We start from the raw sequence: 56,215 nt of genomic DNA on the forward strand, positions 1-56,215 counted from the left end.
ATACCAACTGCTCCGGTACTGCAGGCGATGCTTCTCATCGTCTTTTCGGTGGCGGGCATCGGGAGCGCGGCATTGTGCTGGCTGGATCTGTCCAGACCAGCAGCCATCGCCGGCGTGATAGGGCTCAGCACAGCCGGTGTCATCGCGCTGGCGACCTCGATGAACTGGCTGAAGTTCTGGGCGCCGACTCCGTCGTGTGTGGTGATCTCGCTGCTGGTCGCCACCAGTGGGGTGCTGCGCCTGTGGTACCTGAGAAGCGAAGGCGACATCCCGTCACCATCGAAATCCATTGTGGCTCAGGATGTGAACTTCGGACTCGGCGAATCGTCGCGGCCGGCGCGCGAGCGCGGGATCACCGGCCCACTTGTCGTACCGTCGATCTTGATTGTGGCACTGTGCATCTGGGCACTTGCGTTGCCGGGGCTACGCCGAGTGACCGCGGGACAGTGGGGGCTGCTGTTTTCTCAAAGTGGAGTACTGCTGCTGCTCGCTCTCGTCGTTGCCGTCACCGGCTTTGTCGTCGCGATCGTGGCGCACCGCGAAATCATGGCCACCGTAGCCATTCTCGTTGCACTCATCGTGGATCGGGTGACCGTTCCGATGATCACCGAAGTACCTATCTACACGTGGACGTACAAACACATCGGGATTGTCGACTACATACTCAAGCACCATGGACTCCCACCAACCGGCGTAGATGTCTACAACCAGTGGCCAGGCTTCTTCGCAGGCATGGCGTGGTTCAGCGCAATCACGAAGTCCGACTTGGACGTCACCGCGCACTGGTTCGGAATCGTCAGCGATACCCTGCTGATTGTCATGGTGACGGCGCTGGCGTTGAGTTTCAATGCCACGATGCGCTCGGCGTTGGTTGCCGGGATGCTTGCGCTGCTGGTCAACTGGGTTGGGCAGGACTACTATTCGCCGCAGGCCACCGCGATAGTGCTGTGCGCATCGATTCTTGTGCTGCTGTCCTGTTCCAGAAATGTGCCTGCCGCCGGTTACGTCTCGGTGCCAGTGTTCGCGGTACTGGTGCCCACCCACCAACTCACACCGGTGTGGGTGGTGGCCGTGACGATTGCCCTGGCGGTGCTCAAACAACTGCGGCCCCGCTGGCTGGCAGCCGTCTACGCCGCCATCTTGGCGGCGTACCTGATACCCCGGCACCACGTGATCCTGCAGAATGGCGGCCTCGCCAGCTTCAACCCATTCGACAACACCAAAGCTGTTGGCCAGGGCCGAGGTTCGGACGGCCGCGTATTCAGCGTGATCATCGAGCAGAGTCTGTCGCTATCGGTCTGGGTGGGAGCCGCCGTCTGCTTCGTGCTGATCTGGCGGCGCACCAGGCCGCCGTGGGAGCTGGCCCTGGTGGCGTTTTCGCCCCTCGCGTTGATCCTGGGCCTCAACTACGGCGGCGAAGCGATTCTTCGGGTGTTCCTCTACTCGTTGTCGGGTTCGTGTGTCTTGGTCGCGCCGTTCGTCACTCGGGCGCTGGACTATCGGCCGCCGCAGCGACTAGGTGCGCTGATCGGGGCATGGCTGGCAATGACCATCGCGGCGGCAGCCGGCATGCAGGGGTACTACGGCAGCTGGACGTACGTCACCATCACCCGCCACCAACTCGAACAGAGCCGCGAACTGCTTGCTCTGAACGAACCCGGCATCACCGTCACAGTCATGGCGCCACCCGCGGGCTGGCCGGAGCGCAGCAGCGCCGACTACGTGAAGTTCGCACTGGCACAAGGTAACTACGACAATCCGCTCGACGACCTGCGGACGTCACTGCTCAAAGGCCTGCCGACGCCGGAGGCGATCGACAATCTCGAAGCGGTCCCCGCGAACGGGGCGCTCTACATCGTGCTCCCCGAACAAGTCTGGGCATACAACGCGTACATCGGACTGTTCCCACCGGGCGCGCTCGAGAGTCTCGTCGAACAACTTTCCCAACGACCGAACTGGACTCGAGTGATCGAAGACGAAGACACGTTGGCATTCAAATACGCTCCGCCACGGAAGTGAACGCGATCATGTCGGCCGAGACACAGAGGAGTCATCGATGAGTGGACGAGTTTCGCGAACCGCCTTGATATCAACGGTTCTCATGTGGTTGCTGGTCTTAGGTTTCGTCGCGCTGGGGATCTACGACACCATAGTCGGACACTAGATGTCAGGAAATGCACAATGCTCATTCGCTACCTGATACTCGCCATGGTGGTCATGCTGACGTCGTCTTGCCTCGCCGATTCAGCGCCCAGTGACCCCAACACCACCAATCCGATCAACACCACAACGCTGTCGAGCCTCCTGCCGATGCTCAAACTGTCCTCCGAAGACAACTTCGACGGACCGACGAACGCTCCGCCCGATCCGCGGCTGTGGAACACCGATGTGGGTAACCGATGGGGGTACGGCAAAGAGACACAGGCGTATACGACGGACCCCGCCAACGTCCGCCAGGACGGCCAAGGCCACCTCGTGTTGGAGGCAACCACTACCGATGGGCACGTGACATCCGGTCGGGTGAACACCGAGGGCAAGGCTCAGCTGACGGACGGCCTGATCGCGGCGCGCATCAAAATGCCTGCGGGGCAAGGTCTTCACCCTGCGTTCTGGATGCTCGGGAGTTCCCTGCGCAGCGCCGGCTGGCCGGCGTGTGGGGAGATCGACATCGTGGAGTTCGTCAACGACGGGTCGACTGCCTTTTTCACGATCCACGGGCCTCCCGGCGATCCAAGGCAAGCGGGACCGGATGGCGACGTCCAGCTGCAGTCGACGAAGTCGACGCCCAACCTGGTCGACGACTTCCACACGTACTGGCTGTACAAGCAGTCACAACGACTGATCATCGGCATCGACGACAATCAGGTCGCGGCGTTCAGCGCAAACCACCTGCGGCAGGGCTGGAAGTGGGTGTACGACGCCCCATTCTTCGCCGTTCTCAATCTGGCCGTCGGAGGCGATTGGGCCGGTGCACTGGCACCCGGTGTGCTGCCCAAGCAGATGGTCGTGGACTGGATCAAGCTCTATCAGTGAAGGCTGCAGACAGCGCGCCCTGTTTCCTGATCACCACGAGGGAGTTGTCCCAGAGCGCAACGCCCGGCCGGTGCAACTTGACGATCTGGAAGGAGAGCTTCCGGCCGCAATCCGCGAGGTACTCGGCATAGGCCTGCCGGTCCCGCATCGTCACGTCCTCGATGACATAGACGCCGTCGTCTTTCAGCAGATCGAAAGTGTTCTCGAACAGGCATTTCCCGGCATGGAACTCGTGCAACCCGTCATCGATGATGACGTCGACCGAACCGACCGGGAGCTCTGCCGTCCTCCGGAATTCCTGGACGCACTGCGCGTCTGTCTGATCGCAGTAGTAGGTCCGAATTCGGTTCTCGGTGAACAGGATGTCCTTGTCTATGTCGATCCCGACGATGTCAGCCTGTGGGAAGTAGTCCCGCCAGACCCTCAGACTCGCCCCTGGCCGGCCGGTGGCCCCCATGCTGGACGCACGACTCGGGTTGTTCGTACCCAAACCACACTCGATGACGGACTGCAGCACGTCCCGCTTCTGCTCGAAGAGCATCTCGTAGAAGTCGGTATATGTATGCGTTGGCCAGGTTCGCACATTGGCCTTCCCGCCTTTGGCCACTTCTCCTTTGTCACTGCCGTACCGATCACACAGGTCAGCGAGGAGGCTTGTCTCGTTTCGCGGGTACACGATCTCCATGGCAAACGGATTGCGCTTGCGCAAACGCCAGTCCTCGATGCGTTCGCGAACGGGCTCCGCCGCTCCGAAACGCCAAAAAATGCGTCGGAGCCTGCCGCCCAGAACCCGATCCAACTTGTCGGCAACTCGCATCACCACTCGTTCGTCCCCTCACCGAGAGAGTCGATGCCGTAATGGCATACAACCGATTCAGCCGACACATCCGTCGACACCGCCGGCTTGCAAATGCCTGAGCAGAAGGTCGTGCCAGCCGCTTCGACAGCAGGCTGATCGGCAACCGTCGATATCAGCCTATCCGCAGCGTATGCCGCTCGCAGAAGAATCGTGAGCAAACAATCAAGAAGGTGCAATCTCGCTCCTGCGACCCGCCTCTACCGATAACATCTGACAGGAGCAGAAAGAAGGGCTCAATGACTTCCGGCCCGCGAACACCATTGCGACTCGGTATGGTGACCGCCCGCGCCCTGCCAATGATGGGCGGCATCGAGACCCACGTTCACGAGGTATCCCGCCGGCTGGCCGCAGCCGGCGTGGAGGTCACGGTCGTGACAACCGATGCCGTTGGGGACCAACCCACCGACGACATGGTGGCGGGTTACCGAGTTCGGCGATTCCCCGCATACCCGCGGTCACGCGATTACTACCTCTCCCCAGGCTTGTTCCGGCACCTGGCCGCCGACCACTATGACGTCGTCCATGTGCAGGGCGTGCATTCCCTCGTCGCTCCGACTGCGCTCGCCGCCACCCGCCATGCCCGGGCGCGCTCGATACTCACGTTCCACACCGGAGGCCATCCATCCGCCCTGCGCGGGTCGCTGCGGCCGTTGCAGTGGCGCTTGATGACCCCGCTGCTTCGGTCGGCCACGGCATTCGCGGCCGTATCCGAATACGAGCGCCAGTTGTTCGCGAAAGTCCTTGGTGTCGAAGAGAAGACCATCCGGCTGATCAGAAACGGGTGCGAGCCGCTGCCGGTTGACCCGACCGCGGAAAGCGCGACAGGCAGCCCCCTGATCCTCTCAGTCGGCAGGCTTGAGCGTCACAAGGGTCACCAACGCATCTTGCGAGCCCTGCCGAACATCCTGGCCCAGGCACCCGACGCGCGACTCGTGCTCGTCGGCAGCGGCCCGTACGAAGAGCGCCTGAGAACCATCGCCGGGGAGCTCGGCGTCATCGACCGCGTCTCGATCTGTTCCTTTGGCCCGGAGCGGCGTTCGTCGATGGGCAAACTCGTTTCCGACGCCGACGTGGTCTGCCTGATGAGCGAGTGCGAAGCCCACCCCGTTGCGATCATGGAGGCCGTCGGCACCGGTACGAATGCACTCGTCGCCGACACCTCGGGGCTTTCGGAGCTCGGCCGCGCGGGGTTGGTGACGACCATCGCGCTCGATGCCCCACCAGCACAGCTGGCGGCCGCCGCACTCGCCGTTGCCGCCACGCCCCGGTCCGCTCCGCCCGCCCTTCCGACCTGGAATGACTGCGCCGAAGAGCTACACAGCCTTTACCTGGAAGTAGCGGGGGTCGGCTGAACTGCCATACCGGCGGACAATTCAGCCGCTAGCTTCGAGAATCAGCGACTCGACCCGGTTCGGGAGTTCACCGATCAAAGCGGCATGTCGATCGCCACCCAGCAACTCCGCGTGCTCGGATTCACCTGGTAGGCAACGTCGTATCTGCTGAAAACCCGAGAGCTGCAGCGCGTGCCGGAGGGTGGTTTCGTCGTAAAGGTAGCTGTGCCCCCATGACCTCATGACCCGGTTCAAGGCATGGACGGCGCTGTCTACTTCCTTTCGTTCGGCAGGCGAGCCGAATGTGCGGTTGCTCCACCGGACGTACTCCTGGACGTCCGGGTCCTCCGAATCAGGCAGCAGGCGAACAACTTCCAAGTCCGGTGTCGAGATACGCAGCACTCCTGCGGGGCACAGCGCACGTCGCGCTTCCGCGAGCAGCCGCAACCCGGCGTCATAGGAAACTTGCTCGAACATGTGCTCGCACAGCACATATCGAAACGATGCCGGCGGCACTGGCCAGCGTCGCACCGCGTCGAGGTACACGACCGACGGTTTCACCGGGACCAGATCGGTGCATAGCCATCCGGCAAGGGTCATGGCCCCGGAACCGAGCGCCAACTTGCGCTTGTCGGGAGGCGTATCCCTCAGATAGCGGTTGAGCTGACCACCTCGGCGGGCCCACCCTACGGCCTGCAACCCGAGCACCGCCGACCGGTGCACAGCCGGGATTCGCTGCAGTGCCTTCCCGGCCCGCTGTACTGCCGTGACCTGCCCGTCGATCGGCATCCGGTCACCGTCCCCGGCCGGTGCGTTTGGCCCGCGAATCGATCACCGCAAGGCCCGACACCGGACCACTCAGCCGCCGACTCCAACGCCACAGCTTCGTTTGAAGCCTTTCCGGATAGGGTGCTGTCCGCGCCCCCGATCCCGCCAGCCAGCCCTGCATCTGTTCAGTTGTGGTGGTCGCTTTCACCGTCAATCTGGCGAGGGCATAGATGTTGTCCGACTCCGAACTGAACGCGTTCATCACCGCGCACGCCGAGGTGTGGCCGGCTGCGGCAACGACCTTGCGCGTCCGCTCGCTCTGGAACCCGTGCGGGTAGGCGAAGCTCGGGATCGCCCGACCGCAGGCCTGCTCGAGTAAGCCTTTCGAATACCGGATTTCCTCAGCGACGTCACTGGCACGCATGGTGTCGAGCTGACGGTGCGTGTGGGTGTGCGCGCCGATCTCGACGCCGAGATGCGGTAGGTGGTCAAGCTGCGCCCAGCTCAGCATGGGGGCCGGCGGGAGAGCGGTTTTTGGGGGCCGTGGGCCACGCCCGCGCAACGTTCCCGTCGTCACATACAGCGTGCTCGGCAGGCGGCGCGTCGCCATCGCCTCTGCCGCACCGATGAAGTCGGCGAATCCGTCGTCGAAGGTGATGAGCAGCGGACACCGCGGCAGTGGCCGCTCTCCTGAGAGCGCGGCAGTCAGCTCGGAAACCGTCAACGCGGTCCGCCCACTGCCGGCAACGAGTTCCAGGTGGTGAGCGAATTCCGTCGGCGACACCGAGTAGGGAGCGATCCAGGGCGCCGGATCGTCGGAGATCGAGTGGTACAGCAGGATCGGTATCACCGTCACCGGCTCACCTCCGACCCTCTCCAGCAAATTCGGATACAAGCGCGATCGTAGCGTGACAGCATGGTTTCCATCGCCGCCTCCAGCAATTGATGCGACATGGCAACAGGCGCGGGCCACGACGGGAGGTCTTGTGGCAGCGAGAGAAAGCCGCAGCGCAGAGCCGTCGACCGCAGCCGTGCCAGTCATCGCGAGCCGGGCCCAGAACTCGACCGCCCAAGGTGCGACGGGGTCCAGAACCTCCACGTTCCGCAAAGACATCCACGGGATGCGCGCGGTGGCCGTGGCACTGGTCGTCTTGAGCCATGCTCACGTCCCCGGTCTCGCGGGCGGCTTCGTCGGTGTCGACGTCTTCTTTGTGATATCAGGCTTCGTCATCACCGGCGTGCTCGTGCGCGAAAGGGGCACGAGCGCACGCATGTTTTTGGCGCGCTTCTATGCGAGGCGCGCGCGGCGCATTCTGCCGGCCGCCGGCGTCGTCACGGTGGTCACGGTGCTCGCCACCTACGGCATCCTCGGTTTCATCCGAGGTTTCGCGACCGGCAGAGACGCCGTGTCGGTCGCGTTCTTCGCGGCGAACTACCACTTCATCTCCAACGGCACCGACTACGCCCTGGCGAGAACTCCCCCGTCTCCACTGCAGAATTACTGGTCCCTCGCGGTCGAGGAGCAGTTCTACATCGTCTTCCCTGCGCTATGTCTCATCGCTGTCTGTCTAGGCGCCCAGCGCTTCACCAGGACGCTCTTCGGGATGATGGCGGCGATAACCACCGCGTCGTATGCATGGTCCATCCATCTGACATCCGTCAACGGGACCGCGGCATTCTTCTCCAGCACGACCCGCGCCTGTGAGCTCGGGATCGGTTGCCTGACCTTTCTGCTCAGCCCTTGGGCGCGACGCCGGATGAGGGCCGAGCTGGCTGGCGCCGCAGGATGGCTGGGAGTCGGGTTGATCGCCTGGGCTGCAATTCAATTCGACCCTGGAACGCGATTTCCGGGTGCTGTCGTCGCCGTACCGGCTCTTGGGACTGCGCTGATCATCGTCTCCGGCCCGGCACCCGGCCCTCGCGGTGTAGCGGCGCTGTTGCACACCCGGTGTTTCCAGTGGATCGGGTCATTGTCGTACAGCCTCTATCTGATTCACTGGCCCGTGTTCACGATCGCCGAACAATATTCGGCGACGCCGTTGTCGGCACTCACGCGCGTCGGCTTGGCCGGGGCCGCAGTGCTATTGGCGTTGATCAGCTACCTGTCGATCGAGAAGCCGGTGTGGAAATCCCGCTACCTGTCGACTCGCCCGTTCCTGTCGCTGTGCATCTTCCCGGTTTTCGTCGTCGCGATCCTCGCGGTGGTGCTCGCGGAGCAGTACCGGGCAGGCTTGCCGCTGAGCCTCTTCTGACGCAGCGGCGCAGGCACCGGTTACGTCATCGCCGGACGCAGCGCTCCTTCGAGGACGCCCGAAAGGTACCGGGCATAGTCATGCGTGGTGTGGTAGATGCCGGCATACGCGACAACGCCCGCGATCACCACCGGGCAAGTCTGTGCACAGAACCAACGGGTCACGTCGACGAAAATGGCGCCCGTGGCGGCAGCTGCGTTCCTGAGGGCATCATTCGCGTACTCCGGAACCACTTCGCTCGCTTTCTGCGCGCACCGTGAAATATCGCCGGAATTCTGTGCGAGGCATTCGCCTGCCGGTTTCGTGATGTGCGGAATATCGCCGAGCAACACAGTTTTGGTGCCAGGCGGAAGCTGCTCGACCGTAGCCACCAGAGCATCGCGCCACATCTCCGGGGTGAACGTCCGGTCGGGACCGGCGATCCCCTTGTCGCCGTCGTACCAACCGGACAGCACCACCACATCGGGTCTCAACGACTTGATCTGATCCATCCGCCACTGTTGCCAGTCGTTGCACTCCGTCAGGTCACGTTTGAGCTGCCACTGGTAGTACGTCATGGTTGCGGGGCCGCAGTTGTCCTTGGCCAGCACAATGATTCGCCAGCCAGTCCTCCGCCCGACGTAGTCCAGCCCCCGTGCCCACATCGACGCGTTGGAGTCGCCGATCACCACCATCGTGTGTGCACCCGCCTCCGCTCCGACCGTGCACCGCTTGATGTCGGCGAGCGAGCTGACTTCGTAGTCGGGATTGCAGTCGGGCAATGCCCACAAACTGCTGTCGTCTTCGGCCGACTTGACGAGTTGATCCGGGGTGATCCACGCCGGAATATGTTTCGCGGTCTCCGCATCGTTCACCGCGGCGGCGACCTGGGCCTCGGTTGCCGGCACGCTGTCGAACTCCAACGCAGGCTTCTTAGCCGTGCCACCCGGTTGGCCGCAGCCGGCAATCGCGATAACCACGGCGAAGAAGGCGGGGTAGAGCAGCATGTTACGTCCCGCACGAGACCTACTCACGCCATCCTCCCTGATGCGTATGGACAGCAAGATATGCACGTGTAGCCGTTGCTTGTTCCGATGCACCATCTTGACAGCCGCAGCGCCTGAAGCGAAGATTCCCTTGAGTTGGGGGTGCCTTGAGTTCAGCGCAAAGCGGCGTCTGCATTTGTGGTCATGACCGCGCCAGCCACGAACACTACCGAGCAGGCACCGAATGTGGCTTGTGCGGCGACTGCCCTTGTTACCGTTCCGCCGGCACCAGGAAGCTGCGCTGGAAATTGGCAACCATACTCACGCGACGTTGATCTGCCGGCTTGAACAAGTTCATGCGCCCCGCACAAACACCAAGTCTTCCGCGTCCGGGGGCTTCACGGCCTGCAATCTTGCAACCCCGGCCGCTACCGAATTGCGATGCACGTGGCGGTCGCGGAATTCGGAGCCGATTGTGTTGAGCACACGCAATCCATCGGATACGGCATTGAGATTGCTGATCCCGTGGATCCGGCTGTATTCGTGGCTGCATACCTCGATGACGTTCAGCTTGCTACCGGCGACGCGAACGTTGATCAGAGTTTCTATCTCAAAACCGTCGCCCCACTGGGCGCACTGATCCGCGATGCTGGGTAATCGCATCGCGTCCAGGCATCGACGCCAGAACGCGTTGTAGCCGTAACAGAGGTCGGTGTACTGGGTGCCGAAAAGAACATTGACCAAGCCATTGAGCGCCTTGTTGCCCAGCCGACGGAACCTCGTGATGTCCTCACTGCCGCCGCCCTGGATGAAACGGGACCCTTTCGCGAAATCTGCACCCGCCATCAAAGCGCCCACGTAACTGGGAATCTCAGCGGGGTCGGTGCTTCCGTCCGCGTCGATCATGACGATGATGTCACCGGACGCAGCCGCGAATCCGCATGCCAGCGCGTTTCCTTTTCCGGTCCGGGTCTGGTCGATATGAACCGCGGCCGGCCATAATTCACGTGCTACCGCGGCCGTGTTGTCGCTCGACCTGCCGTTCACGAAGACAATCTCATCGACGTCGAACGGCATTCGCGCTGCCACGTGCGGTAGATTTCGCGCTTCGTTCAAAGCAGGGATGACGACCGAGACCGACGGTCGGACCGACAGTGGCGATGACGCGTCGCGAATGCAGCTGACGTTGTCCATCGAGCTCTCCTGAGCGAAGTCGCGGGTACCCGTTCCGAGGTGCATACATCGAGCCCGCGCCGACGAACCCGCGTCCGACCGACGAGACTTCCATCCCAGCAGAGATAGCTGATGCGGCGCTTGCAAACCCAGCATCCACCGAGCACGTCGCGAACACCGCACAACCATCGGATCGCAACGAGAGGAAAGAATTTCAGTCATCACCAGACCTCTTTTCCGGCCGCCCCGATGCAGCCGGTGAACTCATGTTCATCCTATTATGCGATTAAGTCAATGTTCGCTGAATACGAAAAACCAGCGCTCAGAAAACGCGTTGAACGAGCGTTCTCGGAAGAATTCTCGTCGACACTTCGAAGAAATTTTACCGACCGGAAGATTGTGGCAATGAATCATAACTTCGCACACGCCGCAAACCCTTCATTGACGCTGCCATCTGCGCACTTCAACGAGGGTTTTGCTGCGTGCGCTGACGAGTCTGACACAATTTCGACAGCACGTGCGGAACTCATGCCGGCTGTAAAAATAGCCGAGCCAGCTCACCGCGATCCATCAGTACGGGTTTGATGACGGTGTATTTACGCATTTGCTGTATTTGCAGGAATCGCAAAAATCATACGTTCGGACTACCCGGAATTCAGCTATTCGAGGTCCGAAATCAACACAGAGCCGAACCTGGCGATGCGGTCGGCGGGCAGCACCGTGCAGGCCTCAAGTCAACGTCACGACGGAAAGAACAACGGCCGGAAAGCGCTGCCCATACGTTTGCTGCCATTCACACGGAGACCCCTCGCGCCGCGGTGAGCACTGCTACCCATTGCGGCTACGACAGGCGCCGGCCGATCAGTCGCGCTGCGGGACAGGGACGACGTCGTTGCCGTTCGCCCCATCAGAGGCGGTGTCATTCACGGCGTGCCGGCCGCCAGGTGACGCGTCGTTGTCACCTTCTCCCGCAATCGATTCCATGGCCCTCTCGGCGTCAGCGGCAGGGACAACGCCGGCGTCAGACTCAGGCGTGAGAGGGTCCGGATCGACTCTGCGGCGAAGTACCCGCTGCACGACCGAACTGAGCCGACTGTGCACGCTCTCCGCAATGGCCTTGGACCGTTCCCACGGCACGAAGGACAGGTACAGCACGAATATGGCCAGCGAGAAGAACCCGACGACCATGGTCAACAGGATCGTCAGATGCAGGACCACACCGGCGATCAATACCTTTGTGCGCCAACGTTTGTTCCACACCAACACGCCGACGGAAAATTCGACCAACAGCGTGCCCCACGTCATCGCGTTCCCGATCAGCGGGCTGGTCGACATCCACGCCGGGCTCGGCAGCAGCAGCATGTCGTCGAGTCGCAACGTGTACGAAACAGCACTGCCGTTCTGCCACGTGTCACCGTGGAGCTTCGCGATGACCGTGGTGATGTAGATGATCGATATCTGCACCTGCATCAGGCGCAGTGGCCACACCTTGATGTCCTGCGCGGACCAGAAGGATCCGAAGCGACGACGCTGGTCCAACGACAACGCCGCGCCACATGGTGACAGCGCCAAATACAGGGACAGGATGCGGATCAATCCGTCACCGGAGTTGAAAATCCAGGGATTGCGGCGCTCGAACGACATGATCATCACGAACACCAAGAAGGTTGCGAGCTTGGTGTGCCAGCCGACGATCATGACAAGCGAAGCCACCATCAGCACGATCCAGCCAGCCAGCAAGGCCGTATCACCCGGCCAGCGGTAGAACACGCCCCACAAGAATTCGTACGTCGGTGGCTGCGGCACAATGCCGTTGACACTGAACTTGTCGTAGAGGTCCATCCCGATCTCGAGCGACCACAGGAAAGCCAAGACACCGAAGGCAATCCGGATTATCCCTAGCGTGTAGCCCGGCTCCGTGCTGAACCAGAACGTCCGCCAACCCTGCCACGCGCTGCGGCCCGATTCACGCAACATTGCCACCGGAGCGATCATGACGCCGGCCCAAACTTCCAGTCGTACAAGATCTTTTGCTCATGCTCTTCTGGAGCGTTGGATCCCGGAGGCCGAAGCTTGCGGGTATCGGAAAAGATCGTCACACCCACCGGGTGCTCGCCCGGCTGCATCAGTTTCCGAACAACCCACATTGCATATGCCCCACGAGTAACCGGCTCATTGATCAATGCTTCTTTGAACTTGCGCCACCGATCCCAGTAGAACTGGCCCACCAATGACCGGTCGCCTTCGAGTTTCCACACCCGCCGCGCACCACTGTCGTAGAGCACAGCAGTCTCCACTTCGGGCACCGACAGTGGCGGATTCGGGGAGAACATCCCCCACGTCTGATCCAAACCGGTGAAGCGAGCAATCGGCTGCAACTCCGGCATCATCACGTCCTTGACGGGCGAGGCGGGGATGGTCCAGATCACCGCCACCATCAGCATGATGATGATGCCGAAGCTGGCGAAAGCCTCCCGCAGGTTGGACCTGCGGGAGGCATGCCGCCCCAGCGACTTTTCTGCCAAACGTCGCGAACGGGACATTCTCAGCATCGTAGAACCGGCAAACTCTAGATCTGGACGTTTCCGCCAGTGAGGATGCCCAAGACGCCGTTACCGACGTTCACCACGAAGTCCAGGATGCTCTGCAGCAAGCTGAAGAGGAAACTGAACAGGTTGCCGCCCGGCGCCGGAGTGCCCGTCGTCGAACTGTTCGTGGTCGAACTGTTCGTTGTCGAACTGTTCGTTGTCGTCGACGGGCCGGTAGTCGACGAGTTGCCGTTCGAATTGCCGTTCGACGAGTTGCCGTTCGAGTTGCCGTTCGAGGACTGACCGTTCGAGCTGGACGACTGGCCATTCGAGCTGGACGACTGACCGTTCGAACTCGACGACTGGCCATTCGAGCTGGACGACTGACCGTTCGAGCTGGACGACTGACCGTTCGAAGACGACGACTGACCGTTCGAACTCGACGACTGACCATTCGAGCTGGACGACTGGCCATTCGAGGATGACGACTGACCGTTCGAACTGGACGACTGACCATTCGAACTGGACGACTGACCATTCGAACTCGAGGACTGGCCATTGGTGCTCGTCGACGACGAAGACGACGACTGACCATTCGAACTGGACGACTGACCATTCGAACTCGAGGACTGGCCGTTCGACGAAGACGACTGACCGTTCGTCGACGTACTGCCACTCGAACTCGACGACTGACCATTCGAGCTGGACGACTGACCATTAGAACTCGAGGACTGGCCGTTCGACGAAGACGACTGACCGTTCGTCGACGTACTGCCACTCGAACTCGACGACTGACCATTCGAGCTGGACGACTGACCATTAGAACTCGACGACTGACCATTCGAGCTGGACGACTGACCATTAGAACTCGACGACTGACCATTCGAGCTGGACGACTGCCCCGTCGTTGTCGACTGACCGGTGTTGCCCGTTGTGGTCGACTGCCCATTGGAGCTGGACGACTGGCCGTTCGAGGACGACGACTGGCCATTGGTGCTCGTCGACGACGTCGACTGACCACTCGAACCAGTCGAGGTGGACGACGACTGACCATTCGACGAAGACGACTGACCATTCGACGAAGACGACTGGCCATTGGTGCTCGTCGACGACGTCGACTGACCACTCGAACCAGTCGAGGTGGACGACGACTGACCATTCGACGAAGACGATTGGCCGTTAGAGGACGACGACTGACCATTCGTCGTACTCGGAGCCAATGGGAGGTCGCCGACCGTCCCATAGCCCACTGATGCAAGCTCCACTCTGTAGTCGTTGGTTGGCAGCTGACAGTAGACGCCAGCAGTGATTGCTAGAGAGCCGGCGAGCAGCCTGGCTCCTGCTCGGCGAACCGGGTACGTCGGCCGCACCTTGGATCCCGCCGAAGTTGAATCTTTTTCACTCATCATCAGGCTCCTCTCCGGCCGCCCCGATGCCGCCGGAATTCCAATGTTGGACCTGCATATGCGAATAGTCAACGTTCGCTGAGAAAGCAATGTGATATCTACCACGGTGGAATATTTCCGCCGAACTAGCGTGAATTAAACGCCTACAACTAATCAAGATCGATAGACATAAATAATTTACAGCAACAGATAATTAACGTACGAGCAGTATGTTCTATACTCACTTTCCGTCATATATGCAGGTCACGGACGCCTTTTTTGGCGTAAATGACGAATGTGATGCATTAACAGCAACTCTTCAGCTCAACCAATGCTGACGTCCAGCCCGCCGACGAGCGGACCAAACGCAACTCAGAAGCAGCACGCGAAGGCGATAATTGACCTCATTGTGTAAATGTTTGCAGTTCGCGAGAAATTTACCTGGAGTAGTCAGCTGTTGCGTAAATAAACTGCTCGAATACCGGCTCTTGCACCACGGCGACCCGCGCCCGGAAGTCGGGCCGACCCGAGGCTACGAACGCCCGCACGCCGCCCATCTACCGATACAGGCCGTACCAAGAAGGAGGATTTGCTGAAACCGGCCGTCGACTACGGATCGCGCCGAGTGACCACCACGAGCGCCAGCATGAACACCACTGCCGCAACCGCGGCGAAGTAGCAGGCCGCACCGACCGGTCCCCACCACAACGAGAACGTCTGGAACCACGGGGTCTTGGTGAAGGTGTAGGCGTTCCCGAAGGGCAGCCACGGTCCCACTCGGGTGCCCACCTGAGGCAGCGCACCGAGCACCGGTTCCACGACGAACGGCATCAACAACACCACCGCGACCACTGCCGCGGCGTGCCGCAACAGTCCGCCCAAACCGACGGCCAGGACCGCTCCCAGCACGGCATACAGCGACATCGCACCGATGGCACGCCAGACCTGGGCGCTGCCGAAGGACAATTCCGCGCCCTGCTGCGCGTTCACCAGTGAAGCCGCGAACGCGATCGAGCCCGCCACCATGATCGCGGTCACGACTGCGGATAGTGCCGCCGTCACGATCGCTTTCGCCGCAAGTGCCCACGCCCGGCGTGGGGTGGCCAGGAACGTCGTGCGGATCATGCCGGACCGGTACTCCCCGGTGACCGACATCGCGGACAGGATCATCAGCACCGGCACACCGAAGACACTGACGCCGATCGCCGCCCGCTCGGGCTTGAGCACCCCATGCGGGCCCAGCGCCGCCGCCTGTATCGCGGCGAACCCCAGGCCCACCACCACAACCGTCAGAATGAGCCAGATCGGCGATCGCGTGGTCTGCAGTTTGATCCGCTCGGCGTTGATGGTCATGGCGCACCCACCGCCCGGTAGTCGACAGCGTCGTCGGTCAGTCGCATGTACGCCTCCTCCAACGAGGCCTGTTGGGCGGCGAGTTCGTGCAACACGATTCCGTGGCCGGCAGCCAACTCCCCCACCTGTTCCGTCGAGACACCCCGGACCAGCAGCACGCCGTCGGCCGATTGCGCCGACGCATTCTGCGCTGTCAGCAACTCCTGCAGACGATCCAACTGTGGGCTGCGCACCCGGATGGTGTCACTGCCGGAGCTGGTCAGGAAGTCCGCCATGGTGCTCGAACTGATCAACTGACCCCGCCCGATCACCAACAGCCGGTCGGCGGTGTTCGCCATCTCTGCCAGGAGGTGACTGGACACCAGCACCGTGCGGCCCTCAGATGCCAAGTCCCGCATGAGCGTCCGAATCCACCTGATGCCCTCGGGGTCGAGCCCGTTCACGGGTTCGTCGAACAGCAGAACTTCGGGATCGCCCAGCAGCGCCACCGCGATGCCCAACCGCTGCGACATGCCGAGCGAGAACGTGCCGGCCGGCTTACCGGCGACATCGGTCAGTCCGACGATGTTCAGCACTTCATCGACACGGGATTTCGGCAGCTTGTTGCTGGCGGCCAGCCACCGGAGGTGCGCCCGGGCCGTGCGGTTGGGATGCACCTGACGGGCATCCAGCAGCGCTCCGACGCTGCGCAGCGGATGCTTCAGCTCGTGATACGTCTTGCCCAACACGGTTGCGGTGCCAGAGGTCGGCCGGTCCAGCCCGACGATCATCCGCATGGTGGTGGACTTGCCCGCACCGTTCGGCCCGAGGAAACCCGTGACGAAACCGGGCTCGACGGAACAGGTCAAATCATCGACGGCACGTTTGCGCCCGAAAACCTTTGTCAGTCCCGTCAGCTGGATCATCGCCGGACAACCCCCTTGGCTGGTGGCAGCACCATCACGCGCACGATACGCGTTCGATCACCATCTGCGCGACGGCGCGCATACCCGCGGCATTGGGGTGCAGTGGCGCGACCCGGCCAGGCAGCGGCAGATGAAACGCGGTGGTCCAGGGATCGGCGGACCATGCATGGTGGTCACGGCCGGCGTCCGCCACCGGCACCAGTTCGCAGCCGGTGTCCGCGGCGGCCGCGGCCGTCAGCTCGGCCAGCCGGGCGGCGATGTGCCGGCCCAGGTCGGCGTCGGCCGCACCGATCGGTGGCGCGGATATACCGGCCGGCGGCAGGAGTGTCAGGTAGTCGACGAACAGCACCCGGGCCTGCGGGGCACGTCGACGTACTTCTCGCCCAACGGTTTTCAACGACTCACCCACGGCGGCCAGCGCCTGGTCCCGCGCCGCCGCGTCGAGCAGTCCGCGCAGCAACCCACCGGCGAAGGGCACCGACCGCAGGAACCGGGGCAGGCTCGCGGCCCCGAGCATCGGCACGTAGCCGGCGTCGTTGCCGCCGATGGTGATGGTGACCAACGACTCCGATCCGTCCAGCGCGTCCACCTGCGGCGGCTCGCCGAACTGCCGTTCGGAGAGCACGTGTCCGGTGGTGGCACCCGAAAAGGTCACGTCGACAAGGTCGTAACCGAGGCGGTCGGCGACCAGGTGTGGATAGTTGACCGCCGACCGGCCGGAGCGCTTCGGCGCGCCGGGAGCGCGCGGCGCGATGCCGGGCCCGGCTGCCATCGAACTGCCGAGGGCGACGTACCGCGCCGTCATAACGCGGGACTGGATGCCTGCGCCCAGAACCGCTTGGGCACGCGACCGGCCCGCGCTGCCAGCCGACCCGCGGTGACGGCGGCGGCCATGGCGGCGGCCATCATCGGCGGATCCGAGGCCCGGGTCACCGCTGTCGCGAGAAGCACTGCGTCACAACCCAGTTCCATGGCCAATGCGGCGTCGCTGGCCGTGCCGATGCCGGCGTCGAGCACCACCGGTACCCCGGCGGCTGCGACGATCATCTCGATGTTGTGCGGATTGGAAATACCGAGCCCCGTGCCGATCGGTGCGCCCAGCGGCATCACCGCCGCGCAACCGGTGTCCTCCAGGCGCCTGGCCAGCACCGGGTCATCGTTGGTGTAGGGCAGGACGACGAAGTCGTCATCCACCAATTGCTCTGCGGCACAGACCAATTCGATGGCGTCGGGCAGCAGTGTGCGCTCGTCCGCGATCACCTCGAGTTTCACCCAGTTCGTCTGCAGCGCCTCGCGCGCCAGCTGCGCGGTCAACACCGCTTCGGCCGCACCACGGCAACCGGCGGTGTTCGGCAATGCCGCGATGCCCAGCTTGTTGAGCAAATCCAGTACGCCCGTGCCGGTTTCGGCATCGATGCGCCGCATCGCGACCGTCGTCAGCTCGGTACCGGAGGCGACGAGCGCTTCCTCGAGGATCGACAGGTTGGCCGCGCCGCCGGTACCCATGATGAGCCGGGAGCCGAACTCGCGGTCGGCGATGCGCAAGACATCGGCTGCCGTACAGACCTCAGCCACCCTGCACCGCCGTCACGACCTCGATCTTGGCGCCCGCGGCCAGGACGTCGTCCCACTCGGACCGCGGCAGCACCGACCAGTCCACGGCGACGGCGATGCCCTTGTCCGGAAAGCCCAGTGTGCCGATCAATTCGGCTACCGTGGTGCCTTCCCGAATCTCCACACTCTCATCGTTGACTGTGATCAGCACAGGGCCACCTTCTCTCTCGCATCGCCTGCCAGCAGGTCCGAAATCCGTTGCGCGGTCCACGCGGCCAACAAGAAACCGTTCCGCCCGTGGCCGGTGGCCGCCAGGGTGCGGTCATCGAGCCAGCCCACGATGGGCAGGCCGTCCGGGGTCATCGGCCGCAGTCCCGCAGCGCATTCGGCCAGTTCGTATTCACCGAGCGCGGGTATCACCGCGCAGGCATCATCAAGAATGTCGCGCACCCCGGTGACCGCGGGCGCGGTGTCGCGGCCGTGCTCGTACTGCGTGGCGCCCGCGACCACACCGTCCGCACGGGGCACCAGATATACCTGCCGGCCATGCACCCGCGCGCGAATCACCCGCTGCGGCACCGGCATACAACCTTTGCGCCACCGCAGCCGGAGAATCTCGCCCTTCACCGGACGCACCGGCAGCCCGGGCCACAGGGCCGGGGCGTCGATGCCGTTGGCCAGCACCGTGACGTCGGCGTCGCGCGTCTCCGCCAGTGATTCGACCGGCCCGGCCCACTGCACGCCCAAGCGGTCGCAGTGCGCGATCAGGCCTTCGACCACCAGCCGGTTGTCCACCGCCAGTTCGGTTTCCGCGCGGAAGCCATGCCGGATCCCTTGCGCCAGCAGGGGTTCGACGTCGCGCGCGGCGGTGGTCACCGTCACGGGATGTCCCTGCGCAGCCAGCCACTCGGCGACCGTGCGGACATCGGCGGCGTCCGCGCGGTCGACCGCCACCACCAGCGAGTCGCGCGCGGTCACCACGTCGTCGGGCAGACCGTCAAGGAAGCCGTCATGCCACAGCGCCAGGGAGTCCAGACCCAGCTGCAACTGGCCCTGCTCCCCCGGCCAGCCTTCGGAGTGCGGGGCGAGCATGCCGCCGGCCACCCACGAGGCGCCCGGCGCCTCGGTGCGGTGCACGCGCACCGACCACCCGTCCAGCGCCGCACGGCGTGCCACGGCCAGACCGATGACGCCGCCGCCGACGACGGCCAGCGATCGCATATTCCTAATCTCCCTTCGCCGGCATGATCCGGATCAGGTGTGACGGTAAGGGTAGGACGACCCCACTCTCAGCCCCCGGTCCTGGGACTCCCGTGTGTGCGGCGTCCACGGTAGTCGCTACCGTCGCGCTGTGTCTAAAGCCCTCCAGCGTCTGCAGTCCGCGTCCCTGTACCTGTGCACCGACGCCCGTCGGGAACGCGGTGACCTGGCCGAATTCGCCGACGCTGCGCTGGCGGGCGGCGTCGACATCATCCAGCTGCGGGACAAGGGCTCGGCCGGCGAGGCGCACTTCGGTCCGCTGGAGGCCAAGCAGGAACTCGAGGCGCTCGAGGTGCTGGCCGACGCGGCACGGCGGCACGGCGCACTGTTCGCGGTGAACGACCGGGCCGACATCGCCCGCGGCGCGAGTGCTGACGTGCTGCACCTGGGCCAGGACGACCTGCCGCTGCCGCTGGCCCGCGACATCGTCGGGCCGGATCCGCTGTTCGGCCGTTCCACCCATGACGAGCAACAGCTGGCCGTCTCCGTGACCGAGGACGTCGACTACTTCTGCGTCGGCCCGTGCTGGCCGACGCCCACCAAACCGGGCCGCACCGCGCCCGGTCTGGACCTGGTCCGGGCGGCGGCCGCGACGGGAACCGACAAACCCTGGTTCGCCATCGGCGGTATCGATCTGCAGCGCGTCCCCGAGGTGGTGGCCGCCGGCGCCCGCCGCATCGTCGTGGTGCGGGCGATCACCGCAGCCGAGGATCCGACCGCGGCGGCCCGCGCGCTCAAGCAGGCCCTGCCGCCTACGAACTGAGCGGGATACCCGCCGTCACGCTGCGCAGCTGCTCCCAGCTGGCGGCGAACCCGGGATGCAGCGGCAGCTCGGCGACCTCGTCCTCGGACACCCACCGCAGCTCGACGCTCTCGCGGTTCGGCACCGTCGCGAGTTTTTCGGGTGCGTCGGCGATCACGGTCGTGTACGTCCACACCTCGCCCATCGCGATCGCGGTGACCACAGTGGTCCGGACCGTCAGCTGATGCGCCTCCAACCCAGCTTCCTCATAGGCCTCGCGGACCGCGGCCTCCTCGACGGTCTCGTGACTGTCCCGCGCCCCACCCGGCAGCGCCCAGGTTCCGCCTTGATGGCTCCACGGCGCGCGGTACTGCAGCAGCACCGCCGCTCCGCCACCGGGCTGCGGCGCCCGCAGCAGAAGTCCGGCCGCGCCGTGGCGACCCCAGAAGTGGGAGCCGTCAGCCGCGAGCACCCATCCATCACCGTCGCCCTGCACGAAACCCACAATAGGGAACTTCGCGAAAGATGAAAGATTTGGCGGACCGGGCCGACCGGGAATCCACCCCCTACGCGCCGCAACCTCTTAGACTTCTTTTAAACGAGTTCGGCAGGGTCAACGGGTCAGGAAAGTTGAGGTCGGCGCACACGTGACGGTGGAGTTGGCGCACCCTTCGACCGAGCCAGTGGTGTCCCGGTCCCCCGGGAGTCCCGCGCACACTCGATGGTGGTTCATGTGGACCACACCCGGCCGCATCCTGCTCATCGGATTGATGCTGGCCGGCCTGGTCCTCGCCTGCGCCTTCGCCACCTCGACCACGATCCACGCCCGCCAGCAGGCCCTGACCACCGTCCTCGATCACACCGAGCCGCTGGCGTTCGCGGCCGGGCAGCTCTACACCACGTTGTCCGTCGCCGACGCCGCCGCCGCAACCGCATTCATCGCGGGCTCGGAACCGGTGGATCTCCGGCAGCGCTACGAGCAGGCGATCACCGACGCCGCGGTCGCGGTCACCGCGGCGTCCAGTGGGCTGACCGACGAGCCCATGGTGAAAGTTCTCGGGCACATCAATGCCGAGCTGACCGTCTACACCGGCCTGGTGGAGACCGCCCGGACCAACAACCGCGCGGGCAACCCGGTGGGTTCGTCGTACCTGTCCGAGGCGTCGTGGCTGATGCAGACGCAAATCCTCCCCGACGCCCAGCGGCTCTACGAGAACACCTCGGCGCGCGTGAACTCGGAGACCAGTGGTTCGTCGCAGGTACCCGCGCCGGTGATCCTGGTGGTCGCGGCGACGCTGATGTTCGGCTTCTTCTCGAACCGCTGGCTGGCCCGGCACACCCGCCGGCGCGTCAACATCGGTTTCGTCGCCGGGGGCATGGCGGTGCTGATCATGACCGTCTGGATCGGTGCCACGCTCATCATCTCGACCGCCGACACCCGGCATGCCCGCAACGCGGCGGCATCGCTGCAAACCGTGACCAGCATGGCCATCACGGCGCAGCAGGCGCGCGCGGACGAGACGCTGTCGCTGATCCGGCGCGGTGACGAGAGCGTCCGCAAGCAGTCGTACTACCGCCGTATCGACGGCCTCCAACAGCAGCTGGCGGACTACACGCGTCGTCCGGATGCGATCGGCACGAAGGACCTGGAAGGTGCCGATCAGCTGATCCGCCGGTGGCGTGCCGCCGACGACCGGATCAATGCCTACATCTCCACCGGCAACTACCAGTCCGCCACCCAGGTGGCCCTGGGCACCAGCGAAGACGATTCGACGCCGGCCTTCGACAAGCTCGACGAAGCCCTCTCTCAGGCCATCGCCGAAAGCCGCAAGCAGCTACGCAGCGACATCCTGAACGGACGCCAGGCCCTGTCCGGCGCGACGGTCGGCGCGGCTGCATTGAGCTTCGCCGCGGCACTCGCAGTGGCGCTCGGGCTGTGGCCGAGGTTGAGTGAATACCGATGAGTTTCACGATGCGTTCTCGCTTGGTCCCGGTGCTGGTCGCGGTGTTGGTGGCCGCCGGCTGCGGCGAGGCCCCACCGCCCGTCGCACCACAGAGCATCACCATCGCGCCGCCGACACCCGCGGGCATGGAAGTGCAGACGGCCGTTCCGGACCTCGGACCGGAGGACAAGTCCGACTGCACCGCAAGCCTGCGGCCGTTCCCGACGCCCGAGGCCGCGGCGGCGGCCGTAACCAACATCAAGGACCGCGGCCGGCTGATCGTCGGGCTCGACATCGGCAGCAACCTGTTCGCGTTCCGCGACCCGATCACGGGGCAGATCACCGGATTCGACGTCGACATCGCCGGCGAGGTGGCACGCGACATCTTCGGCACTCCGTCACAGGTCGAGTACCGCATCCTGTCGGACAACGACCGGATCTCGGCACTGCAGCACAACCTCGTCGACATCGTCGTCAAGACCATGAGCATCACGTGCGAGCGACGCAAGCTGGTCAACTTCTCGGCCGAGTACTTCTCCGCCAAACAACGGATCCTCGCCACCCGCGGCTCCGACATCCGCAAGCCCGCGGACCTATCGGGTAAGCGGGTGTGCGTCGTGAAGGCCACCACCTCCAAGGCACGGCTGCAGCGCATCACCCCGCCGCCGGTCCTCGTGGAGGCTGTCACGTGGGCGGACTGTCTGGTGGCGTTGCAGCAGCGACAGGCCGACGCCGTGTCGACCGATGACGCGATCCTGGCCGGCCTGGTGGCGCAGGACCCGTACCTGCACATCGTCGGCCCCAACATGGCCGAGGAGCCCTACGGCATCGGGATCAATCTCAACAACACGGGCCTGGTCCGGTTCGTCAACGGAACGTTGGAGCGGATTCGTCGCGACGGCACGTGGAACACGTTGTACCGCAAGTGGTTGACCGTGCTCGGCTCGACGCCGAATCCGCCCGTGCCGAGGTACAGCGACTGATGCCCGAAAGCGAAGCCACGACCGGCCCCGTGAACGCGGGCCCGGTGGAAGCGGGTCCCGACACCGACCCCGGCACCCAGGCCGTCGAGGTGACGTGGGATTCACTGGCCACGCTGCGGCCGATGGGCACGCAGGCGGTGTTCCGGCCGCAGTTCGACGATTCGATCAGCATCCCGATGCCAGTTCCGCCGGAACGGGACTCGGCCGCGACGAACGTCGTCACCGCCACCACCCGGGTCTCGCCCGTCCGGCGTCTGGGCGGCGGCCTCGTCGAGGTGCCGCGCATGGTGGACCAGGATCCCCTCTCGGCGCTGATGACCAATCCCGTGGTCGCCGAAGCCAAGCGCTTCTGCTGGTCGTGCGGCAAGCCGGTCGGCCGGTCCGAGAACGGGGAACCCGGCCGGTCCGAAGGTTCGTGCCCGCACTGCGGCGCCGCGTATTCGTTTCTGCCACAACTGAGTCCGGGCACCATGGTGGCCGACCAGTACGAGGTCAAGGGCTGCATCGCCCACGGTGGGCTGGGCTGGATCTACCTGGCGCTGGACACCAACGTCAACAACCGTCCGGTGGTGCTCAAAGGCCTGGTGCACTCCGGTGACGCGGAGGCGCAGGCCATCGCCATGGCCGAGCGGCAGTTCCTGGCCGAGGTCACCCATCCGGCGATCGTGAAGATCTTCAACTTCGTCGAGCACGCCGACAAGCACGGCGACCCGGTCGGCTACATCGTGATGGAGTACGTCGGCGGCACCTCGCTGAAACAGGTGAAGGGCGCCAAACTGCCCGTTGCCCAGGCGATCGCCTACATGCTGGAGATCCTCCCGGCGCTCGGATACCTGCATTCGATCGGACTGGTCTACAACGACCTCAAGCCCGAGAACATCATGTTCACCGAGGAACAACTCAAGCTCATCGACCTCGGCGCGGTATCGCGCATCAATTCGTTCGGATTCCTCTACGGCACACCGGGTTACCAAGCGCCGGAGATCGTCCGGACCGGTCCGACGATCGTCACCGACATCTACACCGTCGGCCGGACGCTGGCCGCCCTGACGCTGAACCTGAAGACCGACAAGGGCCGCTACATCGACGGCCTGCCCGAAGACGATCCGGTTCTCCTCCAATACGATTCGTTCGCCCGGCTGCTGCGCCGCGCGATCGACCCGGACCCACGCCGGCGGTTCGGCAGCGCCGAGGAGATGTCCGGACAGTTGCTCGGGGTGCTGCGCGAGGTCGTCGCCCAGGACACCAGGACGCCACGGCCGGGCCTCTCCTCGGTGTTCAGCCCGTCACGCTCGACGTTCGGCGTCAACATGCTGGTGGCCCACACCGACGTGTACATCGACGGACAGGTACACACCGAGAAGATCACGGCCCCAGAGATTGTCCGGGCGCTGCAGGTGCCGCTCGTCGACCCGGCCGACGTCGGCGCCGCCGTCCTGTCGGCCAGCCTGCTGAGCCAGCCGGTGCAGACGCTGGATTCACTGCGCGCCGCCCGCGAGGGATCTCTCGATGCGGAAGGGGTGGACCTGTCGACCTCGGTCGAACTGCCCCTGATGGAGGTGCGCGCCCTGCTCGACCTCGGCGACGTGGCCAAAGCCAACCGGAAGCTGGAGAACCTTGCCGACCGGATCGGCTGGCACTGGCGGCTGGTGTGGTTCCGTGCGGTGGCCGAACTGTTGTCCGGCAACTACGACTCTGCGACAAAGGATTTCACCGAAGTCCTGAACACGCTGCCCGGCGAGCTGGCGCCGAAGGTGGCTTTGGCGGCGACCGCCGAGCTGTCGGGCTCGGCGGCCGAGCGCGCTTTCTATCAGACCGTGTGGAACACCGACAACGGCGTCATCTCCGCCGGGTTCGGCCAGGCCCGCGTCCAGGCACTGGCCGGGGACCGAGAGGCCGCCGTCCACACCCTCGACGAAGTGCCTGCCACCTCAAGGCATTTCACGACCGCACGACTGACCAGCGCCGTCACCCTGCTGTCTGCCCCGACCACCGCCGAAATCACCGAACGCCAGATCCGTGACGCCGCACGGCGCGTGGAGGCGCTGCCGGAAACCGAGCCGCGCGTACTTCAGATCCGGACACTGGTGCTCGGCACGGCCCTGGACTGGCTGGCCGACCACACCGCCAGCACCAACCACATCCTCGGCTTCCCGTTCACCGAACACGGCCTGCGCCTCGGCGTCGAGGCGTCCCTGCGCGGGCTGGCCCGGGTGGCGCCGACCAAGGCACACCGGTACGCGTTGGTGGACCTGGCCAACAACGTGCGGCCGATCAGCACCTTCTGACACGGCGTGTCACCGGTAGCGGTCCCGCAGCTGCGGATCGGTTTCCCACCACAGGCCACTCGACGGCGCTCCGGCCTCCGGTTCGGCGCCGGGGGCCGCGGCGTCGAGCTCGGCATCGACCTCGGCCGCCCTGCGTCGTTCGTCAGAACCCAAGGCGCGCATCAACAGCAGGATGAACGGCACACCCAGCACGTCACCCAGAATCCACAGGATCCCGGCGCCGTAGCTCTGGTCCAGGCGAATACTCGGGCCGAAGTCACGGTGCAGGCCGGCGTAGTAGTCGTAGGCGACCACCGGGCCCAGCCACAGCACCAGCCCGAGGATGCCGTCGCCGAGGCCCTCGGCCACGCTGATCCCGATGGACAGTAGCGGCGGGTAACGCCGCGGCACCGGGTCGACCTGCAAGCGCGCATAGAAGTACCCAAAACCGATGCCCAGCAGGACAAGTCGGGTCAGCGACGCGAGCGGTCCGGTCATCGACGCGACGTACCACGGCGTCAGGTACAGCAGCCACGGTGTCGCCAGCATCAGCACCGACGTGACGGGGGGCGACAACAGCGCCCGCGCGCCAACGGAATTCAGCACCGGGTCGAGCACCGTTCCCACCATCGAGACCGGACGACCCAGCGCCACGCAGAACGGCACCACGTACAGCAGGAGCAGGACCTGCAGCGCGCGTACCCAGAACAGCAACGGCGCGTAGGCCGCGACGGCGCTGAGTGTCGCCAACGCCCATACCGCGATGGCGCTACCGAAGCACCACCATTGGGCGCGAGACAGGCGTCGGCGCGTCCTCACCAGCGCACCGGCGCCGAGCAGCATCAGTACAACGGCGACGGGGTCGAACGTCCCGGTCAACAGGGGCACGAGGCGCAAGCTACGCCCCAACCCTGGCAGGTTCCTTCAGGCAACCTTGCAGACGTCGACACAGGCCCGCGCGATGGCCAGCTCTTCGTTGGTGGGGATCACCAGCACGCTCACCGGCGAGGTGTCCGTGGAAATCCGTCGAGCGCCGCGGTTCGGGGAGAGGTTGCGTTCCTCGTCGACCTCGATTCCGAGCGCCAGCAGCCCGGCGAGCGCATCGCGGCGGACGGCGGCGTCGTTCTCGCCCACCCCGGCGGTGAAGGTGATGACGTCCGCTCCGCCCAGCAGTGCCAGGTATCCGCCGATGTACTTGCGCAACCGGTGAATGTAGACGTCGTAGGCCAGCTGGGCCGCTTCGTCACCGTCATCCATGCGCTTGTGCAGCTCGCGGAAATCGGTGGCGCCGCCCAACCCCGATACGCCTGAGTGGCGGTTCAGCAGGGCGTCGATGTCCTCGATCGACATCCCGGCCGCGCGCGACAGGTACATGATGATGCCGGGGTCGACGTCACCGGAGCGGGTGCCCATCACCAGACCTTCCATCGGCGTCAGGCCCATGGAGGTGTCGATGGGCCGCCCGCCGGCGATCGCCGAGGCCGACGCCCCGTTACCCAGGTGCAGGACAATCTGGTTCACCGATTCGAGGGGCAGGCCCAGGAACTGCGCGGCCTGCTCGCTCACGTACTGGTGCGACGTGCCGTGGAAGCCGTACCGGCGAATGTGCCACTTGTCGGCCACATTCCGGTCGATCGCGTACTCGGCGGCGGCCGCGGGCAGATCGTGGAAGAAGGCCGTGTCGAACACCGCGACGTGCGGAACGTCGGGCAGGAGCGCGCGGGCCGCGTTGATGCCCATCAGCCCCGGCGGATTGTGCAGCGGCGCCAGCGGGGCCAGCTCTTCGAGCGCGGCGACCAGCTCGTCGCCGATCACGGTCGGCCGGTAGAACCGCCGGCCGCCGTGCACGACGCGGTGACCGACGCACGCGATCTCGTCGACCGTCACCCCGGCCGCACTCACCGCATCGAAAACCTGTTGCAGGGCCTTCGGGTAGTCGTCCACCCGCTCGATCACGCCGTCGGCCAGTGACTCGCCGGAAGCCGGTTGCACCAACCGGTATTTCACCGACGACGAGCCGCAGTTGAGTACCAGTACCGGCCCGCTCATTTCGCTCCCTGCGCCTGAATCGCCGTGATGGCAACGGTATTGACGATGTCCTCGACAAGGGCGCCGCGTGACAGGTCGTTCACCGGCTTGTTCAGACCCTGTAGCACCGGCCCGATCGCGATGGCACCGGCGCTGCGCTGCACCGCCTTGTAGGTGTTGTTGCCGGTGTTCAGGTCAGGGAAGATCAGCACCGTCGCGCGGCCGGCCACCGGCGAGTCCGGCATCTTGGTCGCGGCCACCGACGGCTCCACCGCGGCGTCGTACTGGATGGGCCCTTCGACCAGCAGCTCCGGCGCCCGCATGCGCACCAATTCCGTTGCCGCCCTGACCTTGTCGACGTCGACACCGGTGCCTGATTCGCCGGTCGAGTACGACAGCATCGCCACGCGCGGCTCGATCCCGAACTGCGCGGCGGTCTGCGCCGAGCTGATCGCGATGTCGGCGAGCTGCTCGGACGTCGGGTCCGGCACGATCGCGCAGTCGCCGTAGGCCAGCACCCGATCCGCCAGGCACATCAGGAAGATGCTCGACACCGTTGAGATGTCCGGCGCGGTACGGATGATCTCGAACGCCGGACGCACGGTGTGTGCCGTGGTGTGCGCGGCCCCGGACACCATGCCGTCGACCATGTTGTTGTGCACCAGCATGGTGCCGAAATACGAGACGTCGTGGATGATCTCGCGCGCCTGCTCGAGCGTGACGCCCTTCTTCTTCCGCAGCTCGGCGTACTGTTCCGCGAACTGGTCGCACAGCTCGCTGGTGCGTGGATTCAGCACCACGGCAGCCGACAGGTCCAGGCCCAGCTCGGCGGCGCGTGCCCGCACCGCCGTCTCATCGCCGAGGATGGTGAGATCGGCGACCGAGCGGGCGAGCAGCCGGCCCGCCGCCCGCAGAATCCGGTCATCGTCGCCTTCGGGCAGCACGATGCGCCGGCGGTCGGCCCGCGCCCGGTCCTGCAGCTGATGGGTGAACATCTGCGGCGTCACGACCGATGGGATCGGAACCGCCAGCTGCGCAAGCAGATCAGCGACGTCGACGTGTTCGTCCATCAGGGCGAGCGCGGTGTCGACCTTGCGCAGCGACGTGGCCGTCACCCGGCCCTTGGCCGTCGAGGCGGCGCGGGCGGTGTCATACGTGCCCAGGTCGGTGGCCACGATGGGCAGCCGCAGGCCAAGGCCCGCAACCAGTTTGGCGATCGACGGATGCAGCGGCAGGCCGCCGTTGAGGATGAGGCACGAGATCGACGGAAAGCCTTCCGCCGCATGAGCACTGGCGATGGCCAGCACCACGTCCGACCGGTCGCCCGGGGTGATGACTGCCATGGACTCGCGCAGCCGCTCCAGACAGTGTTCGGCCGTCATCCCGGCGACCATCATCCCCATGACCTCACGCGTCAGCAGCTGTTCGTCGCCGCTGATCAAGGTGCCCTGCACGGCGTCCCGTAACTCTGCCACCGTCGGCGCGGCCAGCAGCGGCTCCTCCGGCAGCACATAGCTTTTGGGCGTGAACCGCTGCAGCGCGGCGGCCACGCCGGCCAGCTCGTCCGGGTCACACCGGTTGGCGACCACCGCGGCGGTGTGCGCGTGCTGGGCCGCGAGTTCGGCCAGACAAAGTTCCACCACATGTGCCACCTCACCGGGTGTGCGGGCGGCGGCACGCACCGAGAGCAACACGGGCGCACCGAGATTCACCGCGATGCGGGCGTTCATCGACAGCTCGCTGGGCGACGCGACATCGGTGTAGTCGCTGCCGACGATCACCACCGCATCGCATTTGTCGGCCATGCGGTGATAGCGGTCCACGATGTCCGCGATCGCGGCATCGGGATCGTCGTGCAGCTGCTGATAGGTGACCCCGGCGCAGTCGTCGTAGTCCAGGCCCGCAGTGCTGTGCGCGAGCAACAACTCGAGGATGTAGTCGCGGTCGGTCCCCGCGCGCACGATCGGGCGGAACACCCCGACATTGGCGACCGTGGCCGCCAGCCGGTGCAACAGCCCCAGCGCAATGGTCGACTTGCCGGTGTCGCCTTCGGGTGAGGCGACGTAGATCGCGGATGAGCGCTCGGGCACGGCGACAAGCCTACCGAGCCACGGTGTTCATCACGCCAGCTTGCGCAGGCGCGGCTCAAGGTCGGTCTTGAACAGCTCCAGGAAGCGGCGCTGGTCCTGCCGGGGGTCGTGGAACACCAGGTGGTTCAGGCCCCAGTCGACGTACTGCTTGACCTTCTCGACAGCTTCGTCGGGGTCCGACGCCACGATCCAGCGCTTGGCGACCTGCTCGATGGGCAGCGCGTCGGCGGCCGCCTCCATCTCGATCGGGTCGTCGATGGAGTGCTTCTGCTCGGCCGTCAGGGACAGCGGCGCCCAGAACCGGGTGTTCTCCAGAGCCTGGGCCGGATCCGGGTCGTACGAGATCTTGATCTCGATCATCCGGTCGACGTCGTCGGGGTTCTTGCCCGCCGCCTCGGCCCCCTCGCGCATGGCCGGGATCAGCTTGTCCTTGTACAGCTCTTCGCCCTTGCCGGACGTGCAGATGAAGCCGTCACCGGCGCGGCCGGCGTACTTGGCCACCTGGGGCCCGCCCGCGGCGATGTAGATCGGGATACCGCCCTCGGGGACGTCGTAGATCGAGGCGCCCTTGGTCTTGTAGTACTCGCCCTCGAAGTCGACGCGGTCGCCGACCCACAGCTCACGCATCAGCCGCACCGACTCGCGCAGCCGCGCGTAGCGCTCCTTGAACTCGGGCCATTCGCCTTCATAGCCGGTGGCGATCTCGTTGAGCGCCTCACCGGTGCCGATGCCCAGGAAAATCCGGTCCGGGTACAGGCAGCCCATGGTCGCGAACGCCTGCGCGATGACGGCCGGGTTGTAGCGGAACGTCGGGGTCAGCACCGACGTGCCGAGGACGAGTCGCTCGGTCCGTTCACCGACCGCGGTCATCCAGGCCAGGGAGAACGGTGCGTGACCGCCGGTGTGGCGCCACGGCTGGAAGTGGTCGCTGACGGTGGCGCTGTCCATGCCCGCCGCCTCGGCGGCCACCGCAAGCTCCACCAGTTCTCGCGGGGCGAACTGCTCCGCCGACGCCTTGTAGCCCAGTCTGAGTTCAGCCATGAGTCCTGTTCCTGTTCCTCGCGTATGCGCTTTCTTTTCTACTCTGCCTACACTCGCCACATGGCGGCAGCCCTGAGCGCGATCTCCGACAATGTTCACTTCGCCCAGACCGACCTGGTGAACTGGACCCTGGTCAGCGACGACAGCGGGGTGATCCTGATCGACGCGGGTTTCCCCGGTCAGCGCGACGACGTTCTCCGTTCGCTGCGTGACCTGGGCTTCGAGGCCGGCGACGTGCGGGCGATTCTGCTCACCCACGCACACGTCGACCACTTCGGCGTGGCCATCTGGTTCGCCAAAACCCATGGCACGCCGGTGTTCTGCCACGGCGCCGAAGTCGGCCACGCCAAACGCGAGTATCTGGAACAGGTTTCACCAACCGATCTGCTGACCAAGATCTGGAACCCCCGGTACCTGACCTGGTCGCTGAACATCATCGGCAAGGGCGGGCTGGTACGCGAAGGCATCCCGACCGCGCAGGCACTCACCGAGGACGTCGCGGCGACGCTACCGGGCAGCCCGCAGCTCATCCCGAGCCCGGGTCACACCGGCGGACACTGCTCGTACGTCTTCGGCGACGTGCTGGTCGCCGGCGACGCCGTGGTCACCGGTCACCCGCTGATCACCAAGGGCGGCCCGCAGCTGCTGCCGCAGATGTTCAATCACGACCAGGCGGGGTGCGAACGCAGCTTGTCGGCGCTCGGCCTGTTGGACACTCAGGTGCTGCTGCCCGGCCATGGGCCGGCGTGGCGGGGCCCGGTCCGGGAGGCGGCTGAGCTCGCCCTCCTGCGGACCTGACCACCCCGGGCGTCACCCGCCGTGTTTGACCAGCTCCAGGAACAGCACGAACAGCCCGGCCAGCAGTAGCCCGCCTGCCACGACGACGGCTGGGAGGAAGAACATGTGGTCCAGTTCTTCGTCGTCAAAAGTGTTGTTGCCCTGCGTATCACGGTTGACCGGCCCATAGAACACCCGGCCGAAGGCAGACCATCGCACGGTGCGTGCCCGGCGGCGGTGAGGATTCTCCTCCGGCAGCCGGCCGATCCACGCCCGCGCCGCCATCCCGGTCCCCAGCATCAGGACGGCGGCGACCAGCAGCAGACACCCGACGGTCCAACCGGTAAGCACAAATCAAGCGTATCCAGCCGGTCAGGCACAAACCACAGATTCCATCGCGAAGACCGGGCCGGCGCTGCGGCAGAGCGGAGGTCAGTGCAGGAGCAACATGATGAGCAACAGGAAAACACCGGCCATGAGCACGCCACCGCTCACCGTCGCGGTGGGCATCATGACCATGTGGTGTAGCTCTTCTTCATCAAAGATGTTGTTGCCCTGGGCATCACGATCAAGTGGGCCGTAGATCAACAGTCCCGGGCCTGAGCAGCGCACCGTCTGGGCCGCCCGCACGATCGGATGCTCGGCCGGCAGCAGGGTGACGTAGCCCCGCACCAGGAGGCCCGTCCCGAACAGCAGCACACCCACCGCTATCAGCAGCCACGCCACGGTCCAGCCCGAAAGCACACGCAAGCTTATCCAGCGGACGGCTCGGACAGCCCAGATTGCGCAATGTCCTTGACGAACGCCACCGGATAAACCTCACCCTCGGCGGGCAGCGGCTCCGCCATTCGCTGATACCCGGCTGCGAGGTACAGCGCCTCGGCCTCGGGTTGCCGGTGTCCGGTGGTGAGGTAGATGCGCCGATAGCCGGCGTCAACAATGCGCACCTCCAGCTCGGCCAGCAACGCCCGCGCATATCCCCGCCGTCGCGCCGCGGAATCGGTCCAAATCCGTTTCAGTTCAGCGGTTTCCGCATCGAAGCGACGAAATGCGCCGCCGGTGACCGGCACACCGTCGCGCAGCCCGATCACCATGGCCCCGACCGGGGGCTCGAACTCCGCGGCCGGATAGTCCCGCAGCCAGGCACCGACGGCCGCCGGAGTGCCGTCGTAGCGCGTGGCGTACCCGACTGCGAGCTCGGTCAGCAACGAGCCGGCCAGTGGGTCGTCCTGAGTGACGGCCACGAACGCCAGTGCGGATTCAGTCACGGATCGAGTCCATCACCGGCCATGCACGTCTGGTGTCCGCACATGCTCGGGACGGAAACCGCGACCGACGAGTAGCGGCGGAATGTATTGCAGCGGACCCTTTCCCACGAATGACGGCACCTCGATCGGCGACAGGTCACCGGCCAGGTTGGGCTCGATCACCCGGTCCTGGGCCAGCACCTGCCCGGCCTGGATGATGCGGGTCGGCAATTCGCGGCGGCGCTGCACCTTGGCCAGGTCGGCATCAGCGAGCAGGCCGTTGCGCAAGGGGCCGCACAGGATATTGGCAGCGGCGACCGCGTCGGCGACCGCCAGGTTGATGCCGACGCCGCCCGCCGGCGACATCGCGTGCGCCGCGTCCCCGATGCACAGCAGCCCGGGGCGCCACCAGGTCTCGAGCCGGTCCACGCGCACGTCGAGGTGGCTGGTGTCATCCCAGGAACGCAGGTCCTCGACGTGTTCACGAAGCTGCGGCCGCACCGACACCAGCCGGGCCTTGAAGTCGTCGAGCGATCCGCCCTGCGGATTGGCACCCTTCGGCATGAGATACGCGACCTGCCAGTAGTCGCCGCGATAGATCATCGCCATCAGCAGACCCTTGCGGATGATGCCGAAGAGTTCCCGCGGATCGCCGGGGCGCCAGCCCAGCCGGAACCACAGCACGTCCATGGGACTGTGTGCACTGGCCATCGGCAGGGCCGCCGCCGCACGCACCGCCGACTTGCGACCGTCGGCTCCCACCACGAGGTCGGCGCGCACTTCCAAGTCGGGCGTGCGCACTCCGACAACCCGGCCGTCCTCGGTGATCAGGTCGGTCACCTCGGCATTGCGGATCAAGGTGAATTCCGGGTAGGCGGAGGCCTTTTCCGCAAGGAAGTCCAGGAAATCCCACTGCGGCATGAGCGCGATGTAGGGCTCCGGGAAACCCAGCAGCCGGAGGGCGCTGAAGTTACCGAAGGTCCGGATGGTGCCGTCGGCGTCCATGCAGACCCGGTCGATCTTGGTGTGGGGCAGTTTCAGGAACTCGTCGACGAACCCCAACTCGTGCATGATCCGCAACGTCGTGGGGTGGACGGTGTCGCCGCGGAAGTCGCGCAGAAAGTCGTTGTGCTTCTCCAGCACGACGACGTCGATGCCGGCTCGGGCCAGCAGCAGTGCGTGGACGAGACCCGCGGGTCCGCCACCGGCTACACATACCTGAGTCCGCAGCGCGCGCGTCATGCCAAGACACTAGCCCGCCGAGATGACCAAATCAGGGCTTCAATTCAAAACTTGACACGTGTAAAGTTTGCCGCCATGGACAACATCCGCGGCAAGACAATCGCAATCACCGGGGCCGCCCGGGGCATCGGCTACGCCACCGCCAAGGCCCTTCTCGCCCGTGGCGCGCGGGTCGTCATCGGTGACCGCGACGTCGCAGTGCTCGAATCCGCCGTCACCGACCTGATCAAGTTGGGCCAGGTCACCGGGTACCCGCTGGACGTCACCGACCGCGAGTCCTTCGAAGTGTTTCTGGACAAGGCCCGCAGTGACGGTGCCGGTCACCTCGACGTGCTGATCAACAATGCCGGCGTCATGCCGGTGGGCCCTTTCCTGAACGAGACAGAACAGTCGATCCGGTCGTCCCTCGAAGTCAACGTGTACGGCGTGCTGACCGGCTGCCAGCTCGCGCTGCCCGAGATGGTCAACCGCCGCAGCGGTCACGTCATCAACATCGCCTCGCTGTCGGGTCTCATCCCGCTGCCTGGCCAGGTGGTGTACGTCGGCGCGAAGTACGCCGTCGTCGGACTGTCGACGGCACTGGCCGACGAGATGGCTCCGCACGGCGTCAATGTCTCGGTGATCATGCCCCCGTTCACCAACACCGAACTGATCTCGGGCACCAAGTCCAGCGGGGCCATCAAACCGGTCGAACCCGAGGACATCGCCGCGGCCATCGTCAAAACCCTCGACAAGCCCAAGACGCACGTGTCGGTGCCGGCGCCGCTGCGCTTCACCGCACAGCTCGCCCAGTTGCTGCCCCCGAAGGGCCGCCGCGGGATGAACAAGGCGCTCGGGCTGGACAAGGTCTTCCTGGAATTCGACGCCGCCAAGCGTAAGAGCTACGAGGATCGGGCCCGGGCCGCTCAGGGCGTCATCGAGAAGGACTGAACGAGCCGCGCTGCGAGGTAATTCCTTTCAGCTGCAAGGAGATAGGTCGTGGCCGGCGACGGCCCGGACACGCACCATGGGGCATGCCCAACTCCGCCTGGCTCTCGATAGCCCGCGCCGCGGCAGCCCTGGCCGCGGCGATGGGCATCGGCCGGTTCGCCTATACGCCGATCCTTCCGTTGATGACGGCCCACAGCGGTCTCACGGCGCAAGCCGCAGGGCAACTGGCGACCGCCAACTACGTCGGCTATCTGATCGGCGCGGTGGCCGCCGCCGCCTCAGCTCGGCTCGCGCGCTCCGTGACCGCGTGCCGGGTGTCCCTGGTGACGCTCGTCGTGACGCTCGCGGCAATGGCGCTGCGCACCAACGTCATCGAATGGGGCATCCTGCGGCTCATTGCCGGGATCGCCAGCGCACTGGTCTTCGTGATCGCCGTCAACACCCTCATGGATCACGGCCATCCGGCCCACCACGCCGGCTGGGCATTCAGTGGCGTCGGGATCGGCATCGCCTTGTCCGCGGCTCTGCCGGCCACCGGAGACTGGCAGGGCGCCTGGTGGGCGGCAACGGCATTGGCTGCGCTGCTCAGCGCGTTCGCGTGGTTCATGCAGCCGGGAGTCCCCGGCGAATCAGCAGAACCCGCTGCCGGGCAGACGAATTCGCGGGGTCCGCTCATCACGCTGATGGCGAGCTACACCCTCGAAGGCGTCGGCTACATCATCGCGGGCACGTTCCTCGTCGCTGCCGTTGCTCAGCAGTCATCGGGTGGGCTCGGCAGCGCCGTGTGGCTGTTGGTCGGCCTGGCCGCGGCGCCGTCGGCCGCACTGTGGGCCAAGTTCACCGGCCGCTTCTCGTACTCGGCACTGCTGGTCGCCGCACTGTTGCTGCAGGCCGCCGGGATAGCCGGGGCGGGCCTGGGAAGCCAGGCAACAGCCCTTCTCGGCGCGGTCTTGTTCGGCGGCACCTTCATCGGCATCAGCACCCTGGCCCTGGCCGCCGGTCGGGCATTACAGTTCCCCGGCGCTGTCGCCCTGCTGACGACGGGCTACTCCGTCGGCCAGATCGTCGGACCCGTCGCGGTCGCACCTCTGCTGCACAACGGGTTTCAGCAGGCCCTGCTCGCCGGCGCCGTTGTCGTCCTACTGTCGGCCCTGGCCGCGCTGCTGATGTGGGTCAGTGGACGGCAGCCACGCCGCGGCATCGATACCCAGGGTGGCGGCGTCCCGCGTGAGCGCGTCGACGACGGCGTGAACGGCAGGGTTGTCTTCGCCCCGCCGCCACACAAGTGACCACGTCCACAACGGCGACGGTTGAATCACCGGACGGCGCACCAGGTCTCGCGGCAGGGCAGCCGTCTGGCCTCTGGGGTTGTTGAGCACCGGCCGGCCCAGCTGGCGGACGTGCTCGAAGAACGTCGGACCCGTCACACCGCCGTCGTCGGTGCGCATCACCCGCGCGCCGGTGTCCGCGGCGAACTGCTCGCCGTAGCGGTTCCACGACTCCCAGCTCGCCGTGTCCGAATCCACGAGCACCAGTGTGTCTTTGGCGGTCACGGGAGAGTCGTCGGCACCGACGCACAACGCGAAAAGCCGGTCCACCCCCATCAACCGTGCTTCCAGCGACAGCTCGGCCAGATCGTCGGTCTGCACCCAGCAGATGGCCAGATCGAGAATGCCCTCGGCGACCCGCGCCGCCTGCGCGTGCGACGGCATCACCCAGGTGTCGACGCGCAATTGCGCGACGCCGGCCGCCCGCTCGGCGAGGTCGGTCGGGCACCAGTTGACGTAGCCGATGCGGATCGGCTCCGAGTTCGACAAACCGATTGCCCGCCTGCGGAATTCGTCGGCCTCGGCCACCAGGGACCGGGCGTGCGGCAACAGCGACGCACCCGCTGCTGTCAGGCGCACCGACCGGCGGTCACGATCGAACAGTTCCACCTTGAGGTCCCGCTCGAGCGCCTTGATCTGCTGGGACAACGACGGCCCGGCGATCCGCAGCCGTTCGGCGGCACGCCCGAAATTCAGCTCGTCGGCAACCGCGACGAAGTACCGAAGTTGCCGCAGCTCCATGCCGACAGCGTAGTAGGCACAGCCTCCCAGCAAGAAGCGAACAAGTCCCGCGGCAGCGGCATCGACACGGCCCAGCGGAGGTTGTGAAGGGCAGCAACATCCACCGAAAGGAGCCACCCCGATGAGCACAACAACCCGCGTCGCGATCGTCACCGGCGCATCGCAGGGCATCGGCGAAGCGCTGGTGGCCGGCTACCGCAAGCTGGGCTACGCCGTCGTCGCCAACTCCCGCACCATCGCCGAGAGCGACGATCCCATGGTCCTGGCCGTCGCCGGCGACATCGCCCAGCCGGGTGTGGGCCAGCAACTCGTCGGTGCCGCGGTCGACCGGTTCGGGCGCGTCGACACCGTCGTCAACAACGCCGGCATCTTCATCGCCAAGCCGTTCACCGAATACACCGACGCGGACTACGACGCCATCACCGGCGTGAACTCCCGCGGATTCTTCGAACTGACCCGCGCCGCCCTCAAGACCATGGAGGCTCAGGGCGACGGCGGGCACGTCGTCACGATCTCGACCAGCTTGGTGGATCACGCCAACTCGCAGGTGCCCTCGGCGCTGGCGTCGCTGACCAAGGGCGGCCTGAACGCGGCGACGAAGGCGCTTGCCGTCGAATACGGCAGCCGCGGAATCCGGGCCAACGCGGTTGCGCTGGGCACCATCCGCACCCCGATGCACACGCCGGAGACCCACGAGTTCCTGTCGGCGCTGCACCCGGTCGGTCACATGGGCGACATCTCCGACGTCGTCGACGCAGTGCTGTACCTGGAGAACGCCGCGTTCGTCACCGGCGAAATCCTGCATGTGGACGGTGGTCAGAGTGCGGGCCACTGACATCGTGCGCGAGGTCCTGGACCGGTGGCAGGCGGGCATCGCCGCCCACCGGCCGGACCAGGTCGCCGCGGTATTCACCGAAGACGCGATATTCCAAGGACTTCGGCCCTACACCGTCGGCCGCCAGGGCGTCTTCGACTACTACGATTCCCAGCCCGTCGGCCTGACGGTCGACTACCGCATCAACGAAATCCGGGAACTCGCCGGCGGCGTCGTGCTGGCCTACACCCGGGCCGACTTCACCCGGCCCGACGGCGCCGTGCTCAGCCTGAACCTGAGTGTCGTTGTCACACAAGGCGACACCGGCTGGCACATCGCGCATTACCAGGTCGCGCCCGTCAGCTGAACTGCGGAGCCGGCTCCCCGACGCGGTAGGCCTCGATGACGTCGAGGTTCGCCAGCAGTTGTTCGACGGTGAAGCTGTAGATCTGGCCGTCCTCTTCGGTGCCGACAAGAATGAGCTGCGGCTGGTCCGGATCGGAAACCCAGATTCTGGTCACCAATTCGCGCGGATCGTCCTCGGTGGACTCGAAACCCGACGGCGGGTAGTACCAGATCAGGTACTCGTCGTTCGAGTAGTCGGAATCGAATACCCACCCGCGCGGCAGGATTTCGCCCGCGAGCCGCCCGACGGCCTCGACTTCGGCATGCACCTCGTCGGGCAACCAGTTGGCGTTGCGGGTCGTCTGCCGCTTCTTGCGGCGGGCCTTCTTGGCCGCGGTCTGCTTCGACATCTCCAGCCCCCTAGCTCAGCGCCTGGTCGAGATCAGAGATGAGGTCTTCCGTGCCCTCGAGCCCGACGGAAATCCGCACCACACCGTCGCCCAGACCGATCGCGGCCCGGCCCTCCGGTCCCATCGCACGGTGCGTGGTGGTGGCCGGATGGGTGATCAGCGTCTTGGAATCGCCGAGGTTGTTGGAGATGTCGATGACCTGCAGCTTGTCGAGCACCTCGAACGCCCGGTCCTTCCCACCATCGAGTTCGAAGGTGACGACGGTGCCACCGCCGCGCATCTGCCGCTTGGCCAGATCGTGCTGCGGATGTGACTGCAGGAACGGGTATTTCACCCAGTTCACGCCCTTCGCCCCTTCCAGGAACTCGGCCACCCGCTGCGCCGAGCGGTTCGAGTAGTCGACCCGGATGGCCAGGGTCTCAAGGCCTTTCAGCATCGTCCAGGCGTTGAACGCGCTCATCGCCGGGCCCGTGTGGCGCATCAGCTGCTGCACCGGTCCGGAGATGAACTCCTTGTCGCCGAGGATCGCGCCGCCGAGCACCCGGCCCTGGCCGTCGATGTGCTTGGTGCCCGAGTACACGACGACGTCGGCGCCCAGCTCCAGCCCCTGCTGCAGCAGCGGCGTCGCGAACACGTTGTCGAGCACCACCTTTGCGCCGGCGGCGTGTGCCAGCTCCGACACCGCGGCGATGTCCACCAGCGACTGCATCGGGTTGGACGGCGTCTCGAAGAACACGGCAGTGGTAGGCACCGACAGTGCCTCCTCCCACTGCGACAGGTCGTCACCGTCGACGAAGACGGTCTCGACGCCCCAGCGCGGCAGAATCTCGTTACAGACCACGAAGCACGAACCGAACAGGCTGCGCGCCGCGACCAATCGGTCACCGGCCGCGAGCAGTGCACCGAGTGCGGTGAACACCGCCGCCATTCCGGTCGCCGTCGCGAAAGCGGCCGGCGCACCTTCGATGAGCCGCAGCCGTTCCTCGAACATCTGGATGGTCGGGTTGCCGTAGCGCGAGTACACGTAGCGGTCGATCTCGCCCGTGAACGCCTGCTCCGCGGCAGCCGCCGACTCGTAGACGTATCCCGAGGTCAGGAACATCGCCTCGGCGGTCTCCTCGAACTCGGACCGCAGCAGCCCGCCGCGCACACCGATGGTCGCCTGGCTCACGCCGTCCGGCAGCGGTGCGGGAACCCGGACCGAGGGGACACCTTCCGCGTTCAGGCCCCTCACGACTGCACCCACGGCAGCCCGATGGCGCGCCAACCGCTGCCACCGCGATGTCCCTGCTCGTCCAGGTGACCCTCGAAGCCGTCGAGCACGTTGTACGACGGGGCGATGCCCGCCGCGGTCGCTGCCTCGGCGGCGCCGATCGACCGGTTGCCCGAGCGGCAGAGGAACACCACCGGCCGCTCGCCGGGCGTCACGCCCGCGGCCAGTAGGTCGTCGACGAAACCGGCGTTGCGCCTGCCGTCGCCCGACACCCACTCGATGTACACAACGTCACGTCCGAGGCTCGAGATGTCGGGCACGCCCACCCAGCGCCATTCGGCGTCGGTCCGGCAGTCGACAAGCACCGCCTCGGGGTTCTCACTGAGCAGGTCCCAGGCCTGCTGCGGCGTGATATCTCCCGCGTAGCTCACGGATGCGAGTCTGTCACAAACTAGCCCGGGACCGGCGAGCACACCTTCCATGCGCCGTCCTCGTTCACCAGCACCACCGGCGCCGTGGGCTTCTGATCCGGCGTCTTGTCGAAGTGATACATCAGCACGGCGGTGGCCTGCTGGCCGTCGAACTTGATGTCCCGCACCTCGTCGACGTAGCGCTGCCCGTTCTTGGCCGCCGAATCCTCTTGCTTGGCAAGCACATCCGCCTCGGTACCGGCCTGCGCCTTACAGGTGTACGTCGAAAAGCGCGCGTAGTCCTTGCGCTGCAGCCCGTCGTTCTGGCCGACGACCGCGGTGCGTACCAGCTGCTCCGGTGTCGGATCGTTCCGGCCGAAAACCCCGATCGCATTCAGGACGGCGATTATGACCACGAGGACGACAATCACCGCCAGCGCGGCCACGAACGGGCCCAGCGTCTGGCGCGGCTGCGATTCTTCGGTCATGGTCACTTCCCTGTCTGGCTGATCGCCGCGGCCTGGCCCAGCACCGCACCCACCTGATGCGCGCGGTCACGCGCCCGCACCACGTCCGGCGCCGTCGCCAATGCCACGCAGACCTCGCCCGAGAGCCGCACGTCGCTCTCGGCGATCGCCAGCGCGTCGGGCAGGGCGCGCGCGAGCGCTGCCTTGTCCGACGACGGGCGGCTGACCTCACCGGCCGCCGGCGAGATCATGATGGTGTCGACGGGCAGGCCGAGGATCGCCCGCGCGTGCAGATCGAACTGCGACAGCCGCTGCGAGCGCGTCGTCACGAAACCGGCGCCGGTCAGCATCGGATGGACCGTCGCGTAGTACACCTCCTCGGCCCCGGACTCCGGGTCGGTGCCGAGCAGCAGGTCGACCGTGAACAAACCGGTGCCCCCGAGCTTGTTGACGATCCGGGCGGCGATCGAGCGGGCCGCGTCCAACGCCGGTTCCGATAACAACTGCGGCTGCCACAACTCCAGCGGGCCGCCGGTCTCGTGGCGATGACCGATCGGCTCGCAGAACTGGACCACCGGACCCGCCGGCCCCTGGGTCCGCACCGTCAGCATGGTGAACTCCGCGGCCACGTCGACGGGCGTCTCGGCCATCACGCGATCACTGCCCGCGGCGACCGCGCGGTGCCAGGCGACGTCGACATCCTCGGGACGTGACAGCACCGAGTAGCCGGCGCCCGTGCCTGTCACCGAAGGCGTGAGCGGCGTGATGGCCAGCGGCAGCCCGGCATGCTCGGCCACCGCGGTGAGCTCATCGACCGATCCGGCGAACCAGAACGGCGCCGTCGGCAGCCCCAGCTCGTGGGCCGCCAAGGTGCGCAGCGCCTCGCGGTCGGAGGCGAGCCGCAAGGCAGTCGGCGTCGGGAACACCGCGACCTCGTCGAGCCCGGCCAAGGCCTCGACGACGTCGGCATCGAGATCCGAGGCCGGCGACTGAACCACCACCAGTTGTGGGGTGAGGCGGTCGATCAGGGTCCGCAATGCCGCCGCTCCGGTGGGCACGGGCACCGCGGTCGCCCGCGTGCCCAGCCGCTGGAAAGACAGCACCAGTTCGCTGCTCAGCTCACCGGTACCGAGAACCAGAACCGTTGTCCGGTCTACCAAGTCACCACTCTCCCCCGTCGCTTCGCCACGTCAACCCAGTCGGATGTCGACGTAGCACCATCGCCAGCTCTCCCCCGGCTCGACCGAGCGCATCACGGGATGACCGGTGCGACGGTAGTGCTCATTGGCGTGTTGGTGCGGACTGGAATCGCAACAGCTGACCTGTCCGCAGGTCAGACACATCCGAAGGTGCGCCCACGTATCCTCCCCAAGTGCCGCACAGTCACCACAGCGCCCGGGCGTCTGCGGCTCCGGTTCGGCCTGACCGAGCGCGTCGGTGAGGTGCGTGCAACTGGTCGGGGAATTTTCTTCACGCGGACGCGTTGCCCGTGACTGCATCCATTTCCCCAGCATGTTGAACAAGGATAGGGCTGGCTGACCGAGGAGGTTTGAGGACGTGGGTGCCCCACTGCTGGCAGTGCTGGTGGCCTCGGTGTTGTTGGCCGCGCTGGCCCGCCGATACGACGTCTCCGCGCCCCTGGGACTCGTCGTCGCCGGACTGGCCGTCGGGCTGATTCCCGGCGTGCCTGCCATCGAGTTGCAGCCGCAGTTGGTCATGTTCGTCGTGCTGCCGCCGCTGCTGTGGTCGGCCGGACTCGAGAGCAGCTACCTGGCTCTGCGCAAGAACGTCCGCCCCATCGCGCTGCTCGCGGTCGGGCTGCCGCTGGCCACCACGCTGGTCGTCGGCTTCGTCGCGTTTCACACCGTGCCGGAGCTGACGGTCGCCGCGGCGCTGACGCTGGGCGCGATCGTCGCGCCGCCCGACGCGGTGTCCGCGGCGGCCATCGGTCGCCGGCTCGGACTGCCGCGCCAGATCATGACGCTGCTCGGCGGCGAGAGCCTGCTCAACGACGCCACGGCGCTGACGGCATACAAGGTCGCGCTGGCCGCTGCCATCGGCGCCGCGGCGACGTGGCAGGGCGCGCTGGGCACCTTCGCGCTCGCCGCCGCGGGCGGTGTGGTGATCGGCGGATTGATCGGGTGGCTCATCGAGTTCATCCGGACCTGGCTGGACGATCCGCTGGTGGAGAGCGCCATCGGGCTCGTCGCACCGTATTTCATCTACTGGCTGGCCGAAGAGGTGCACGGCTCCGGGGTGATCGCGGTGGTGGTCGCCGCGCTGCTGCTCGGACAGCGCGCCACCCGGGCGTCCTACGCCACCCGACTGCAGGACGACGCGGTGTGGAAGTCGATCCAGCTGGTGCTGGAGTCCTTCGCGTTCCTGATGATCGGGCTGCAGCTGCCGACGGTCATCGACGAGCTGACCGGCATCCGCGCGGTCACCCTGGCCGTGGCGTCGGCCGCAGTGCTGGCCACGGTGATCGGGGTCCGCATCGTCTGGGTGTACGTGATGGCCTACACGCCGCGGGTCCTGTTCCGGGGCATCCGGGACCGCGAGCCCAGACCGACGCCGTCACAGGTGTTCATCGTGGCGTGGGCCGGAATGCGCGGCGTCGTGTCGCTGGCCGCGGCGTTCGGTGTGCCTCTCGTGACACTGGGCGGCGCGCCCTTCCCGGGGCGGCCGCAGCTGGTGTTCCTGACATTCGTCGTGGTGATCGGAACGCTGCTGTTGCACGGTCTGACGCTGCCGTGGCTCATCCGCACGCTGGACGTGCGCAGTGAAGCCGAGGCCCATCAGGACGCCCTCGAGCAGGCCGCGGCCTCGAGTCGCGCGGCACAGGCGGCCGCCGACCGACTCGACGAATTGCTGGCTCGCCATAGCGATTCCAGCGCGCAACAGCACGTCGGCGAGGTGCTGCAGAGCTGGAACGACCGGCGCCGCAATGCGGTGTGGGAACGACTCGGCCGTAGTGACGACGACATCGGTGAAAGCCCGGCGTCGGCCATGCGGCGTCTCCGGCTGGAGATGCTGGCGGCCGAGCGCGAGACGTACATCGCCGAACGCGATGCCGGAAACATCGACGACGAGGTGCTGCGGTCGGTGCTGCACGGGCTGGATCTGGAAGAGGCCGCGCTGAACCGGGAGTAGTTGGTTGGCGGGTCCCGCGCCGAGAAGGACCAAATGGCTGCTGGCAGGTACTCCACAGCCGCCATTTGGTCCCTTTCGATCGACGATGGAGCCGATCAGCCCGCCCACACGTCTTAGAGGACATGCCGATTCCATTCGTCGGGGGCGATGCGATCGCTGCCGGCGTGTTGACCCGAGCTCAACTGCGCCACCGCTACCGACCGATCTTTCATGGCATCTACGTGCCTCGACGTCATCAAGTCAAGTTGCGCGACCGGATTCGTGGAGCCGCCCTCGCGGTGCCGCTCGGCGTCATAGGCGGGGTCGCTGCATCTGCAGTACACGGCGCGAAGTGGGTGGATGACGATGTGTCCATCGATGTCGTCGGGCTGTGCAAAGGTCAGCGTGGACTCGTCGTCCGGCACGACTCCTTGGCCGACGACGAAGTGGTCACCATCGGCGGCGTACGGGTCACTTCGCGTGCGCGCACGGCATTCGACCTGGCTCGCCACCTACCGCGGGACTCCGCCGTCGCGCGGCTCGATGCGTTGATGAACGCTGCGCCGTTCGGGCACGAAGACGTCCACTTGCTCGCGAAGCGGCACCCCGGGGCGCGGGGGTTGGTTCGCCTACGGAATGCGTTGCCTCTGGTCGATGGCGGCGCCGAATCGCCACGCGAAAGCCGGCTGCGGTTGTTGTTCATCGACGCCGGATTGCCCAGGCCCACAACTCAGTACGTGGTGCGGAACGAGTTCGCGCACTACGTCCGCCGGATCGACATGTGCTGGGAGGAATTCAAGGTCGGTGCCGAGTACGACGGCGCCCAGCACCTGACTGATCGACGCCAGTACTCGATGGACATCTGGGCCAACCGTGAACTGCTGAGGCTGAAATGGCACGTCATCCATGTCATCAAGGAAGATTCCGGGCGCGAAATTGTCGAAGACGCCCGCACGGCACTGCTCGAGCGGGGATGGTCAGGGTTGCCCTAGCTCGAGAAGGACCAAATGGTCGCTGACAAGCACCGCTCAGCCGCCATTTGGTCCTTCTCGGCGAGAGACTCTTGACCCGTCTCGCAACACCACCTAATCTACAACCAAATGGTTGTAGATACTTTTCCCGATGCCTTCACCGATGCGGAGATCGACCGGATCTTCCACGCATTGGCCGATGCCACGCGCCGCGACATCGTCGCCCGCACGATGCGCAGCGATCAGTCGGTGAGCGCACTTGCCCGCGGCTACGACATGAGCTTCGCCGCGGTGCAGAAGCACGTCGCGGTTCTGGCCGGCGCCGCGCTGGTGCATAAAGAGCGCCGCGGCCGGGAACAACTCGTCCGTGCGGTGCCCGAAACCCTGCACCGCGCGGGCGTGCTCCTGGAGCGGTACGCGGCGCTCTGGCACGACCGCGCCGCGACCATCGAGGCGATCCTCGCCGAAGACGGATATCCACCACACGAAACCCCAAGCAGCACACGACGAAAGGACCACCGATGACGGTGATCAGCAGCGCCGCCGACCCGCAAGCCCTCACCATGACCTTCGTGGCCGAGTTCGCCGCACCGCCGGCACGGGTCTGGCAGGTGTGGGAAGACCCGCGCCAGCTGGAGCGCTGGTGGGGTCCGCCGACCTGGCCTGCCACCTTCACCCGGCATGACCTCACCCCGAGCGGGCAGTCGCGGTACCACATGACCGGCCCCGAGGGCGAGAAGGCGCCGGGCTGGTGGACGACGCTCGAAGTCGACGCGCCGAACCGGCTGCTCATCGAAGACGGCTTCTCACAGCCCGACGGCGAGCCTGATCCCGAGATGCCCACCATGCGCCTCGAGGTCTCGTTCGACGCCGTCGCCAACGGCACCCGCATGACGATCCTCGCCCGGTTCACCGATCTCGATCAGCTCGAAAAGGTGACCGCGATGGGCATGATCGAAGGCATGACCGGCGCGCTGGGGCAGATCGACGCCCTGCTCGCCTGATATCGAAAACAACTGACAGACAAGGGGAACGACATGCCGAACGCCATCCAGCCCAGCCTCTGGTTCAACGACCAGGCCCGTGAAGCCATGAACTACTACGTCGAGGTGTTTCCGAACTCCCGGATCATCTCGATCGAGGAGTACCCGGACGAAGCGCTCGATGAACATTTCAAGGGCATGGCAGGCAAGGTGCTCAGCGGCCGGTTCAGTTTGAACGGTGTCGATTTCGTGTGCCTGGACGGCGGCCCGCTGTTCACCTTCAACGAATCGATCTCGTTCGTCGTCGAATGCGCCGACCAGGACGAGATCGACCACTACTGGTCCAAGCTCTCGCACGTGCCCGAATCCGAGCAATGCGGTTGGTGCAAGGACCGATTCGGGATCAGCTGGCAGGTCATCCCGGCCAAGATGGACCAACTGCTGGGCCGGCCCGAGCAGATCCAGACGATGATGGGACAGAAGAAGATCGTCATCGCCGAACTGGAGAACGCCTGACCGGACCCGGCAGCGGAGATCGCGCTATCGTGGAAAGTGCCCCTCGAAAACGAGAATCGAAGTGGGACAAGACCTCTACGGTAGAAGGCGAGGATTCGCTATGAACGCGGCGGGCAAACCCGAAGCCCTCGGCGAAATGTGCGAGCAGGCCGGCGCGATCGCCACGGCGACCCATGATGCCGACGGCCGGTTGCAGTGGACGGTGCAATTGCACGACGGATCCAGCACAGACACAAAGGCTTTGGCGAGCACGACGAGTTGGACGCCCGTGAATCCGGAGACGGTACTGTGACCCTGTACGGACCGGATACGTCGAACAACAACTTCCGCTCGGCGAGCGACGCCATCGCCTTCGTCTCCCAGCTGCCCGGCCAGGGCTTTTCCTGGATCGAGCAGAAGGTATCCGAAGGCAGCTATTACCGGGACCCATACTGGCCTGTGATCGCACAATGGTGCCGGGACAACCACTTTCCACACATCGGCTATCACTACGTCACCACAAACAGCCCGGCGGCGCAGGCGCAGACCTGGCTCAGCAACAACGGCGGCCAGTACGCGATGCTGGACTTCGAGGCGAATTCCGGTGATATCAACAACTTCTGGGCCGTGGTCAACGCTTTCAACAACGTCGGGGTGACGGTCTCGCTGTCGTACATCCCGCACTGGTACTGGCAGCAGATCGGTTCCCCGGACCTGTCCCAGGTACCCGGCCTGATCGCGTCGAACTACGTCAACGGCACCGGATACGCATCAAACCTCTATCCTGGCAACGACAATCAGCGTTACTGGTTCCCCTATGGCGGCGCCACGCCGCAGATTCTGCAGTTCACCGATGCCGCGCTGGTCGGGAATCTGTCGGTGGACTGCAACGCCTTCCAGGGCACCCTCGATCAACTCATCTCGCTGCTGCAGGGAGGCACCGTGACTCAACCCGACCCCACCACCGCGACCCTCAACCAGATCCTGGCCATCGTGCAGGACATCCAGACCCAGCTACGCGGCCCGAACCTGAAAGGCTGGCCGCAGCTCGGCCACAACGCCGCCGGTCAGAACCTGACGGTGGTGGACGCGCTGGCCGCGCTCAGGGCAGACGTCGACGCTCTCAAGGCTTCGTCCGCCGTGTGATCACGGCGTATCGGGTGCGGGCTCGGCCCGGAACGCCCGCATCGCGCCGGTGAGCGCCACGAAGACCCGGTGTGCCGCCTCGAGGTCCGCGTCGGGCAGGTCGGCCAACGCCTCGGTGTTGAGCCGGGCCAGTGGACTGAAGAACTCTCGGCCGGTGGCGAGCCCCTTGTCGTCGTTCCGAAGGATGACCTTGCGCCGGTCGGCGGGATCGGCCTCGCGGCGCAGATGCCCGGAAGAGATCATCCGCTCCACCAGGTAGGTGATGGCCGCACCCGAGGTGCCCATCAGCTTGCGCAACTCGCCGGCGGTCAACGGCGTCCCCGCGGACTCGGCCACCATGATGTGCAGCAGCGCCCGAAAGTCATTGGCGCCCAGATCATTCTGCACCGCGAAGGCCCGGCCGATCTGGTCCGACTCGGCGGTCAGCGCCCGCACATCGACAGAGATCTGCGCCTCCAGGTCAGCGCGGTTCGGCGGCTTTGGCACGCGGAGAGCATAGCGTCCATAAATTTCATTTGATTAATAATTAAGTATCTGAAATATTTTTCGGATGTCCCCTCGACTCGCATGGGCATTGGCCCTGATCGTCCTGGTGCTCTCCGGCGCGGCGATGGCGTTGCTCGGGACCGGGGATTCGGCCTCGCAGTCGCCGGTCGCCGTCCCGGCCGGCGCCGAATCCGCCCGTGCCGATGCACTGCGCACGCAGTTCCCCGGCGGTGACACCGCGCCCGCGATCATCGTCGTGACCCGCACCGACGGCGCCCCCCTCGCCCCGGCCGACGTCGCTGCCGCCGGCGCGGGCGCCCGGATCTCCGAGGACGGCAAAGCCGCGGTGCGGGTGGCACCGCTGGCGTCGAATCTGTCGGGGTTCGACCTCCGCGACGCGGTGCACGACCTGCGTTCCCAGGTATCGGGGTCACTGCCCGACGGTTTGCGGGCACAGGTGACGGGCGGCCCGGCCTTCGGCGCCGACATCGCGAATTCCTTTGCCGGAGCGAATTTCACACTGCTGGCGGTGACCGCCACCGTCGTGGCGCTGCTGCTGATCGTCACGTACCGCTCCCCCGTGCTCTGGTTGATCCCCCTGCTGGTGATCGGCTTCGCCGATCAGGTGGGCGCGGTCATCGGCACCGCCGTGGCCGCGGCGACGGGGCTGAACCCGGACGGTTCGACGGCGGGCATCACCAGCGTGCTGGTGTTCGGCGCGGGTACCAACTATGCGCTGCTGCTCATCTCCCGCTACCGGGAGGAATTGTCCCGGCGCAGCGACCACCGCGACGCGCTCCGGGCGGCGTGGCGCGCGGCAGCGCCGGCGATCATCGCGAGCAACGCCACCGTCGTGCTGGCGTTGCTGACCCTGTTGCTCGCCTCGGCGCCGAGCAACCGCAGTCTCGGGGTGCAGGCCGCGTCCGGCCTGGTGGTCGCCGCGGTGTTCGTCCTGCTGGTCCTGCCGCCGCTGCTCGGGTTGTTCGGCCGCCGGCTGTTCTGGCCCTTCATCCCCGAAACCGGTTCGCGCACCATGCCGCTCACCGAAAGCGGCGTCTGGCACCGCGTCGCGGCGGGCGTCTCCCGCAGGCCGGGCCGCGTCGCCACGGTGGCGCTGGCCGGCTTGGCCGCGCTGTGCGTGGGGCTGGTGCATCTGCCCGTCGGGCTGTCCCAGACCCAGCAGTTCCGGGTGCAGGCGGAGTCCGTCGCCGGCTACGACACCCTGGCCGCGCACTTCCCCAGCGGCCTGACCAACCCGACCACCGTCATCGCGGCCGTCCCCGCGGTGGGCGAAGCCATCACCCGCACCCCCGGCGTCGTGTCAGCGATGCCGGCCGGGCGCTCGGCGTCGGGCCTGACGCAGTGGGCGGTGGTCCTGGCGGCCGCACCGGCGTCGCCGGATGCGTTCAAAACCATTGATGCGCTTCGGGATGCCGTGCACAAGCTCGACGCCGACGCCGTGGTCGGCGGCCCGGACGCGCAGGCTCGCGATGCCGCGGAAGCAGCTCAGCACGACCGGAAGATCGTCATCCCGGCCATCCTGCTGGTGGTCCTGGCCGTCCTCTACGTCCTGCTGCGCTCGGCCCTGGCACCACTGATCCTGGTTGCCGTGACGGTCCTCAGCGCGTTGGCCGCGCTCGGCGTCGGCGGCTGGGCCAGCGTGCACCTGTTCGGGTTTCCCGCGCTCGACAACGGGACCCCGCTATTCGCGTTCCTGTTCCTCGTTGCGCTCGGCGTCGACTACACGATCTTCCTGGTGACCCGGGCCCGCGAAGAGACCCCCGAGTTCGGCAACCGGCAGGGCATCGTGCGCGCGGTCTCGGCAACCGGCGCGGTGATCACCAGCGCGGGCATCGTGCTGGCCGCGGTGTTCTGCGTGCTCGGCGTGCTGCCACTCATCGTGCTGACGCAGCTGGGCATCATCGTCGGCCTCGGCATCCTGCTGGACACCTTCGTGGTGCGGACCGTCATCATCCCGGCACTGTTCACCCTGATCGGCCCGCGCATCTGGTGGCCCGCGCTACGCGCCGAGCCTTAGGGCTGGCCGGGTAGCAGGCTGACCATCAGGCCGTTGGCCTCGGCCAGCAGGTTGCCCTCGGGGTCGAACAGTTCGGCCGCGACGAACGTCTTACGGCCGTCGACCTCGGTGACGTGCGCCTTGGCGGTCAGCACCGTGTCGATCGGGGTGACCTTGCGGTAGTCGACGTGCAGATACGCCGTGCGGCTCATCGGCCGGTTGACGGCGTGGATCAGCATGCCGAAGGCCTGGTCGAACAGCAGCGGCAGCACCCCGCCGTGCACCGCGTAGTTGCCGCCCACGTGATAGCGGCTGAACTCGACCTGCATCTCGACGCCCTCGGGCGAGAACTTGGTGACCGTCCACGGCGGCATCAGCAGACTGCCGGCACCCGGCAGCGACGGCACCCGAATGGCCGGGCCGACGCCTTCGGGCGCCTCGAACGGCCCCAGGAGCTTCACCAGCTCCTCGACGCGATCGGCGGCGTCATCCCAGGTGTCACTGTCGGGGTTGGCCGAGACCGCCAGATCCTGCAGCCGCCGCATGCCCGCCAGGAAACGGCCGAAACCCGGTCCGGGATCGGCCGGCTCAAATCGCGGGAAGCCGCCGTGTTGATCGATGAAGCCTTCGACTTTCCCCGTCGCTTCGCTCGCCCCTTGGGTTTTCCCCGTCGCTTCGCTCGCCCCTTGGGTCACCCGAGGATGTCCCGGCGCACGATCGTCTGGTCCCGGCCGGGACCGACGCCGATGCACGACATGGGCGCTCCGGCGAGCTCCTCCAGCCGCAGCACGTAGTCCTGCGCCTTGGCCGGCAGATCCGAGAACTCGCGGGCCTCGGAGATGTCCTCCCACCAGCCCGGCAGTTCCTCGTAGATCGGCTCGGCGCGGGCGATGTCGGCCTGCGTCATCGGCATCTCGTCGGTGCGCTTGCCGTCGACGGTGTAGCCGACGCAGATCGGCACCGTCTCCAGGCTGGAGAGCACGTCGAGCTTGGTGAGGAAGTAGTCCGTGATGCCGTTGACGCGGGTCGCGTACCGCGCGATGACGGCGTCGAACCAGCCGCAGCGGCGGGCGCGGCCGGTGGTCACGCCGACCTCGCCGCCCGTCTTGGACAGGTAGGCGCCGTGCTCGTCGAACAGCTCCGTCGGGAACGGGCCCGAACCCACGCGGGTCGTGTACGCCTTCAGGATGCCCAGCACCGTGGTGATGCGGGTCGGGCCGATGCCCGAGCCGACCGCCGCGCCACCCGCCGTCGGGTTGGACGATGTCACGAACGGGTAGGTGCCGTGGTCGACGTCCAGCAGGGTGCCCTGCGAGCCTTCCAGCAGGACCGTCTCGCCGCGCTCCAGTGCCTGGTTGAGGAGGAGCCGGGCGTCGGCGATGCGGTGCTTGAAGCCCTCGGCCTGCTCCAGCAGGCTCTCGACGACCTCGGCCGGTTCGAGCGCCTTGCGGTTGTAGATCTTGACCAGCACCTGGTTCTTGAACTCCAGCGCGGCCTCGACCTTGGCAGCGAGCTGGTCCTCGTCGAGGACGTCGGCCACCCGGATGCCGATGCGCGCGATCTTGTCCTGGTAGCAGGGCCCGATGCCGCGACCGGTGGTGCCGATCTTCTTGCTGCCCGCGTACCGCTCGGTGACCTTGTCGATCGCCACGTGGTACGGCATGAGCAGGTGCGCGTCAGCCGAGATCATGAGCTTCGAGGTGTCCACACCGCGGTCCTCGAGCCCGGACAGCTCGCTGAGCAGCACGCCCGGATCGACCACGACACCGTTGCCGATGACGTTGGTGACCCCTGGCGTCAAGATGCCCGACGGGATGAGGTGGAGAGCGAAGTTCTCCCCCGTGGGCAGTACCACCGTGTGCCCGGCGTTGTTGCCGCCTTGGTAGCGGACCACCCATTGCACACGTCCACCGAGTAGATCGGTGGCCTTACCTTTGCCCTCGTCACCCCATTGGGCCCCGATGAGCACGATTGCCGGCATCGTTTTGCCTCCCGCATCACCTGCCTGAATACAGTGGCAGCCGGTGAGCAACCTTATCCCAGCAGGACGAGAGGAATGGCCTTGACCGCCAGAGAGGTGTCCGGCGGGGTTTCCGACCGGGTCGTCGCGCTGGTCTTCGGCGACCGCCGGATCCCCCGCGCACTGGCGGATCTGACGTCCCTCACGGTGTCCGAGGCCAGTGCTCTGACGATCCCCGAAGACGCCGTCCGGGTGATCGTCGTCGGCGGCCATGCCGACCTGTCGACCACCCTGGCCCGGCTGCTCCGCGACGACCGGCTCGACGTCGAGGTCGGCTTCGTCCCACCCCTGTCCGGTGGCGGACTCGGCGCCGCGCGCCGCGCCAGAAACGGTGTCGCCCAACGTGTTCCGCTGATCCGTGACGAGACCGGCGCGGTGATCGTCCGGTCCGCGCGCTGGTTGCCGTCCGGCGGTGACGCAATCACCGGAGAGGCCGTCGTCGACGACACGGTGCTGTTCGACGGCGAGTCCACGGGCGTCGTCATCGAACCACTCCCCGGCATGCCGGGGCTGCGCGCGCGAGCCATCGGAGCCGGGCGTTCGGGTCCCGGCCGGGGCTGGGTCACGGGCCGTGCCGCCCAACTGGGCAGCACCGGAGTTTTGGTCGAGCGCGACGGCGTGGCGGCCGCCCGCCCGGCGCGGCGGTCGGCGTTCTACCGCCATATCGAGGGTTGGCTGCGGGTCGGCTAGTTTGCAGTCATGAGCATGCCTGTGCGGCGCGCAGTCCGTCCCAGCCCCGTCTTCTGGGCGATCGTGGCCCTGACCGCTGCCGGCGGCGCCGTGGCCTGGTTCTGCGGCGCGGAGGTGTGGCCACTGGCCTACGCCGGCGTCTTCGTGTTCGTCATCGCAGGGTGGACAGTGTCGCTCTGCCTGCACGAATTCGGCCATGCCTACACCGCCTGGCGGTTCGGTGACCGCGATGTCGAGCTACGCGGCTACCTCACGCTGAACCCGGCGAAGTACGCCAGCCCGCTGCTGTCGCTGGGCCTGCCTGCCCTGTTCATCGCCCTCGGCGGCATCGGTCTGCCCGGCGGCGCGGTGTACGTACGCACCGAGTACATGACGCCGCGGCAGCGCACGCTGGTCAGCCTGGCCGGCCCGTTCGCCAACCTGGTGCTGGCCATCGTCCTGCTGGTCGCCACCGCGGTGCTGTTCGACACCGACCATCCGGTCTTCTGGGCGGGTCTGGCGTTCCTGGGGTTCCTGCAGGTGACAGCGCTGTTCCTGAACCTGCTGCCCATCCCCGGCCTCGACGGCTACGGGGCGCTGGAACCGCACCTGAGCCCCGACACGCAGCGCGCGTTGCTGCCCGCCCGGCAATGGGGCTTCCTCGTGCTGATGCTGCTCCTGATCGTCCCCGAGCTGAACCGGCTGTTCTTCAACGTCGTCTATTCGGCCGTCAGCCTGGCCGGCGTACCGCCGCGACTGGCGATGATCGGCAGCGCCCTGACCCGGTTCTGGTCCGCCTGGTAGCCCCCGCGGGGCGTGGGCCTTGCGACATATGCGTAGTTCTGCATATATTGCTGGCATGGGTGCCGGACACGACCACAACCACGGCTCGAACGCGCGCGCCAGCCGCATGATCATCGCCGCAGCCGTACTCAGCGTCTTCTTCGTCATCGAGCTGACCACCGCGCTGCTGATCAACTCGATCGCGCTACTGGCCGACGCCGGGCACATGCTGACCGACCTCGTCGCGATGTTCATGGGCCTGGGCGCCGTCCTACTCGCCCGTCGCGGATCGACGTCGGCCGCCCGTACGTACGGCTGGCACCGCGCCGAGGTCTTCACCGCGGTCGCGAATGCTGCCCTGCTGATGGGCGTCGCGGCGTTCATCCTCTACGAAGCCGTCGAGCGCATCGGGAACGCGCCGGAGATTCCCGGTGTGCCGATGATCGTCGTCGCGCTCGCGGGACTGCTCGCCAACCTCGTCGTGGTCCTGCTGCTGCGGTCCGACGCCGACAGCAGCCTCGCGGTCAAAGGCGCCTACATGGAGGTCGTCGCGGACACCGTCGGCAGCGTCGGCGTCCTGATCGCGGGCATCGTCAACGTCACCACGGGCTGGCCGTACGCCGACGTCGTCGTCGCCGTCCTGGTGGCGCTGTGGGTGCTGCCGCGCGCCATCGCGCTGGCTCGCGCCGCGCTGCGCATCCTGTCGGAGTCCTCACCCAGCCACATCGACGTCGAGGAGCTGCGCGAAGCACTGGCCGCCGTCGACGGCGTCACCGACGTGCACGACCTGCACGTGTGGACCCTCGTGCCCGGCAAGGACATGGCCACCGCGCACCTCACCTCGGCGGCAGACTCGGCGCGCGTCCTCGAGTCGGCACGCGCCGTGCTGTCCGCCCGCGGACTCGACCACGCGACCGTCCAGGTGGAGCCGCCGGAGACCGACGGCTGCCACTGCGAAGCGGACTAGAGACCCAGCTCGCCGCGGGCCGCGGGATCGCAGTCGTCCAGCAGATCCAGGCAGCGCAGGTGCTCGTCCTGCTCGCCGATGGAGTCCGCGGCCTTGGCCAGCACCGCCACGCAGCGCAGGAAACCCTGGTTCGGCTCGTGCGCGAACGGCACCGGGCCGAAGCCCTTCCAGCCGTTGCGGCGCAACTGATCCAGGCCGCGGTGGTAACCGGTGCGGGCGTAGGCGTACGCGGTGATGGTCTGACCATCGGCGAGCGCGGCCTCGGCCAGAGCGGCCCACGCGACCGACGCCGTCGGATGCGCCGCAGCAACGTCGGTGGCGGATTTACCCGCGGCCAGAGCGTCCTCGGCCTCGAAGTTGGCAGGCAGCAGCACCGGCTCCGGACCCAGCAGATCACCCATTCGCGTCATGGCCGCCATTGTGCCGTGCGGCCGCTCGCTGAGATACCGCAGGCGGGCGATTAAGCTCCAGGTAGGACATCGCGGCCTGCTCCAGGACGCATCGGCCCCAGTGCGCGACCCTGATCTCGGGAGGACAGTCACCCCCATGTCGAACCCAGCCGCCATGTCGAACCCGACGGGACCGGACAGCCGTCGCGATGCCGATCAGCGCGCTGCCTCGACAGCCGACGACGCCGCAGCGGCAACCGAAATCTTCGAGCCCGCGGATCCGGCGACCGACCCGACCATCCCGGTCCGGCGCTTCACCGCGCCGTCGGGCTTCGACGGCAAGACACAGATCATCACCCCGCTGCCGGACCCGGACACCGAGCTGATGCCGCCGGCCGCGCCGCAGCTGATCCCCGGTGCTGTCAAGCCGCCGAAAGACCGACGCAGCTGGGGCTGGGTCATCGCGCTGGTGCTGGTGATCGCGGCCATCGCGGCAGTCGCCGTGCTGGGCACGGTGCTCCTGACACGCGGTCACTCGGCCATGAACGCCGAATGGCCGGCCACGACACAGAATTTCGCGATTCCTGCGTCGTAACCGGCCACGCGGTGCTGTCTAGCTGGACAGGCGACCCGCCGAAACGCTGCGGCCCGTGCTGTGCAGGTCGTTGCACGCTTCGATGACGCGCTGGGTCATCGAGGCCTCGGCCTTCTTCAGGTAGCTGCGCGGGTCGTAGACCTTCTTGTTGCCGACCTCGCCGTCGATCTTCAGGACGCCGTCATAGTTGGTGAACATGTGCGCCGCCACCGGACGGGTGAACGCGTACTGGGTGTCGGTGTCGACGTTCATCTTCACCACGCCGTAGCGCAGCGAGTCCTCGATCTCCGACTTCAGCGAGCCCGAACCACCGTGGAACACGAAGTCGAACGGCTGGGAACCCGCCGGCAGGCCCAGCTTCGCGGCGGCCACCTTCTGGCCTTCGGCGAGGACCTCGGGCTTGAGCTTGACGTTGCCCGGCTTGTAGACGCCGTGCACGTTGCCGAACGTCGCGGCCAGCAGGTACTTGCCGTTCTCGCCCGAGCCCAGCGCATCGAGGGTCTTCTCGAAGTCTTCGGAGCTGGTGTACAGCTTCTCGTTGATCTCGGCCTCGACGCCGTCCTCTTCACCGCCGACGACGCCGATCTCGACCTCGAGGATGATGTTGGCGGCCTTGGTCAACGCCAGCAGTTCCTGGGCGATCTTCAGGTTCTCGTCGATCGGCACCGCGGAGCCGTCCCACATGTGCGACTGGAACAGCGGGTTCTCGCCGCGGGCGACGCGCTCGGCCGAGATGGCCAGCAGCGGACGGACGAAGCCGTCGAGCTTGTCCTTGGGGCAGTGGTCGGTGTGCAGCGCGACGGTGATGTCGTACTTGGCGGCCACGACGTGGGCGAACTCGGCCAGCGCGACCGACCCCGTCACCATGTCCTTGATGCCGAGACCGGAGCCGAATTCGGCACCGCCGGTGGAGAATTGGATGATGCCGTCGCTACCCGCGTCGGCGAAACCTTTGATCGCCGCGTTGATGGTTTCCGACGACGTGCAGTTGATGGCCGGGAACGCGAAGGAGTGCTCCTTGGCGCGGGCCAGCATCTCCGCGTAGACCTCGGGCGTGGCGATGGGCATGTTTTTCCTCTCGGCGAACCTGCAGTCCCGGCCAGTATGTCAGTCACGTGAAGCTGAAGTGCGGCACCCGGGGACACCAAGTAGCCCGGCCCGTCAGACGGTCAAGACCATCC

At 66.2% G+C, this 56,215-nt stretch carries 60 protein-coding genes and 1 pseudogene (2 of these 61 only partly in view); 26 read left to right on the plus strand and 35 right to left on the minus strand.

The features are described 5' to 3' along the window. Together ACWW1C_RS25185 and ACWW1C_RS25190 are read left to right on the plus strand one after the other, a co-directional pair. Positions 1-2,019, plus strand: the 3' portion of a protein-coding gene (locus ACWW1C_RS25185; RefSeq protein ID WP_455980798.1) for a hypothetical protein. Its footprint begins 39 nt before the window's first position; the window shows 2,019 of its 2,058 coding nt (coding positions 40-2,058); its start codon lies off the left edge, out of view; the stop codon is at positions 2,017-2,019. A gap of 162 nt (positions 2,020-2,181) precedes the next feature. Beyond that, positions 2,182-3,033: a glycoside hydrolase family 16 protein gene (locus tag ACWW1C_RS25190; RefSeq protein WP_455980799.1), complete on the plus strand. Its 852-nt coding sequence runs from the start codon at positions 2,182-2,184 to the stop codon at positions 3,031-3,033. On the opposite strand, the gene ACWW1C_RS25195 is transcribed toward ACWW1C_RS25190, so the two are convergent. Continuing rightward, on the minus strand, positions 3,017-3,718 hold the full coding sequence (locus tag ACWW1C_RS25195; RefSeq protein ID WP_455980800.1) for a hypothetical protein: 702 nt from the start codon (positions 3,716-3,718) through the stop codon (positions 3,017-3,019). The genes ACWW1C_RS25190 and ACWW1C_RS25195 overlap by 17 nt on opposite strands. Before the next feature lie 410 nt (positions 3,719-4,128). Between ACWW1C_RS25195 and ACWW1C_RS25200 the strand changes: the two genes are divergently transcribed. Further along, positions 4,129-5,244 carry a glycosyltransferase family 4 protein gene (locus ACWW1C_RS25200; protein WP_455980801.1) on the plus strand — a complete coding sequence of 372 codons (1,116 nt, stop codon included), beginning with the start codon at positions 4,129-4,131 and terminating at the stop codon, positions 5,242-5,244. A gap of 21 nt (positions 5,245-5,265) precedes the next feature. On the opposite strand, the gene ACWW1C_RS25205 is transcribed toward ACWW1C_RS25200, so the two are convergent. Next, positions 5,266-6,012 (minus strand): class I SAM-dependent methyltransferase, encoded by a 747-nt coding sequence (locus ACWW1C_RS25205; protein WP_455980802.1) that lies wholly within the window; start codon positions 6,010-6,012, stop codon positions 5,266-5,268. Between the two features lie 4 nt (positions 6,013-6,016). Beyond that, entirely contained in the window at positions 6,017-6,847 is an 831-nt protein-coding gene (locus tag ACWW1C_RS25210; RefSeq protein ID WP_455980803.1) for a polysaccharide deacetylase family protein, read from the minus strand. Positions 6,848-7,121: 274 nt separating this feature from the next. On the opposite strand from ACWW1C_RS25210, the gene ACWW1C_RS25215 reads away from it, so the two are divergent. After that, positions 7,122-8,243 carry an acyltransferase family protein gene (locus ACWW1C_RS25215; RefSeq protein ID WP_455980804.1) on the plus strand — a complete coding sequence of 374 codons (1,122 nt, stop codon included), beginning with the start codon at positions 7,122-7,124 and terminating at the stop codon, positions 8,241-8,243. Between the two features lie 20 nt (positions 8,244-8,263). Here ACWW1C_RS25215 and ACWW1C_RS25220 read toward each other — a convergent pair whose 3' ends face one another. The 4 genes from ACWW1C_RS25220 to ACWW1C_RS25235 all read right to left on the minus strand — a co-directional run bounded on the left by ACWW1C_RS25220 (position 8,264) and on the right by ACWW1C_RS25235 (position 12,924). Further along, entirely contained in the window at positions 8,264-9,295 is a 1,032-nt protein-coding gene (locus ACWW1C_RS25220; protein ID WP_455980805.1) for an SGNH hydrolase domain-containing protein, read from the minus strand. Positions 9,296-9,562: 267 nt separating this feature from the next. Beyond that, complete coding sequence (locus ACWW1C_RS25225) at positions 9,563-10,402, minus strand: glycosyltransferase family 2 protein (RefSeq protein ID WP_455980806.1); 840 nt, start codon at positions 10,400-10,402, stop codon at positions 9,563-9,565. An 840-nt stretch (positions 10,403-11,242) separates the two neighbouring features. Next, positions 11,243-12,358, minus strand: coding sequence for an HTTM domain-containing protein (locus ACWW1C_RS25230; protein ID WP_455984430.1), 1,116 nt, complete (start codon positions 12,356-12,358; stop codon positions 11,243-11,245). Positions 12,359-12,372: 14 nt separating this feature from the next. Then, positions 12,373-12,924, minus strand: a complete 552-nt coding sequence (locus ACWW1C_RS25235; RefSeq protein ID WP_455980807.1) for a hypothetical protein — start codon at positions 12,922-12,924, stop codon at positions 12,373-12,375. A gap of 48 nt (positions 12,925-12,972) precedes the next feature. On the opposite strand from ACWW1C_RS25235, the gene ACWW1C_RS25240 reads away from it, so the two are divergent. Beyond that, positions 12,973-13,212 (plus strand): hypothetical protein, encoded by a 240-nt coding sequence (locus ACWW1C_RS25240; protein ID WP_455980808.1) that lies wholly within the window; start codon positions 12,973-12,975, stop codon positions 13,210-13,212. Positions 13,213-14,903: 1,691 nt separating this feature from the next. Here ACWW1C_RS25240 and ACWW1C_RS25245 read toward each other — a convergent pair. The 6 genes from ACWW1C_RS25245 to thiO form a co-directional block, all read right to left on the minus strand. Further along, positions 14,904-15,647 (minus strand): ABC transporter permease, encoded by a 744-nt coding sequence (locus tag ACWW1C_RS25245; protein ID WP_455980809.1) that lies wholly within the window; start codon positions 15,645-15,647, stop codon positions 14,904-14,906. Then, positions 15,644-16,552 (minus strand): ABC transporter ATP-binding protein, encoded by a 909-nt coding sequence (locus ACWW1C_RS25250; RefSeq protein WP_455980810.1) that lies wholly within the window; start codon positions 16,550-16,552, stop codon positions 15,644-15,646. The genes ACWW1C_RS25245 and ACWW1C_RS25250 overlap by 4 nt, the downstream gene beginning before the upstream one ends. Positions 16,553-16,586: 34 nt before the next feature. Next, the gene (locus ACWW1C_RS25255) at positions 16,587-17,357 is read right to left on the minus strand and encodes an SGNH/GDSL hydrolase family protein (protein ID WP_455980811.1); all 771 of its coding nucleotides are present in this window, start codon (positions 17,355-17,357) and stop codon (positions 16,587-16,589) included. Continuing rightward, positions 17,354-18,058 carry a thiazole synthase gene (gene thiG / locus ACWW1C_RS25260; RefSeq protein WP_455984431.1) on the minus strand — a complete coding sequence of 235 codons (705 nt, stop codon included), beginning with the start codon at positions 18,056-18,058 and terminating at the stop codon, positions 17,354-17,356. The genes ACWW1C_RS25255 and thiG overlap by 4 nt, the downstream gene beginning before the upstream one ends. Positions 18,059-18,119: 61 nt before the next feature. After that, entirely contained in the window at positions 18,120-18,317 is a 198-nt protein-coding gene (gene thiS / locus ACWW1C_RS25265; protein ID WP_455980812.1) for a sulfur carrier protein ThiS, read from the minus strand. Then, positions 18,311-19,327 carry a glycine oxidase ThiO gene (gene thiO, locus ACWW1C_RS25270; RefSeq protein WP_455980813.1) on the minus strand — a complete coding sequence of 339 codons (1,017 nt, stop codon included), beginning with the start codon at positions 19,325-19,327 and terminating at the stop codon, positions 18,311-18,313. Before thiO ends, thiS begins: the two co-directional genes overlap by 7 nt. 130 nt (positions 19,328-19,457) lie before the next feature. Here thiO and thiE point away from each other — a divergent pair, with 130 nt between their 5' ends. Then, positions 19,458-20,129, plus strand: coding sequence for a thiamine phosphate synthase (thiE, locus tag ACWW1C_RS25275; protein ID WP_455980814.1), 672 nt, complete (start codon positions 19,458-19,460; stop codon positions 20,127-20,129). Here thiE and ACWW1C_RS25280 read toward each other — a convergent pair. Continuing rightward, positions 20,119-20,604: an NUDIX hydrolase gene (locus ACWW1C_RS25280; protein ID WP_455980815.1), complete on the minus strand. Its 486-nt coding sequence runs from the start codon at positions 20,602-20,604 to the stop codon at positions 20,119-20,121. The two genes, thiE and ACWW1C_RS25280, sit on opposite strands and share 11 nt — an antisense overlap. Before the next feature lie 151 nt (positions 20,605-20,755). On the opposite strand from ACWW1C_RS25280, the gene ACWW1C_RS25285 reads away from it, so the two are divergent. The 3 genes from ACWW1C_RS25285 to ACWW1C_RS25295 are packed head-to-tail and all read left to right on the plus strand — an operon-like array spanning position 20,756 to position 25,322. Then, complete coding sequence (locus ACWW1C_RS25285) at positions 20,756-22,072, plus strand: hypothetical protein (protein ID WP_455980816.1); 1,317 nt, start codon at positions 20,756-20,758, stop codon at positions 22,070-22,072. Between the two features lie 8 nt (positions 22,073-22,080). Continuing rightward, complete coding sequence (locus ACWW1C_RS25290; protein WP_455980817.1) at positions 22,081-23,034, plus strand: glutamate ABC transporter substrate-binding protein; 954 nt, start codon at positions 22,081-22,083, stop codon at positions 23,032-23,034. Continuing rightward, on the plus strand, positions 23,034-25,322 hold the full coding sequence (locus ACWW1C_RS25295; RefSeq protein ID WP_455984432.1) for a serine/threonine-protein kinase PknG: 2,289 nt from the start codon (positions 23,034-23,036) through the stop codon (positions 25,320-25,322). Before ACWW1C_RS25290 ends, ACWW1C_RS25295 begins: the two co-directional genes overlap by 1 nt. A 9-nt stretch (positions 25,323-25,331) precedes the next feature. Here the strand turns inward: ACWW1C_RS25295 and ACWW1C_RS25300 are convergent, their stop codons facing one another. The 4 genes from ACWW1C_RS25300 to fgd form a co-directional block, all read right to left on the minus strand. Beyond that, a complete protein-coding gene (locus tag ACWW1C_RS25300) occupies positions 25,332-26,144 on the minus strand; it encodes a cytochrome c oxidase assembly protein (protein ID WP_455984433.1) in 813 nt (270 codons plus the stop codon). 81 nt (positions 26,145-26,225) lie between these two features. Next, on the minus strand, positions 26,226-27,350 hold the full coding sequence (locus ACWW1C_RS25305; protein ID WP_455980818.1) for an acetate kinase: 1,125 nt from the start codon (positions 27,348-27,350) through the stop codon (positions 26,226-26,228). Next, entirely contained in the window at positions 27,347-29,419 is a 2,073-nt protein-coding gene (gene pta / locus ACWW1C_RS25310; RefSeq protein WP_455980819.1) for a phosphate acetyltransferase, read from the minus strand. Before pta ends, ACWW1C_RS25305 begins: the two co-directional genes overlap by 4 nt. 30 nt (positions 29,420-29,449) lie before the next feature. Next, positions 29,450-30,460, minus strand: coding sequence for a glucose-6-phosphate dehydrogenase (coenzyme-F420) (gene fgd / locus ACWW1C_RS25315; protein WP_455980820.1), 1,011 nt, complete (start codon positions 30,458-30,460; stop codon positions 29,450-29,452). Between the two features lie 60 nt (positions 30,461-30,520). On the opposite strand from fgd, the gene ACWW1C_RS25320 reads away from it, so the two are divergent. Then, positions 30,521-31,258, plus strand: coding sequence for an MBL fold metallo-hydrolase (locus ACWW1C_RS25320; protein WP_455980821.1), 738 nt, complete (start codon positions 30,521-30,523; stop codon positions 31,256-31,258). 12 nt (positions 31,259-31,270) lie between these two features. Here ACWW1C_RS25320 and ACWW1C_RS25325 read toward each other — a convergent pair whose 3' ends face one another. The 4 genes from ACWW1C_RS25325 to ACWW1C_RS25340 all read right to left on the minus strand — a co-directional run bounded on the left by ACWW1C_RS25325 (position 31,271) and on the right by ACWW1C_RS25340 (position 33,726). Next, entirely contained in the window at positions 31,271-31,588 is a 318-nt protein-coding gene (locus ACWW1C_RS25325; protein ID WP_455980822.1) for a hypothetical protein, read from the minus strand. An 81-nt stretch (positions 31,589-31,669) separates the two neighbouring features. Continuing rightward, positions 31,670-31,987: a hypothetical protein gene (locus ACWW1C_RS25330; protein WP_455980823.1), complete on the minus strand. Its 318-nt coding sequence runs from the start codon at positions 31,985-31,987 to the stop codon at positions 31,670-31,672. Between the two features lie 2 nt (positions 31,988-31,989). After that, positions 31,990-32,505, minus strand: coding sequence for a GNAT family N-acetyltransferase (locus tag ACWW1C_RS25335; protein ID WP_455980824.1), 516 nt, complete (start codon positions 32,503-32,505; stop codon positions 31,990-31,992). Between the two features lie 12 nt (positions 32,506-32,517). Next, a complete protein-coding gene (locus ACWW1C_RS25340; RefSeq protein WP_455980825.1) occupies positions 32,518-33,726 on the minus strand; it encodes an FAD-dependent oxidoreductase in 1,209 nt (402 codons plus the stop codon). 75 nt (positions 33,727-33,801) lie between these two features. On the opposite strand from ACWW1C_RS25340, the gene ACWW1C_RS25345 reads away from it, so the two are divergent. Both ACWW1C_RS25345 and ACWW1C_RS25350 read left to right on the plus strand, forming a co-directional pair. Then, complete coding sequence (locus tag ACWW1C_RS25345; RefSeq protein WP_455980826.1) at positions 33,802-34,656, plus strand: SDR family oxidoreductase; 855 nt, start codon at positions 33,802-33,804, stop codon at positions 34,654-34,656. 182 nt (positions 34,657-34,838) lie between these two features. After that, positions 34,839-35,756, plus strand: a pseudogene (locus ACWW1C_RS25350) (YbfB/YjiJ family MFS transporter); the annotation flags it as partial. Between the two features lie 39 nt (positions 35,757-35,795). Here ACWW1C_RS25350 and ACWW1C_RS25355 read toward each other — a convergent pair. Next, positions 35,796-36,725: a LysR family transcriptional regulator gene (locus tag ACWW1C_RS25355; protein WP_455980827.1), complete on the minus strand. Its 930-nt coding sequence runs from the start codon at positions 36,723-36,725 to the stop codon at positions 35,796-35,798. A gap of 121 nt (positions 36,726-36,846) precedes the next feature. Here ACWW1C_RS25355 and ACWW1C_RS25360 point away from each other — a divergent pair, with 121 nt between their 5' ends. Together ACWW1C_RS25360 and ACWW1C_RS25365 are read left to right on the plus strand one after the other, a co-directional pair. Then, complete coding sequence (locus ACWW1C_RS25360; RefSeq protein WP_455980828.1) at positions 36,847-37,560, plus strand: SDR family NAD(P)-dependent oxidoreductase; 714 nt, start codon at positions 36,847-36,849, stop codon at positions 37,558-37,560. Next, positions 37,547-37,906, plus strand: coding sequence for an SgcJ/EcaC family oxidoreductase (locus tag ACWW1C_RS25365; protein WP_455980829.1), 360 nt, complete (start codon positions 37,547-37,549; stop codon positions 37,904-37,906). Before ACWW1C_RS25360 ends, ACWW1C_RS25365 begins: the two co-directional genes overlap by 14 nt. Here ACWW1C_RS25365 and ACWW1C_RS25370 read toward each other — a convergent pair. From ACWW1C_RS25370 to ACWW1C_RS25395, 6 genes are read right to left on the minus strand one after another with little or no spacing between them, the layout of a single operon-like run. Then, the gene (locus ACWW1C_RS25370) at positions 37,899-38,294 is read right to left on the minus strand and encodes a hypothetical protein (RefSeq protein ID WP_455980830.1); all 396 of its coding nucleotides are present in this window, start codon (positions 38,292-38,294) and stop codon (positions 37,899-37,901) included. The genes ACWW1C_RS25365 and ACWW1C_RS25370 overlap by 8 nt on opposite strands. 10 nt (positions 38,295-38,304) lie before the next feature. Further along, the gene (locus tag ACWW1C_RS25375) at positions 38,305-39,519 is read right to left on the minus strand and encodes an O-succinylhomoserine sulfhydrylase (RefSeq protein WP_455984434.1); all 1,215 of its coding nucleotides are present in this window, start codon (positions 39,517-39,519) and stop codon (positions 38,305-38,307) included. A 5-nt stretch (positions 39,520-39,524) separates the two neighbouring features. After that, positions 39,525-39,938: a rhodanese-like domain-containing protein gene (locus ACWW1C_RS25380; RefSeq protein ID WP_455980831.1), complete on the minus strand. Its 414-nt coding sequence runs from the start codon at positions 39,936-39,938 to the stop codon at positions 39,525-39,527. A 20-nt stretch (positions 39,939-39,958) separates the two neighbouring features. Further along, positions 39,959-40,405, minus strand: coding sequence for an Rv0361 family membrane protein (locus ACWW1C_RS25385; protein WP_455980832.1), 447 nt, complete (start codon positions 40,403-40,405; stop codon positions 39,959-39,961). Positions 40,406-40,407: 2 nt separating this feature from the next. Continuing rightward, on the minus strand, positions 40,408-41,544 hold the full coding sequence (locus ACWW1C_RS25390) for an ATP-grasp domain-containing protein (RefSeq protein ID WP_455980833.1): 1,137 nt from the start codon (positions 41,542-41,544) through the stop codon (positions 40,408-40,410). A 30-nt stretch (positions 41,545-41,574) separates the two neighbouring features. Beyond that, on the minus strand, positions 41,575-41,883 hold the full coding sequence (locus ACWW1C_RS25395) for a UBP-type zinc finger domain-containing protein (protein WP_455984435.1): 309 nt from the start codon (positions 41,881-41,883) through the stop codon (positions 41,575-41,577). Positions 41,884-41,941: 58 nt separating this feature from the next. On the opposite strand from ACWW1C_RS25395, the gene ACWW1C_RS25400 reads away from it, so the two are divergent. The 7 genes from ACWW1C_RS25400 to ACWW1C_RS25430 all read left to right on the plus strand — a co-directional run bounded on the left by ACWW1C_RS25400 (position 41,942) and on the right by ACWW1C_RS25430 (position 47,108). Next, complete coding sequence (locus tag ACWW1C_RS25400) at positions 41,942-43,534, plus strand: Na+/H+ antiporter (protein WP_455980834.1); 1,593 nt, start codon at positions 41,942-41,944, stop codon at positions 43,532-43,534. A 122-nt stretch (positions 43,535-43,656) separates the two neighbouring features. Next, positions 43,657-44,505 carry a hypothetical protein gene (locus ACWW1C_RS25405; RefSeq protein ID WP_455980835.1) on the plus strand — a complete coding sequence of 283 codons (849 nt, stop codon included), beginning with the start codon at positions 43,657-43,659 and terminating at the stop codon, positions 44,503-44,505. Positions 44,506-44,613: 108 nt separating this feature from the next. After that, positions 44,614-45,009, plus strand: a complete 396-nt coding sequence (locus ACWW1C_RS25410; protein WP_455980836.1) for an ArsR/SmtB family transcription factor — start codon at positions 44,614-44,616, stop codon at positions 45,007-45,009. After that, on the plus strand, positions 45,006-45,488 hold the full coding sequence (locus tag ACWW1C_RS25415; protein ID WP_455980837.1) for an SRPBCC family protein: 483 nt from the start codon (positions 45,006-45,008) through the stop codon (positions 45,486-45,488). The genes ACWW1C_RS25410 and ACWW1C_RS25415 overlap by 4 nt, the downstream gene beginning before the upstream one ends. A 33-nt stretch (positions 45,489-45,521) precedes the next feature. After that, positions 45,522-45,983, plus strand: a complete 462-nt coding sequence (locus ACWW1C_RS25420; protein ID WP_455980838.1) for a VOC family protein — start codon at positions 45,522-45,524, stop codon at positions 45,981-45,983. Between the two features lie 100 nt (positions 45,984-46,083). Further along, positions 46,084-46,275, plus strand: a complete 192-nt coding sequence (locus tag ACWW1C_RS25425; protein ID WP_455980839.1) for a hypothetical protein — start codon at positions 46,084-46,086, stop codon at positions 46,273-46,275. Beyond that, entirely contained in the window at positions 46,272-47,108 is an 837-nt protein-coding gene (locus tag ACWW1C_RS25430) for a GH25 family lysozyme (RefSeq protein ID WP_455980840.1), read from the plus strand. The genes ACWW1C_RS25425 and ACWW1C_RS25430 overlap by 4 nt, the downstream gene beginning before the upstream one ends. Here ACWW1C_RS25430 and ACWW1C_RS25435 read toward each other — a convergent pair whose 3' ends face one another. After that, a complete protein-coding gene (locus tag ACWW1C_RS25435; protein ID WP_455980841.1) occupies positions 47,109-47,594 on the minus strand; it encodes a MarR family winged helix-turn-helix transcriptional regulator in 486 nt (161 codons plus the stop codon). It abuts the gene before it with no gap. Between the two features lie 64 nt (positions 47,595-47,658). Here ACWW1C_RS25435 and ACWW1C_RS25440 point away from each other — a divergent pair, with 64 nt between their 5' ends. Then, positions 47,659-49,632 carry an MMPL family transporter gene (locus tag ACWW1C_RS25440; RefSeq protein WP_455980842.1) on the plus strand — a complete coding sequence of 658 codons (1,974 nt, stop codon included), beginning with the start codon at positions 47,659-47,661 and terminating at the stop codon, positions 49,630-49,632. Here the strand turns inward: ACWW1C_RS25440 and ACWW1C_RS25445 are convergent. Beyond that, positions 49,629-50,231 carry a PaaI family thioesterase gene (locus ACWW1C_RS25445; protein ID WP_455984436.1) on the minus strand — a complete coding sequence of 201 codons (603 nt, stop codon included), beginning with the start codon at positions 50,229-50,231 and terminating at the stop codon, positions 49,629-49,631. The two genes, ACWW1C_RS25440 and ACWW1C_RS25445, sit on opposite strands and share 4 nt — an antisense overlap. Positions 50,232-50,302: 71 nt before the next feature. Beyond that, positions 50,303-51,592, minus strand: a complete 1,290-nt coding sequence (locus ACWW1C_RS25450) for an adenylosuccinate synthase (RefSeq protein ID WP_455980843.1) — start codon at positions 51,590-51,592, stop codon at positions 50,303-50,305. 81 nt (positions 51,593-51,673) lie between these two features. Here ACWW1C_RS25450 and ACWW1C_RS25455 point away from each other — a divergent pair, with 81 nt between their 5' ends. The 3 genes from ACWW1C_RS25455 to ACWW1C_RS25465 are packed head-to-tail and all read left to right on the plus strand — an operon-like array spanning position 51,674 to position 54,050. Continuing rightward, entirely contained in the window at positions 51,674-52,321 is a 648-nt protein-coding gene (locus ACWW1C_RS25455; RefSeq protein ID WP_455980844.1) for a peptidase M50, read from the plus strand. 9 nt (positions 52,322-52,330) lie between these two features. After that, a complete protein-coding gene (locus ACWW1C_RS25460) occupies positions 52,331-53,104 on the plus strand; it encodes a site-2 protease family protein (RefSeq protein WP_455980845.1) in 774 nt (257 codons plus the stop codon). A 55-nt stretch (positions 53,105-53,159) separates the two neighbouring features. Continuing rightward, positions 53,160-54,050, plus strand: coding sequence for a cation diffusion facilitator family transporter (locus ACWW1C_RS25465; protein ID WP_455980846.1), 891 nt, complete (start codon positions 53,160-53,162; stop codon positions 54,048-54,050). On the opposite strand, the gene ACWW1C_RS25470 is transcribed toward ACWW1C_RS25465, so the two are convergent. Next, positions 54,047-54,460: a DUF3151 domain-containing protein gene (locus tag ACWW1C_RS25470; RefSeq protein WP_267318632.1), complete on the minus strand. Its 414-nt coding sequence runs from the start codon at positions 54,458-54,460 to the stop codon at positions 54,047-54,049. The genes ACWW1C_RS25465 and ACWW1C_RS25470 overlap by 4 nt on opposite strands. 136 nt (positions 54,461-54,596) lie before the next feature. Here ACWW1C_RS25470 and ACWW1C_RS25475 point away from each other — a divergent pair, with 136 nt between their 5' ends. Continuing rightward, on the plus strand, positions 54,597-55,034 hold the full coding sequence (locus tag ACWW1C_RS25475) for a hypothetical protein (protein ID WP_455980847.1): 438 nt from the start codon (positions 54,597-54,599) through the stop codon (positions 55,032-55,034). Positions 55,035-55,052: 18 nt separating this feature from the next. On the opposite strand, the gene fbaA is transcribed toward ACWW1C_RS25475, so the two are convergent. Together fbaA and ACWW1C_RS25485 are read right to left on the minus strand one after the other, a co-directional pair. Further along, positions 55,053-56,102 (minus strand): class II fructose-bisphosphate aldolase, encoded by a 1,050-nt coding sequence (fbaA, locus tag ACWW1C_RS25480; RefSeq protein ID WP_455980848.1) that lies wholly within the window; start codon positions 56,100-56,102, stop codon positions 55,053-55,055. A 93-nt stretch (positions 56,103-56,195) separates the two neighbouring features. Further along, positions 56,196-56,215, minus strand: partial view of an alcohol dehydrogenase catalytic domain-containing protein gene (locus ACWW1C_RS25485; protein ID WP_455980849.1) — the end only. Its footprint extends 994 nt past the window's final position; 20 of the gene's 1,014 nt are visible here — the last part of the coding sequence; its start codon lies beyond the right edge, outside the window — the gene reads right to left on this strand; the stop codon is at positions 56,196-56,198.

The sequence above is a fragment of the Mycobacterium sp. HM-7 genome (assembly GCF_053852335.1).

Coding starts and splice junctions, on each gene's coding strand:
- ACWW1C_RS25360 (WP_455980828.1), top strand. CDS start 36,847: ATGAGCACAACAACCCGCGTCGCGATCGTCACCGGCGCATCGCAGGGC.
- ACWW1C_RS25475 (WP_455980847.1), top strand. CDS start 54,597: ATGTCGAACCCAGCCGCCATGTCGAACCCGACGGGACCGGACAGCCGT.
- ACWW1C_RS25305 (WP_455980818.1), bottom strand. CDS start 27,350: ATGAGCGGGCCGGTACTGGTACTCAACTGCGGCTCGTCGTCGGTGAAA.
- ACWW1C_RS25440 (WP_455980842.1), top strand. CDS start 47,659: ATGTCCCCTCGACTCGCATGGGCATTGGCCCTGATCGTCCTGGTGCTC.
- ACWW1C_RS25250 (WP_455980810.1), bottom strand. CDS start 16,552: ATGATCCAGCTGACGGGACTGACAAAGGTTTTCGGGCGCAAACGTGCC.
- thiO (WP_455980813.1), bottom strand. CDS start 19,327: ATGCGATCGCTGGCCGTCGTCGGCGGCGGCGTCATCGGTCTGGCCGTG.
- ACWW1C_RS25395 (WP_455984435.1), bottom strand. CDS start 41,883: ATGCAGTCACGGGCAACGCGTCCGCGTGAAGAAAATTCCCCGACCAGT.
- fgd (WP_455980820.1), bottom strand. CDS start 30,460: ATGGCTGAACTCAGACTGGGCTACAAGGCGTCGGCGGAGCAGTTCGCC.
- ACWW1C_RS25345 (WP_455980826.1), top strand. CDS start 33,802: ATGGACAACATCCGCGGCAAGACAATCGCAATCACCGGGGCCGCCCGG.
- ACWW1C_RS25415 (WP_455980837.1), top strand. CDS start 45,006: ATGACGGTGATCAGCAGCGCCGCCGACCCGCAAGCCCTCACCATGACC.
- ACWW1C_RS25235 (WP_455980807.1), bottom strand. CDS start 12,924: ATGTCCCGTTCGCGACGTTTGGCAGAAAAGTCGCTGGGGCGGCATGCC.
- ACWW1C_RS25190 (WP_455980799.1), top strand. CDS start 2,182: ATGCTCATTCGCTACCTGATACTCGCCATGGTGGTCATGCTGACGTCG.
- ACWW1C_RS25245 (WP_455980809.1), bottom strand. CDS start 15,647: ATGACCATCAACGCCGAGCGGATCAAACTGCAGACCACGCGATCGCCG.
- ACWW1C_RS25295 (WP_455984432.1), top strand. CDS start 23,034: ATGCCCGAAAGCGAAGCCACGACCGGCCCCGTGAACGCGGGCCCGGTG.
- ACWW1C_RS25465 (WP_455980846.1), top strand. CDS start 53,160: ATGGGTGCCGGACACGACCACAACCACGGCTCGAACGCGCGCGCCAGC.
- ACWW1C_RS25230 (WP_455984430.1), bottom strand. CDS start 12,358: ATGTTGCGTGAATCGGGCCGCAGCGCGTGGCAGGGTTGGCGGACGTTC.
- ACWW1C_RS25225 (WP_455980806.1), bottom strand. CDS start 10,402: ATGGACAACGTCAGCTGCATTCGCGACGCGTCATCGCCACTGTCGGTC.
- ACWW1C_RS25410 (WP_455980836.1), top strand. CDS start 44,614: ATGGTTGTAGATACTTTTCCCGATGCCTTCACCGATGCGGAGATCGAC.
- ACWW1C_RS25385 (WP_455980832.1), bottom strand. CDS start 40,405: ATGACCGAAGAATCGCAGCCGCGCCAGACGCTGGGCCCGTTCGTGGCC.
- ACWW1C_RS25290 (WP_455980817.1), top strand. CDS start 22,081: ATGCGTTCTCGCTTGGTCCCGGTGCTGGTCGCGGTGTTGGTGGCCGCC.
- ACWW1C_RS25420 (WP_455980838.1), top strand. CDS start 45,522: ATGCCGAACGCCATCCAGCCCAGCCTCTGGTTCAACGACCAGGCCCGT.
- ACWW1C_RS25470 (WP_267318632.1), bottom strand. CDS start 54,460: ATGACGCGAATGGGTGATCTGCTGGGTCCGGAGCCGGTGCTGCTGCCT.
- ACWW1C_RS25450 (WP_455980843.1), bottom strand. CDS start 51,592: ATGCCGGCAATCGTGCTCATCGGGGCCCAATGGGGTGACGAGGGCAAA.
- ACWW1C_RS25205 (WP_455980802.1), bottom strand. CDS start 6,012: ATGCCGATCGACGGGCAGGTCACGGCAGTACAGCGGGCCGGGAAGGCA.
- ACWW1C_RS25355 (WP_455980827.1), bottom strand. CDS start 36,725: ATGGAGCTGCGGCAACTTCGGTACTTCGTCGCGGTTGCCGACGAGCTG.
- fbaA (WP_455980848.1), bottom strand. CDS start 56,102: ATGCCCATCGCCACGCCCGAGGTCTACGCGGAGATGCTGGCCCGCGCC.
- ACWW1C_RS25405 (WP_455980835.1), top strand. CDS start 43,657: ATGCCGATTCCATTCGTCGGGGGCGATGCGATCGCTGCCGGCGTGTTG.
- ACWW1C_RS25320 (WP_455980821.1), top strand. CDS start 30,521: ATGGCGGCAGCCCTGAGCGCGATCTCCGACAATGTTCACTTCGCCCAG.
- ACWW1C_RS25300 (WP_455984433.1), bottom strand. CDS start 26,144: ATGCTGCTCGGCGCCGGTGCGCTGGTGAGGACGCGCCGACGCCTGTCT.
- ACWW1C_RS25255 (WP_455980811.1), bottom strand. CDS start 17,357: ATGACGGCGCGGTACGTCGCCCTCGGCAGTTCGATGGCAGCCGGGCCC.
- ACWW1C_RS25425 (WP_455980839.1), top strand. CDS start 46,084: ATGAACGCGGCGGGCAAACCCGAAGCCCTCGGCGAAATGTGCGAGCAG.
- ACWW1C_RS25460 (WP_455980845.1), top strand. CDS start 52,331: ATGAGCATGCCTGTGCGGCGCGCAGTCCGTCCCAGCCCCGTCTTCTGG.
- ACWW1C_RS25340 (WP_455980825.1), bottom strand. CDS start 33,726: ATGACGCGCGCGCTGCGGACTCAGGTATGTGTAGCCGGTGGCGGACCC.
- thiG (WP_455984431.1), bottom strand. CDS start 18,058: ATGGGTACCGGCGGCGCGGCCAACCTGTCGATCCTCGAGGAAGCGCTC.
- ACWW1C_RS25370 (WP_455980830.1), bottom strand. CDS start 38,294: ATGTCGAAGCAGACCGCGGCCAAGAAGGCCCGCCGCAAGAAGCGGCAG.
- ACWW1C_RS25195 (WP_455980800.1), bottom strand. CDS start 3,718: ATGGAGATCGTGTACCCGCGAAACGAGACAAGCCTCCTCGCTGACCTG.
- ACWW1C_RS25200 (WP_455980801.1), top strand. CDS start 4,129: ATGACTTCCGGCCCGCGAACACCATTGCGACTCGGTATGGTGACCGCC.